Here is a 55962-nt window from a genome sequence, read left to right on the forward strand (position 1 = left end):
GTGCTCGCGTTCGCCTCCATGGGGTTCGTCGTCGGCCAGACGATCGCCTCGGCGCTCGGCGTCTCGCAGCCGTGGCTGCTCGTCGTCGTCGGGCTCGTCGGCGGCATCGTGCTGGGACTGCTCGCGATCGCGACGAACCTTCCCGAGCTGGTGCTCATCGTGGTCAGCGCCCTCGCCGGGGCCGGTGTGGCCGTCGCCGGGCTCCTACTGCTGTTCAACGCCCTCGACCTCAACACCCTGACCGACGCCGAACTCCGGATCGGCGACCAGCCGCTGTGGTACGTCGGGCAGATCGTGCTCGCCGTCATCGGCATCGTGGTCCAACTCCGGTACGCCCGGAGGCGCCGGCTGGGCTCGGTGCGCCAGTCCTGGGCCGCAACCGGCGCGGTGTAAGTGCCATGTAAGCCGGGTGAAACCCAGCGCCCTCAGGGTGGTCGCGACCGAACACCCGATTGATGAGGAGCACCACCCGATGACCATGGCCAACCTTCGCAGGAGCAGTCTCCGCACGCTCGCGGTCCTGGCGCTCGCGCTGACCGCCGTCGCCGGCGTCTCCGGCGCCGCCCAAGCCTCCGAGAACGATCCGCCCGGTGGGGAGGACCCCGGCTGTCCGTCCGGCGCGGTGTGCGTGTACCCGGGTGCCGGCTGGAACGGCGGCACCCCCTCGTACGTCTTCTACTCCTACGGCGCCCACAAGATCTACAACCAGTACGGCGTGCACCGCGTCTACAACAACCAGACCGGTGGCGCCGGTGCGCGGATGTGCTGGGCCACCAACGGGACGCTGTGCGGGTCCGAGCTGTACGCCGGCAGCTACCGCGATGTCTCCCTCACCCCGATCAACTCGATCCGTCTCTTCGAGTAGGCCGGCCCGGAGGAGGCAAGCTCCGGTGCTCGTGGCGCGGCAGAGGCCGCCCGACGCCGGAGCTTGCCTCTTGCTTGTGCCTCACCTCTCCCGGCGCGGCGTCAGTGCAGAGACGTCGGCCCCGTGGACCTCCTCATGACCGGTCGTGCCCCAGCCCCCAACGGTTTCGTCCGACCGCCGTCGACCGTCGGGACGAGGCGCAGGTCGAGTCCGAACGCCAGCGTGCTGAGTGATTCCACGACTGCGGCCTACGAATCCGCAGGCAGTCGCGCGACATCGTTCCGGCCCACCAGCAGCCATCGCGCGAGCTACCCTGCTCCGTGACCGGGCGGCACCGATGTGAGACGCTGCCTCGATGGCTGCCGCGTACACCGAGAGTGACCAGTTCCACGACGCCCGGATCCATCTTTCCGACCTGTCCGGCCTCGAGATCCGCGACTGCGAGGTCAGCGGTCTGAAGATCGTCGACTGCTACGGGAGCGGCGTCTACCTCGGCGGCGACTTCGAGCGTGTCGTCGTCAACGACGTCGACGTGACGGCCTACGTCGAGGCCGAACTCGACCAGCTGCACCCCACGCGCGTGCTCGCACGTGACGCCGCGTCCCCCGACGACTACCGCGCTGCCTGGGATGCCATCGAGACGCAGTGGGAGGCGACTCTCGTCCGGGCCAGGTTGTTGCCCGAGGCGGCACTGCAGGAGCGGGTCGACGGCGAGTGGTCGTTCGTCGAGACCCAACGGCACCTGCTGTTCGCCGGCGATGCCTGGCTGGGCAGTTCCGTGCTCGAGGAGAGGGCGCCGTTCCACCCGTTGGGCTTCCCGGCGGGCGGCACCCCGCCGGATGCGATCACGAAACTCGGACTCACCATCGAAGCCACGCCGACTCTCGATGACGTGCTCGCGGCGCGGTCCGCCCGCATGTCAACGATGCGGCACACGGTCGACGGGCTCACCGAGGCCGAGCTCGGTCGGGTCTGCGGTCGGCGACCAGCGGACAACTACCCCGACCGGGAGTACGTCGTGCGCCGCTGCCTCAAGGTCGTACTGAAGGAAGAGGCTGAGCACCACCGCTATGCGGTACGCGACCTCGCGGTGCTCGTGGCCGGCGAACCCACCCTGGAGAACTGATGCCCCGCGCAACCCTGACCGCAGGCACCATCGACTACGAGGACACCGGCGGGGACGGCCCCGTTCTCGTGCTGCTGCACGGTGTGAACATGGACGCGAGCCTGTGGCACGGCGTGGTGGAGATCCTCGCCCCGCGATACCGGTGCATCAGCCCCACGCTGCCATTGGGCAGCCACCGCCGCCCGATGGACCGTCCCGAGCTCGTCACCCATCGTGGCGTCGCCGCGATGGTCGGTGAACTGCTCGAGGAACTCGACCTCCACGACGTGACGTTGGTCCTCAACGACTGGGGCGGAGCCCAGTTCCTCCTCGCGGGCGACGACTCGACGCGGATCGGGTCTGCGGTGCTGGTGGCGTGCGAAGCGTTCGACAACTTCCCGCCGGGGCAGCCCGGCAAGGCCATCGCGATCTCCGCGCGAGTACCGGCACTGCTCTGGTTGGCCATGCAACTTCAGCGGTTCACCTGGTTCCGGCGCGCGCCGGGCGGGTGGGGTTGGATGAGCAAGCGCCCCGTCGCGAAGCCGCTGATGGACCGGTGGTTCGAGCCGTCCCGCAGCGACCCGCTCGTGCGCCGGGACCTGCGGACGTTCGCCCTGTCCACGCCCGCACCGGGGGAACTGCGAGAACTGACCGAAGGGCTCCGCCGCTTCGACCGCCCGGCTCTGGTGGTCTGGGCGACCGAGGACCGGATGATGCCCCGCGAGCACGGGCCCGCGCTGGCCGGCCTGTTCCCGCAGGGCCGACTGATCGAGGTGGCCGACTCCTACACGCTCGTGCCCCAGGACCAGCCATCGCGGCTGGCGGCGATCCTCGATGACTTCGTTGCCGAGGCGGCCCCACCCGAACGTGGCGTCAGGGCGCCCGACGATCGTCGGTGACTCCGCCGTCGGGCTCTCACACGTCGTAGTGCAACATCAGCACCTTCGCCGGCGCCCCGACCGACCGGTACCGGTGCTGCATCCCGCCGGGGCAGGTGAACGTCTCCCCCGCCTCGAGCTGCAGCGTGGTCACCGCGTCCGCCGCTGAGGCACGCAGCTCGAACTCGATCCGCCCGGAGACGACGTACACGAACTCCGGGCGCTCGTGGTCGAAGAAGTCACCGTGTTCGGCCGGGAGGGCGCTGTACTCGGTCACGTCGAGCGTGTCCCCCACGTGCATGAGCAGCCGGGCGCGGGCCTGGCCCCCGGTCACGGTGCTCCGCGCGGGTTCGGCGGACGCGCTCGCGATCAGCTCCTCCTGGGTGGTCTCGAGCGCCTTCGCGATCGCGAACAGCGAGCGCATGCTGGCCCGGGTCAGGCCACGCTCGAGCTGGCTGAGGAAGGAGTGGGTGAGCCCGGTCTGCTCGGCCACCTGCACCAGGGTCAGGCCGAGCGCGCGGCGACGTTCGCGGATGCTCGCGCCGAGCCCCTGTTCAAAGTCCGCGACGGCACCCATGCCCGCGCCCTCCCGTCATGAACCCCCGCCGAGTTCCCGGGCGATAATACCCAGCGCCCTGGCGAACTCTGCGTCCTGGCCGGGCGACGCACCGCCGGCTGCGACGACCCCGCCCACGTCCGTCAGCGCGAGCAGGGACTGGCCGAACTCGATCGCCGCGCGGACCCCCTCCGCGAACGGGTCGACGGCGTCCAGCACCCTCTGCACGTACCCATCAGGTAGTACGGCGTCACCGAACGAGGCGAGCACCGCGGCGCCGTCGTGGTCGATGACCACCGGGATACCCGGCAGCACCGACAGGGTGCAGCCCACATCACGCAGCTCGCCGATGAACTCGGCGTGCCGGCCCGCGTCCCCGGCGTACTGCAGGAACAGCAGCTCGGCGCCGGCCTGCTGCTTGTGCAGCGCCCGCAGCGCCCGGCCCTGCACCGGCGCGGAGAGCGGCGCCTCGGGCACCGCGGTGAACAGGCCGGCCCGGCTCGCGAGGTGAGCCGCACTGATCCCGTCGAGGTCGAACACTCCTTTGGCGTCCGGCCGGTGCCCGGCGGTGACCGGGTCCCCGGTGACGCACAGCACGCCCGCCGCACCGCAGTCCGCGATGGCCAGCAGCTCGCCCTCGATGGCGACCCGGTTCCGGTCTCGGCAGTTGATCCCGAGCCAGCCACGCATGCCGTGCTGCTGCATCAGGGCGGCCCGGTAGGACGGTGGGAACTGCACCCGTGCCCTCGCGGAGTCCCCGGTGAGCACGGCGTCGGCCACTCCGGCGAGATGGTCGGCGGCCACCGCGAACGCACCGGAGTCCAGTGGCGGCACCGGGAGCCCGGTGAGCACGAGCGGGCGGCGGGCCGCGATGGCGCGCACCTCCAGGACCGCGGCGCTCGGCGGCGCCGCAGGCGCGCCGACCGCCGTGTTGCCCAAGCCGGCCCCCTCAAAGACCGAGCCATGGCATCGAGGCCCGGTCGACGCCGTCGTTCACGTCCGGACGACCGGCCCCCACAGAGACGTCAGCGGTCATCGCACCTCCTGAAGTTCTGGGCGCATCACGAGGGAGAAGACCTCCGCGCGCAGGTCCGCGAATCGCGGCAGCCGCTTGGTGGTGAGCTGCCCGCGCGGGGTGGGCAAGTCAACGGCGATGTCCCGGATGAGTCGGCCCGGGCCGGCCGCGAGCACGAGGACCCGGTCGGCGAGGTACACCGACTCGTCGATGTCATGGGTGACGAGCGCGATGGTGACGCCGTACTCGTCCCGCAGCCGCAGCACCAGGTCCTCGAGGTCGGCCCGGGTCTGCGCGTCGACGGCAGCGAACGGCTCGTCCATGAGCAGCACCCTGGGCTCGGCGACGAGCGCCCTGGCGATCGCGACGCGCTGCTGCATGCCGCCGGAGAGCTGCCACGGATGCTTCGCGCCCTGCCCGGCGAGGCCCACGCTGGCGAGCACCCGCTCGATCCGCGCCTCCAGCACCGGCCGCGGCAGCTTCTGCGCGACCGCGGCCATGGCGAGGTTGCGCCGCACCGTGAGCCACGGGAACAGTGAGCGGCCGTAGTCCTGGAACACGACGCTGACGCCCTGCGGTGGGCCATCGACGGGGGTGTCGTCGAGGCGCACCACGCCCTCGCTCGGCGCGAGGAGGCCGGCCATCATCATCAGCAGGGTGCTCTTGCCGCAGCCCGAGGGCCCGACGATCGTGACGAACTCCCCCTGCCCGATCTTGATGGAGACGGGTTCGAGCGCGAGGTGCTCGCCGTAGCGCTTGGCGAGTCCGTCGACAGTGATGTCCATGGATGTCCTTCGGAAGAGGTTCAGAGGGAGGCGAGGCCGGTGCGCCGCTGCCAGCGCAGCAGCCGCCGCTCGAGCAGGTCCACGGCGGCGTTGAGGGCGATGCCGATGAGGGCGATCAGCAGGAACGCGGACCACATCTCGCGGTAGCGGAACGTCTGCTGGTAGAGCGCCACGTCGTGGCCGAGGCCCGCTGTGGTGGCGTACAGCTCGGCGACGATCATCAGGATGAGGCCGAATCCGAGGCTGATCCGCAGGCCGGCGAGGATGTGCGGAGCCGCCGCGGGCAGGATCACCCGCAGGTACAGGACCGGCCGCGGCAGGCGCATGCTGCGCGCCGCCCGCAGCCAACTCGGGTCCACCCCGGCCACGCCGTCGGCGGTGTTCACCGCGATGAGCCACATGCTGCCGAACGTGATGAGGAAGATGTTCATGGCCTCGGTGATGCCGAAGAACTGCAGCGCGATCGGTAGCAGCGCGGCGTTCGGCACGGACATCCAGAACCGGATGACCGGGCTGTAGAGGTGGCGCGCGACCCGGCTGCGGCCCAGCACCACCCCGATGGCGACGCCGAGTACCGCGGCCAGCAGCCAGCCCCGCGCGAGCCGGGACAGGCTCACCGGCACGCTCTCGAGGAACCGGTCGGAGGCGAACAGGGTCTGCGGCCGGGCGGCGAACCAGTCCTGGCCGAACTGGCCGAGGACGACCGAGAACGGTGGGAAGAACACGCTCGGCGAGAGGCGCGCCACGATCTCCCATGCCACCAGCAGCGCTGCGAGCAGCCAGAGCGAGCCGACGGCGCTCAATGCTCGCCGAGTCCGTGCTCCCGTTCGCCGATGCCCGACGGCGGAGGTCGCGGCCGCCGGGTCGGTCGCCGACGCGGTGGTCGCCGCTGCCGTGGTCGACGCGGTGCCGGTCGCCTTGGTCATGGTCGCCTCAGACAAGGTGGATCCTCGCGATCGTGCGCCGTTCGGCGAGCGTGAGCAGCCCGTACAGGGCCATCCCGACCACGCCGATCACCGTGATGCAGGCGTACGCCATGTCGATCCGTAGCGCCTGCTGGTACTGGACCAGGATCAGCCCGGCGCCGCTGCGCCCGCCGAGCAGCTCGGCGCTCACGACCACCACCAACGCGATGCCGGACGCCACCCGGATGCCCGTGACGATCGCGGGCGTGGCCGAGGGCAGCACGAGCCAGGCCCAGCGTCGCCACCACGGCCAGTGCATGGACCGGGCCGCGTCGATCCGCATCGGCTCGGTGCCGGCGACGCCGTAGATGGTGTTGATGAGCACGATCGGTGCCACCGCGTAGACCGCGACCGCGCCCTTCATCGCGGGGCCGAGCCCGAACAGCAGGATCGCGAGCGGGATGAGCGCGGTGGACGGGATCGAGCGCAGTGCGTTGACGGCCACCATGGCCGGCCTCGCGAGCCAGGGCACGGTGCCGATGAGGACACCGAGGACGATGGCGACGGCGGAGGCCAGGGCGAGCGCGCCGAGCCAGGTGAGCAGAGTGTCGGCCAGGCCCGCGTGCAGGTCCGGGTCGGCGAGCACCAGCGGCAGGCTCGTGGCCACGGCCGTCGGTGACGGCAGGGAGCGTTCCGAGACGAGACCGGTCGCCGTGATCATTGCCCAGCCTGCGATCACGGTGCCGGTGCCGACAATGCCGAGCAGCACGGGTGCGATCGTGGCGCGGTGGCGGGCCCAAGCAGCCCCGACAGCCGTGCGCAGCCCCCGCACCGGCCGCGCCACGCCGTCGGGCACCAGAGGGTGACCGGCGGCGCGACGCGCCGAAGCCGCGGGTGCGACGAGCCGTCCGCTCATCAGGCGCGGGCGCTCTCGGGCAGGACCGCGTCGGTGTCGACGGCGCCGATCACCTCGGCGTCGGCGAGGAGCCCGGTGAGGGTCTCGAACTGCTCCACGGTGAGCCGGCCGGCGTAGGTGGGTTCGGCGCTGGCGGCGAGGTCCTCGGCGGTTGAGCCGCACGCCTGCGCGGTGACGGCGAAGCGGGCCTCGTCGTTGGCGTCGTCGTTGGCGGAGGCGGCGACCTCGGTCATCGCCTCGGCGAAGGAGACCGCGGCGTCGGGGTTGGCCTCAGTCCACTCGGTCGGGGCCACGTAGAACGACGTCGGGATCTCGCCGACGCCGTCGAAGAACGGGTTGCCGAGTGAGCGGATGGTGCCGGCCTCGTGCGCGGCGGCGCCCTGGGACGCGCCGATCTCGGCGCTCGCGACCGTGCCGTTCTCGACGCTGGTGACCTGGTCGGCGAAGGGGACGGCAACGAACTCGACCGCTGCGCCGTCGCCCTCGGTCGCGACCCACGCCGCGGTGAGGATCTCGGCGAGGCCACCGAGAGCGTTCAGCGCAATCGTGGTGCCGTCGAGGTCCGCGGCGCCCTGGATGTCGCTGTCCGCAAGGACGATCACCTCGTTCGAGGTCTCGTTGCTCAGCGAGCTGCCGGAGAGGATCTGCAGGTCGATGCCGGTGTCGATGGCCTGCAGGCTGGTCAGCGGGTTGGCGTAGGCGATGTCGATCTCGCCGGCCTGCAGCGCCGAGACGCCCGCCGCACCGGACTGCACGGTGGTGAGTTCCACCTCGATGCCGTGCTCGGCGAAGATGCCCTGGTCGATGCCCCAGACGATGGGGTCGTCGCAGAACCCGAGAGTGCTGACGCGCACCGTGACCGGGCCGCTCGAGGTGGAGTCGGCCCCTCCATCGGTCTCGGATTCGGTTCCGGCGGCTCCGCCGGAGCAGCTCGCCAGGATCAGGGCGAGGCCTCCGGCGCAGGTGAGGGCGACGGCGGGGCGAGAGGTGCGAAGCATGGAAACGCTCCTGACGGGGTGGGGGCGGCGGGGGTCAGTAACCGATGTCACTGCCACTTACATTCCGCACGGTAGGAGGTGCGTGTTTCGGCTCGGTGTCCTCAGGAGCCGGGCCGGTTACGAACGTGTGTCGATCGGGCCAGTGTGCCGATGGGCTCCCGCCCTGGGTCGTTCAGCGCAGCCCGAGGCGCCGGGCCGCCTCGGCCATCGCCCGTGCGTAGTCCAGTTCGAGACCCCGACCGGCACCTCCGGACATGCACACACCGGCCACGCCGGGCACCGCGAGGTACTGCTCGGCCAGTGCGACGGCGGCGCGGATTCCTGCCTCCCGAGGATCGTCCGCATCGAGGACGCCCTCGATGAAGCGCTCGGGCATCAGGTGCGAGTCGAGGCCGGTCATGATCGCGGCGCTGCCCACGTCGACCACGAACGGGACACAGACCACGGCCCGGGTACGGGTGCCGAGCGCTTCGACCGCGCGCAGGAAGCCGTCCACGATGTGCGGGCCCGAGTTGATGTTGATGAAGCAGAGGTCCGCGCCGGCGGCGGCCTTCTGCGCGAACCGTGCCGGGCGCTGCACCCGGGGTTGGGCCTCGGGCGACTCGGCCACCGAGACGAGCAGGCCGTTCGCCTTGGCGATCGACGTCAGTTCGGTGGAGTCGAGGTCGAACACCGGCATCGCCTCGGGCCGGCGGCCGCTGCGGTTGTGGTCCCCGGTGATGCAGTGCACGGCACTGACGCCCGCATCGGCCAGCGCCGCGAGCTCACCCTCGAGGGCCACCCGGTTCCGATCGCGACAGTTCAGGCTCGACCACACGCCCACCCCTTCCGCGCGCAGCAGGCGGGTGCGGTAGGCGGGAGGGAACTGCACCCGCACGCTCGGCGGCTCCCCGATGAGCACGGCGTCCACGTGCTCGCGCAACGCCGCGGCCCCGGCCACCACGGCGTCGCGGCGGGCGGCCCGGATCGGGAAGTCGCTGGTGACGATCTGCCGGCGGGCCAGCACGTCGGCGAAGTCGGCGCCGGCCGGTGTCAGCGGGATCGGCTCGGGGTGGACCGGCTCCCCCATCGGCCGGTGCACACCGGCCCACGCGCGTGGGCGCCCGTCCAGGAAGACGCACGGATGCTCGGCCACCTCACAGCGCCCATCCTCGTGCACGCCGGCGCAGGGACCGTAGGTCATCGACTTGGGGCAGGAGAACGAGGCGGTCGCGGTGGTCATCGTCAGGTCTCCTGAGCGCATCGAAGTTTCAGTGGAACTGACATCGACGTTAGGCGGGACAGGTTTCCTACACGTGTCAGCGCGTCGGTAACCGTGCGCCACCACTGCACCGCGGCCGGCCCGTCCAGCACCGGGTTGACCAGGCTCAGGCGTCCTGCGCGAACCTGATGATCTCGGCCGCGTCAATCAGGATGTCCTCGTCGGTCGGCATTTTCGAACCGACGCCATCCGGGTACGCCGCGTGAACTATCTGCAGCAACTCGGCTGGCTCCTTGAGCCCCAGCTCACGAGCCAAGTCGATCAGGTCATCGAAGTCTCGTGCGCGGTTGGCCAGCATCTTCATCGCGAGCAGCGTCCTCGGATCAGCAAGGTGGGCGGTGAGCCCTCCGGTGACGATCTGCACCGTGGACCACTCGTAGGCGACTGGTGGCACCCACGGCGCGGCCGCGGGGTTGAACCAACCTTCGAGCAGTCCATGTTCGGCAGCGATCTCGTCAGCAATTGCATAGACCTCGGGTGCTTGCCGTGCGACAGCATCGACGTCTGTGGTCGCGTCTCGCGTCCCGATCGTGAGGGCGATCGCAGCTCCTCCGACCACGAGCGCGGTGACCTCCAGGCCTCGGCTCGCCAGGCGTCGACCGATGTCATCGAGCAGGTCGCGGATCTCGGTCGCGTTGAGTTCCCGCCGCTCGGTCACAGGGTGGCTAGGTCGTTCTCGGTGACGAAGACGTTCAGGGCCGCCAGTTCAGGCGGCGACTCTCGCTTGGCGCGTGCGCGGCGCGACGGAGCCCGCGGGATGAGCCACTCGTGCTCGAGCCTCGTCGCCGACTCCGCCCACTCGGGCACGTCTAGGTCCAACTGAACAAGTGTCCGCTTGGTAAGAGCCCGCAACAGGGTGTCGAATCTCGGATCCTTGATCGGTGCGGGCTCCACTCCCCACTCGGCGATGTCCCGCGGATCCCGCAACGACCTGAGGTGATCGAGAGCCTGGATGAGCATCTTGAACGCGGTGGTCTCATCCCCACGCGCAAGGGCGGCCGACATCGCATCGGATGCAGACCTCGCAGTCATCCACCGTCTGTGGTCCCCGTTGGCATCCCTGGCCTCAGACCTGGCCAGGAGACGGCTGATCTCCGGCTGACTGCGATTCATGGCCGCGGCAATCGTGCGTTGGCTCATCCCCTGGCGGGTTGCCCGGGCGGCGGCATTTCGAAGATCGCGAGACGCATCGGCACGCAACCGGTCAGCCCGAGCCGCCGTGCGAGCCAGTTCGTCCGTCAGATTCATTGTCCGCCTCCCGATAGCAAATGCTATCACCGCATCGCGCCTCGGATCAGGTCCGTTACCTACCGCGGGGTCGCCCGCCCGCCGTCGCGCCTCTCAGGGGGCAGCGGAGTCTCCGACGGTGGTCCGGAACGAGTCGCGACCCGTGTGGATCCGCCACAGCCGGTCGGCGAGCGCCTCGGGTGCGAAGCGCGGGTCGCCCCCGCCGATCGCACCCGGGATGATCAGCTGCCCCACGTGGATGCCCTGCGGTGCCAGCGCGTCGTGGAGCATCATCCCGTAGGCGGACTCGGCGGCGAACGCGGTGGACGTACCCGCGACCTTGCCGTTCGGGGTCGCGGCGCTGGAGCCGTTCACGAGCAGGATCGTGCCCCGGCTCAGCTCGGCCATGCCGGGTAGCACCTGGCTGACCGCCGCCGCGGGCGCGAGGATCGAGAACTCGGTGGCGGCCGAGAGGTCCTCGACGGTCGTCTCCAGCACCGGCCGGAGGAACTCCCGGCTGGGTATCGGGCTGTACTGCAACACCTCGATGGTCCCCAGATCCGCCGCCGCTGCCTCCAGTGCGTCGACCAACGCTTCTCGGTCCCGGACGTCGGCGGCGAAGCCGCCCGCCTCGATCCCTTCCACGGCCAGGGCGCGGGCCATCTCGTCCAGCTTTTCCTGGTTGCGGGAGATGAGGGCGACGGCGAAACCCTCGCGTCCGAACCGTTGGGCAGCGGCGAAGCCCAGGCCGGTGCCGGCGCCGATGATCGCGATCGATGTCATGGTCTTCCTTGTCTCGTCCGCGCGATCACGTGGTGCTGGGTGCGTCTCGTGCGCGCGGACACGTCCTCGACACTATGCCGACCGACCTTGTGCGGGGAGCCCCTGTCAGTACCCCTCTCACGATCGCATCGCGGTCGCAGCCGGCTCCGTTCGCACGCACCGTACGTGTCCGGAAACCTGGCCGACCCGGCTCGAACGCAGCCTCAAGAAATCGGACGAACGATCTAGCCTCGAAGGATGAGCAACCTGAGCGCGGAACGCTCCCGGCAGGCACTGACCGAGCACACCCGACGGCTGGCCGAGGCTGCCGGAGCGGCCGAGCCGGACGCACCGGTGCCGACCTGCCCGGGCTGGACCGTGGCGGACCTGGTCGCGCACGTCGGCCAGACCCAGCACTGGGTGGCGGACATCGTCGAGCACCGCATCGCCGACCCGAGCCAGTTGCCCACCGAGATGGCCGAGGTGCCCACAGACGCCTCGGCATGGCCGGCCTGGCTGGTCGACGGCGGTGCCCGGGTGGTCGCAGCGTTCGACGACGCGGCGCTGGTGGAGCCGGTCTTCAACGCCGCAGGTGATGACCGCACCGGCGGGGTGTTCTGGTTGCAGAGCCAGCTCAACGAGGCGGTCATCCACGGTTACGACGCCGCCGCGGCAGCGGTCGGCGACATCGCGGTCGACTTCGACATCGACGCCGACGTGGCCGCCGAGCTCATCACCAACCATCTGGCCATGCTCACCTCGCCGACCTGGGCGGCCCTGCGACCGGAGTCCGCCATGGCAGTGGGTGGCGCCGGAGAGTCGTTGCACTGGCACGCCGACGATCTCGACGCCTCGGGCGAATGGCTGATCGAACGCGGCACCGACGGTGCGACGTGGCAGCCCGGGCACGGCACAGCGGATGCGACCGTGCGGGGACCGGCGGGCGTGCTGCTGCTGATCCTGACCCGTCGTCTTCCGCTCAGCGCCGTGAGCCCCGACGTGGTGCGCCTCGACGGCGATGCCGAGCTCGTCGGTCATTGGGTTGCCAATACGGCCCACATCGCGGACTGACGGCCAGGTGGCTGGTAGCGATCGCAGGTGTCGACTCGGGGTTCAGTCGTAGGGTCTACTGCACCGATGGGTGATATCTGATCCAGGTTGAGCGCGTGTGCCCTCGCCGAACATCGTCGTGCCGTGGCCCTGCCACGGGTAGCCAACCCGTGCCGGCCGGCGCCGCGAATCTCGGGACTGTGGCGCCCCGTCGCCGGTAAAATTCGCTGATCGCAGGGCACCGTCGCTCGCGAAGGAGTGGAGGTTGCCATGCTCTCCATCGTCCTGGAGACCGCGATCGGACTCGCGTTGATCTTCTATCTGATGGCCCTGGTGTGCAGCGCCCTCACCGAGGCGATCGCGAACGCGATGAGAAAGAGGGCCAAGTATCTGCTGCGCGGCCTGCGCGAACTACTCGACGACCCCGGAGATACGGGGACCGGGCCGAGCATCGTCGCGCCCGTGGCCCCGATCGTGGCCGAGCAGGCGCTCTACAGCCAGGCGCTGGCGGCCAACGCGACGACCGTCCCGCCCACCTCTGCGGCCGCCGACGGCGCGTCAGATCCATGGACGACGGCGGTCATGGGTCACGCCCTCGTCAGACCGTTCAAGGAAGCCCGCTCCACCCGGCAGAAGACCCGAAACCCCAGTTACCTTCCCGCGCGTGCGTTCGCCTCGGTCCTGGTGGACCTGATCGTGCCCGACACGGACGGCGAGACGACGCTCACGGCGATCCGCGGCCACGTCGCCGCTCTGGACGATTCCACCCCGTTCAAGGGAGCCTTGACCAGCATCCTCAAGCGGACCGAGGGAGACGTGAAGAGCTTCGTCTCCGCGCTCGAGGAGTGGTACGACGACCAGATGGACCGGATCAGCGGCTCATACAAGCGCTGGTCCAAGCGCTGGCTGGTGGTCATCGCCGTCGTCCTGGTCGGGGCTGCCGGGCTCGACACGCTCTCGATCGGGCGATCGCTGTACGAGGATGCACCGCTGCGTGCCGCGGTCGTGGCGGCCGCCGCCAACGAGAGCCTCTGCGATCAGGACGAGTCGTTCGACGAGACCCGCGAGTGTGTGAGGTCCACGCTCACGGAACTGGGTGCCAGCAACGGCCTCCCGCTCGGTTGGTCCGAGGACAGCAGGCCCACGACGTTCGCCGGCTGGCTGCTCAAGGCGCTCGGCCTGGCGATCACGGCCGCTGCCGCCGCCCTCGGGGCACCGTTCTGGTACGACGCTCTCAATCGGCTGGGGTCGCTGCGCAACACCGGGCCGAAGCCGAAACCGGCGAAGCCCTGACGACGCCTACTGCGTCCCGCGCGGACCTGCCCTAGCAGGCGCTAGCGCGCGGGTCCCTGCCCACCGTTGCGGCTCCCGGGGGGTGGAGCCGTCGAGGATCGCAGGATCAGCTTGGCCGGGCGCATCACCAGTTGCGGGGACTCGCGCTCGACCACCTCGCCGCGGATCCGCTGCAGGAGCATCTCCGCGGCTCGGGCACCCACCCAGGCGGCGGCACTGTCGACGGTCGTGAGCCCGATGCCGGGCAGGGATCCGGCCGTGATGTTGTCGTGCCCGATGATCGACACGTCCCAGGGCACGCTCAGGGCCAGTTCCGCGCAGGCGACGAGCCCACCGAGCGCCATCACGTCGTTGGCGAAGTGCAGCGCGGTGGGCCGCGGCGTGCGCGCGAGCAGCTCGTGCGTGCCGAGCCGCCCGTCCTCCATCATGGAGCCCACGGTGACCGTGACGGCCTCCGGGAGGTCCGCCGTCGCCGCCTCGAAGCCGTGCAGCCGGTCCAGGAACGGCTTGACCGTCGGGTTGCTGCCGACGTACCCGATCCGGGTGTGGCCGAGGTCGCGCAGGTGCTTGACCGCGATCTCGGCACCCTGGATGTTGTCGATCACCACGGTGTCCCAGATGAGCTCGGGTAGGTCGCGGCTGGCGAGCACGGTCGGCAGGCCGAGCTCCTCGACGAACTCGAGGTCCCGGGAGCCGCCCTGCACCGAGGCCAGGACCAGGCCGTCGACGCGCCGCTGGACCATCGACCGGATGATCTCGATCTCCCGGCCGGTGTCGCGACCGGAACTGCCCAGGATCAGGTTGTAGCCGCCGGCCTCGACAACCTCCTGCACGCTGGCGACCAGATCGGGGAAGAACGGGTTCTTGATGTCGGCGATGACCAGGCCGATGGTCATCGAGGAGCCGCTGGTCAGGCTGCGGGCGATCGGGTTCGGGTGGAAGTCGAGCTCGCGGATCGCGTCCTCGATCTTCTTCCGCGTCTTCGGTGCGACCGAGTAGCCCAGCGCGACATTGAGGTACTTGGAGACGGTCGCCTTCGACACCCCCGCCCGCGCAGCGACGTCGTTGATCGTGGGTTTGCTGCTCACCCGAGTACCCCGCCACCGTTCAGGTGCAGCGTCTGTCCATGGAACAGCGACGCGCCGGGCCCGACCAGGAAGGTGACCGCGGGGCCGATCTCCTCGGGCAGGCCGAGCCTGCCGATCACGGAGTCGCGGGTGCGTGCGTGGACCCAGTCCGGCGTCGCGTGCGGGGTTACCATCGGGGTGTCGATCGGCCCGGGTGCAATGGCGTTGACGCGCACGGTCGGGCCGATCTCGCGGGCCAGCGCCCGGGTGAAGCCGAGCAGCCCGGCCTTCGCCGTGCAGTAGGCGACGAAGTCCGTGGCTCCCTTGAAGGCGAGTTGCGAACTCACGTTCACGATGCGCCCCTCCCCTCGCTCGAGCATCCCCGGAACGACCTGGCGGGTGACGATGAAGACCCCGTCCAGGTCGACGGACATGGTCCGGCGCCACTGGGCCAGGTCGGTGTCGACGAGTCGCCGTGACTCCATCCATCCCGCGTTGTTGACCAGGATATCGATCGGACCGAGCTGATCCTGCGCGCGGGACAACGCCGCGGCGACCTCCTCGGTATCCGTCACGTCCGCGGACACCGAGACCGTTCGGGCCCCGAGGCCCTCCAGCTCGCCGCACAGGGCGCGAGCCTCGTCGTCCTGACGCAGGTGGTGCACCACGATGTCGGCCCCGTCTCGGGCGAGGTCGCGGCAGATGGCCGCCCCGAGGGCGCCCACCGCGCCGGTGACCAGGGCCACCGACCCGCCCAGCGGTGCCTGCGCCGTCGGGCCTGTTCGATCGCCGTCGGTCATCGCCTGCCCCCTACTCCGGGCGCGCTGGGCTCAGCGGCCGGCTCGTCGTCCACGAACGGTACAAGGCGGCCGGCGGACTGCGCCCGAAGGGCACGTCGGCCGAGCATGGTCTCGTGGATCTCGCTGGTGCCGTCGAAGATCTGGGTCACCTTCGCATCGCGGTGCATCCGGTTCACCGGCTCGTCGGTCACGATGCCGAGCGCGCCATGGATCTGCATGGCCTCGTCGGTCGCCCGCCGGGCCGCGTCGGAGGAGAACATCTTCGCCATCGAGATGAGGTCCTGGTCTCCCCCGTCTCCCTCGGCGAACGAGCGCGCCGCCCGCTGGGTCAGGGCCCGGGCCGCGTGGTAGTCGGTGGCGATGCGGCCGATCTTGCGCTGGATGATCGCCAGGTCGGCGAGCGGCCGCGCGAACGCCGCCCGTCCGTTGGCCCGTTCGAGGCTGGCGACCAGTGCCCCACGGAGCAGCCCGCACGCGTAGGCGGCGGCGTCGATCCGAGCCATGTTGAGCCCGTCCATCATGCCTGCGAAGCCCTCCACCTCCAGGCGGTCGGTGGCGGGCACGGACACGTCGGTGAAGCTCAGCTCACCGTTGGGCATGCCCCGGAAGCCGGAGAGTTCCGGCCCTGGACGCCCGGACGCGCCGGGGCTCGACATGTCGACCACGAGGGCGACCATCGGCGCGTCCCGGTCGGTGGACCCGACCTTGGCGAGGACGATCGCGAAGTCGGCGACCGGGGCGAAGCCGACCCAGCACTTGCCGCCGTTCAGGACGTACCGGTCCCCGTCGAGCTCGGCGACGGTGCTCATCCCCCGGATGTCGGTGCCGGCGTGCGGCTCGGTGATCGCGAACGACCCGAACGTCCGCCCGGCGAGCGTCGGCTCGAGCCACCGGTCGACCAGATGGACCGGCGCGTACTTGCCGAGCAGGTACGTCGTCAGCCTGGTCCCGGCGATGACGAGCGCGACCGCGGGCGAGTGGGCGGCGATGGCCTGGGACACCTCACAGGCCTCCTCGATCCTGGCCGCGTCCGGGCGACCGCCGGGGCCGGCGAGGATTCGCTGCAGGCCGAGCGCGGCGGCCGTCTCGACCAGCTCCGGTGGGATGGTCGCGTCGCGGTCGATATCCTGCGCCCGTGGCGCGACGTCGGTGCGGATGAACTCATCGAGTCCGCTGATCATCAGGCACCATCCTCGTCGGGGTAGCAGTACAGGATGTGGGTACCGACCAGGACGAGTTCCTCGCCCTGGCGGGTGGTCGCGCGCATCTCGGCGAGGGCCTGGCGGCGCTCGGGATCGACGGAGGCGATCGTGTACTCCACCCGGACGGTGTCCCCGAGGAACACCGGCCGGATGAACCGGACCCGGTCGTAGCCGTAGGAGACCGCCGTGACGTCGTGCTCGGTGCACAGCCGGGCGGCCGCGGTGGAGGTGAGCGCGAGCACGAGGGTGCCGTGCGCCATCCGTCGGCCCTGCGGACGGCCCTGCATGTACTCCTCGTCGGTGTGCTGCGGCGCGAAGTCACCGGTGATCCCGGCGAACAGGCCGACGTCGGCCTCGGTGACCGTCTTGCGGAAGACAACTGCCGAGCCGACGGCGGGGAGTCCGTCGCGCCGTCCGGTGGCACTCATGAGGTCACTCGCTCGGCAACGTGCCCGGCGCCGGCGCCGAGGGCGCCCGTCGCCAGGAGTGCGTCGAGCTCGTCGGTGAGGCCGAGTTCGGCGATCAGTTCGCCGGTGTGCTCGCCGAGCAGCGGGGCCGGCCGCCGGGCCGGCAGCTGCGCGCCGTCGAGCCTGATCGGGTTGCCGACCAGGTCGAGGCGGCCCGCCTCGGGGTGGTCCACCTGCACGCGACGCTCCGGCCACGCGACCATCGGGTCGGCCATCATCGCCGGATAGTCGTTGACCGGTGCGCACCACACGCCCGCCGCGGTCAGCGCGTCCAGGCACGGGGCCGAGTCCATGGTCGCGACCAGAGCGCTGACACGGGCATTCAGTTCTTCGCGGCGTTCGGTCGCGGCCTCCTTGTCCGGGAAGTCCGCAAGGAGGTCCGGCCGGTCGAGACCGTCCGCCAACGCTTGCATGGTCGTCAACGAGATCGCGATGTAACCGTCGCGGGTGGCGTGGACACCGTAGGGGGCCTCGATGGATGCGCTGCCGGGCACCGTCGGCCGGACCGGCGCCGTTCCGGAGTTGATCGCGGTGACGACCTCCTGAGTGGTCTGGTGCAACATGGCGCCGACCAGGTCGACCTCGATCAGCCGGCCGATGCCGGTGCGGGTCCGCTCCACGAGCGCCGCGGCGGCGCCGAGGGCGAGCATGGTGGCGGCGTGCACGTCGGCGACGAACGGGCCGGCGGGGGTCGGGTCGGCGTCGCGGGTCCCGGTCAGCCAGAGCGCGCCGGTGCGGGCCTGGGCGAGCAGGTCCTGGCCCGGCATCCGCTGGTCGGCGGCGTGCGGCCCGTACCCGGAGGCCGAGCAGTACACCAGCCGGGGGTTCAGGTCGTGGACCCGGTACCAACCGAGGCCCAGGCGCTCCATCACGCCGGGCCGGAAGTTCTGCACCAGCACGTCCGCGGTCTCGATGAGGCGCAGCGCGATCCGCAGCCCGTCCGGGTCCTTGAGGTTGACCGCGACCGACCGCTTGTTCCGGTTCATCGAGAGGAACTGCGAGCTGTGGCCGTTCAGGAACGTGGTGCCGGACAGGCGGCCCCGCTCACCGCCGTCGACCGCTTCGACCTTGATCACGTCGGCGCCGAGGTCGGCGAGCATCTCGGCCGCCCAGGGGCCCTGCATCATGTGGGCGAAGTCGAGGACGCGGATGCCCTCGAGGGGAAGGGTGTTCGTCATGGAGGGCGTCCTTACGCGTCGATGAAGGTCGGCAGGCGCTTGGCGAGGAAGGCGCTGGTGCCCTCCTGCAGGTCACGCGTGGGCAGGGTCTCGTCGATGAGGGCCTCGAGCGCGCGACGGACCTTCGGCAGGCCCGTCGCGACGAGCTCCTCGTTGAGGAACCGCTTCGTCAGCCGCTGCGCCTGCGGGGAGGCGGCGCGGATCCGCGCAATCGTCCGCTCGATCTCGCTCTTGAGGTCCTCATCCGGCACCACCCGGTTGACGAGCCCGAACCGAGGGGCGTCAGCGGCCGGTACCCAGCCCATCTCGAACGCCATCTCGTTGGCCAGCTTGCGTCCGCTCTCGTGCGCCGCGACGCCGACCTGGACGGTGGGCCAGGCCCCGATGCGGCCCTCGGGCAGCGCGAACCTGGCGGAGGAGGCCGCGACCGCGAGGTCGGAGACGAGCACGAGTTCGCAGCCGCCGCCGACGGCCAGCCCGTTCACGCCGGCGATGACCGGGTAGGGGTGGGTGGCGATGGCCTCCATGGTGCCGAGCAGGCCACCGATGAAGAAGTCGTGGGCGCGTTCGCGACTGGTGTGCTGGGCGAAGGTGGCGATGTCGTCGCCTGCGCAGAAGGCGCGGCCGGTGCCGGTCAGGACCACGGGTCCGGGGGCCTCGGCGGCGGCCTGGTGCAGAGCTGCCGTGATCCCGTGCCACCCGTCCAGGTCCAGGGCGTTGAGCTTGCCCGGCCGGTCGATGATGATCCAGGCGGCATCGTCCCGGACCTCGAACTTCACATACATCTGCGACTGCTCCTCGTATCGGGGGTGGCGGGCTTCATCGGTGGTACTCACTTGATCGCGCCGGCGCCCCAGCCGGCGATCAGGTACTTCTGCAGGTAAAGGAAGGCGAGCAGCACGGGCAGGCTGACCAGGGCCGCGGCGGCCATCAGCAGCGGCCAGTCCTGCAGGCTCGCGTTCTGCAGGTCGTGCAGGGCGACCGGCAGCGTCTTCATGTTCGTGTCGGTGATGAGCACCCGGGCGAACAGGTAGTCCTCCCAGGCGAGCAGGAACGTGAACACCGAGACGGCGATGATGCCGGGGGTGGCCTGCGGCAGGACGACGTACCAGGCGCTCTTGACCCGGTTCGCGCCGTCCAGGAACGCGGCCTCCTCGAGTTCCTTCGGGATGGAGTTGAAGAACGGACGCAGCAGCCACATGCTGAACGGCACCCCGAACGAGGCGTACGCCAGGATCATGCCGCCGTAGGTGTTGATCAGGCCCAGGTCGCGGAACAGCCCGTACAGCGGGACCACCACGACGATCGGGGCGAACGTGTACGCGTACAGGATCCCGGTGGTGAAGGCCTTGCTGCCGGGGAACTTGAAGCGGGTGAGCCCGTAGGCGGCCATCGCCGAGACGGCGATGGACAGCAGCGTGGCTCCGGTGGAGATGATCACGCTGTTCTTGGCGTAGGTCAGGAATCCGGTGCTCTCGATGAGCCGGACGTAGGCGCCGAAGTCCGGCATCGTGGTGAAGAACCGCGGCGGGTTCGAGAACAGCTCGGTGCCGGGCTTCACCGACGTCAGGACCATCCAGTAGAACGGGAACAGGTTCACCGCCACGACGATGGCGATGCCGATGGCCAGGACGTACCGCGGCTGGGTGAGTCGCTTCAGGGTGCTCATTCGGTGTCCTCCGAGCGTCGGTGCAGCGTCTTGAGATAGACCGTCGTGAAGACGACGAGCAGGACGAACATCACCATCGCCAGGCTCGCACCGGCGCCCAGCCGGGACTCCCCGAAGATCGTCTGGAACGTCAGCAGCGGCAGCGTCCGGACCTCCTGGCCGGTCCCGGCGAAGAGGTAGACGATGTCGAACTTCGTGAACATGAACATGAACCGCAGCAGCGCCAGGGTCAGCAGCACCGCGCTCAGCTCGGGCAGGATGATGTGCCAGAACCGGCGCCACGGGCCGGCGCCGTCGACGGTGGAGGCCTCGATCACGGACGGATCGACGGTCTGCAGCCGGGCCAGGACGCTGATCACCACGAACGGCGTGTACATCCAGACCGAGACCACCACCAGGGACGCGAAGATCCAGGTCGGACTGAGCAGGTTCACCGCGTCCGCCCCGGGCACCACGGTCCGCACGAACCAGGAGTACGCGCCGTTGTTCGGCTCGAGCAGCCAGCGCCACACCAGGGCGACGATGATCGCCGGGATCATGTAGGGCGCGATCGCGATCAGCCGGACGACCCCGCGGCCGCGGAAGTTCTGGTGCATCAGCAGGGCCACGACGACGCCGAGGACGAGCTGGATCACCACGGTCAGGACCGCGTAGAGCAGGGTCGTGCGCAGGCTCTGCCAGAACTGCGGCGACGCCGCGAGGTTGGCGAAGTTGCCGAGCCCGATGTCATTGATCCGGGGCAGGTAGGCGTGGGCATCGGTCAGGCTGAGCCGCGCCAGGTACACGATCGGCACGGCGATGACGCCGAGGACCAGGACGGCTGACGGGATGACCAGCAGCACGCCCCAGAACCATTGGGGCATGCGGGGCTTGCGAGCCGCCTTCAGCGGCGGGCCGGTGCCGGTCTCGGCACGCACGGGGGTGTCTGTGAGCATGGGAATCCTCGGGAGGGGGTCGGGAGCGGTGGCGTTGCGGCCCTGGCCGGGCGGGTGGCCGCCGGCGGCAGCCGGGAGCCCGGTCAGGGCCGCAACGGCGTTGCTCAGTCCTGGTACTGCGGGGAGAGCAGCTCGTCGGCCCGCTGCTGCGCGGTGGCGGCGGCCTCGGCGGGATCGACGCCGCTCTCGACGACCTCCATCACCATGTCGACGAGGATCGCCGAGCCGTACAGGTCGCTCAGGTAAGGCAGCGACATCTCGTCGGCGCTGGTCACCATGAGCGGGTAGGCGTGCCCGGACTCGAGTGCCTCACGCTGCACGTCGATCCAGAAGCCCCAGTCCTGCACCTCGGGCAGCGCCTGCCACTCCGGGTCCTCGAACATCGACGGCATGACCGGCAGCAACTGCGTGGGCACGGTGCCGATCCAGCTGAGGTAGTTGTCGTGCTCGTAGAAGAACTTCAGAAAGTCGATGGTCGCATCCGCGTCCGGGGAGTCCTTGAACACCACGAACGGCTCCGCGTCGAGCTGGGTGATCCAGTCGTCGCCGGAAGGGCCGACGGGACGCGGGCCGTAGACCTGGATGTCCTCGCCCGGCACCAGGTCCGGGGCCTGCTCCTGGAACGTGTACACCGCGCGGCCGAAGGAGTAGATGGTCGCCGCATCGCCGTTCGCAAGGCCGCTCAGGCTGTCCGCGTAGGCGGCGGAGGACCACTCGGGGGCGAGGATGCCGGTGTCCTTGAGCTCCTTCCAGTACTCCAGGACCTCGATCATCTCCGGGGTGTCGATGGTGACGTGACCGTTCTCGTCGAACAGCGTGCCGCCGTTCGAACCGAGCCAGAGGTAGAGATCCTCGTTGACGTTGTGCGCGGCGGAGCCGGCGAGCAGGAGCGGGGAGACCCCGGGGTTCGCCTCCGCCACGGCGGACCACTGCTCGATGGACTCGTCCCAGGTGGTGACGTCCTCGGGGGTGCCGGCCTCGGGTGCGTTCGCGTACATGTCGGCGCGGTAGGTGGTGGTGTCGGTGCCCCAGGCGTGCACCACGCCGTAGGTGTGGCCGTCCTCGAGCTCGAACATCTCCTGCAGCTGCGGCAGGTAGTCGCCGTCGAAGGACTCGACGACCTCGTCGAGCGGGAGCAGCAGATCCTGGCCGTACAGCGTGCGCACGAACATCGGCTCGACGTGGGTGATCTCGGGCAGGTCGCCGGCGGCGAGTGCGGCCTGGAACTTCACCTGCAGGTCACCCCACGCGACCGTCTCCTGGATGATCTCGACGCCGGGGTTGGCGGCCTCGTACTCGTCGATGATCTCCTGCATCGCCTCGACGGTGATGGGCGTGGACTCGGTGTGCCACAGGTTGATCGTGGCGCTGCCGTCTCCTTCGTCGGCGCCGGGCGTGCCCGAGCCCGAACACGCCGTGAGTGCGGCGGTGGTCGCGATCGCCACCGTCGTTACCAAGCGGGCTTTCCTACGCATACGGCCTCCTTGCCGGGTTGGTTCCGGAGCATCGGCGAACGGCACGAGGCCGGAGGCGATGCACCCGGTGCCCTCCATCACGGGAGTTCGGAGAGCGTTGTCCGCACACTGTCTAACACCGGTTTCCATCTGTCAAGGCATCGGTTCGTACGATGAACTCGTCTAGTTTGCGCCGATCCCGTGAGTCGCTTGGCGATACGGACGTCCAACTTGACACTTGGAATGGAAACCGGTGTCATAGTTGAGGACACCCCAGCTGGAAGGACAGCCCATGCGAGCAGAGTTGCTCTCGGTCGACGACGCGGCGGCGTTGGTCAAGGACGGTGCCACCGTGGCGCTGGCCGCGAACGGCGGCGGGATGCTCGAGCCCACCGAGCTGATCGGCGCCGTCGAGCAACGCTTCCTGGCGACCTCCTCCCCCCGCGCCCTGCACGTCGTGCATGCCCTCGGCGCCGGCGACCGCGCCTCGCGGGGCCTGAACGGCTTCGCCCACGAGGGGATGGTCCGGCGGGTCACCGGCGGGCACTGGACCTGGTCGCCGGCCATGATGCGCCTGGCCGCCGAGGAGAAGATCGAGGCGTACACGATGCCGGCCGGCGTCATCACGCACCTGCTGCGCGAGTCCGGAGCCCGACGGCCGGGGCTGATCACCCGGACCGGTCTGCACACGTTCGCCGACCCGCGCCTGAAGGGCTGCCGCGCCAACGCCAGCGCCCGCGAGGAGGTCGTCGAACTGCTCGAGCTCGACGGCACCGAGTACCTGCGCTACCGCCCGTTCAAGGTCGACGTCGCGATCATCCGCGGCACCGAGGTCGACGAGCACGGCAACATCGGCGCCGACGCCGAGCCCGCGACTCTCGACGCCCTCGAGTGCGCCCAGGCCGCCAGGGGCTCGGGCGGCATTGTCATCGTCCAGGTCAAACGCCGCACCGCGGCGCCGCTGGACCCGCGCCGGGTCTTCATCCCGGCCGCGCTCGTGGACTACGTCGTGGTCGTTCCCGAGCAGCACCAGACCTACCTCACCGAGGAGGACCTCACGCTCTTCGACGCGGCACCGCCCGCCCTGGTCGCGGTACCGGCCGGCTTCACCGACCCGATCCGGGCCATCGTCGCCCGCCGGGCGGCCATGGAGGTCCGCGCGGGCGACGTGCTCAACCTCGGCTTCGGAATGAGCGCCGACGTCGGCGCGGTGCTACGAGAGGAGGGCCGCCTGCACGAGGTGACCCTCGCCGTCGAGCAGGGTCTTTACGACGGCGCTCCGGAGCTGGGTGACCTGTTCGGGATGTCCGTCGGGCCGTCCGCGCGGGTCAGTTCCGCGGTCCAGTTCGACTCCTTCGCGACCGGCCTGATCGACGTGACCTGCCTGGGCATGGCGCAAGCCGACCGCCACGGCAACGTGAACGTGTCCGCGTTCGGCGGCAAGGTGATGGGCCCCGGCGGCTTCGTCGACATCAGCCAGTACGCGCGCACGTCGGTCTTCTGCGGCGCCTTCCGCGCGAAAGGGCTCCAGATCGAGTTGCTCGACGGCGGAGCCCGGGTCGTGCGGGAGGGTCAGGTCGCGAAGTTCGTCGCCGATGTCGAGGACGTCACCTTCTCCGGGCGCCTCGCTATCGAGGAGGGCCGGCGCGCGCTCTACGTCACCGAGCGGTGCGTCTTCGAACTGACCCCGGACGGTCTCGCGCTGATCGAGGTGGCGCCCGGGATCGACCTCGAGCGCGATGTCCTCGCGCACCTGCCCTGGCGTCCGATCATGCGGGACGTGCGTCCGATGCCCGCCGCGGTGTTCACCCCCATCAACCCTGTCGTCCTGGAGCAGCAATCGTGATCATCGAGCACAAGTCCGACCACGTCGTGGTGACGCTGGACCGTCCCGCCAAGCGCAACTCGATGGACCTGGATGCGTGGACGGGTCTGGGTCAGGCCGTCGAGGCCGCGTCCGGGAACGCGGCCAACCGAGCCGTCGTGATCCGTGGCGACGCCCGCTCGTTCTGCGCCGGCAACGACATCGACTCCATGCGTGACCTGGCCGGCCCGGACGCCGCCGTCGCCTACTTCGTCGACGGGATGCTGCCGACCTTCGCCGCGATGGCCGCCTCTCCCCTACCCGTGATCACCGTGGTCGAGGGCGCCGCGCTAGGCGGCGGGCTGGAGATCGTGGTGGTCAGCGACGTCGTGATCGCCGGCCCCGGCGCCACGTTCGGGCTGCCGGAGACCCGGATCGGGGCGTGGCCGACGGTCTTCCTCGCGGCGGTCCCGTCCTCCTCCACCCGGCGCCTCGCCGCCCGCCTGGCGCTCGTCGGCGACACGATCGGCCCGGCCGAGGCGCTCCAGCACGACCTGGTCAGCTACGCCGTCGACGACGTCGAAGCGACGCTCGAGCAGGTCCTGGCGGGCATCGGTGCGGCCGCACCCGACGCGACCGCTCGCAGCAAGCGGTGGCTGAACCGCGAGCTGCTCGCGAGCGGCATGCCGGACGCGGCCGCGGCACTGACCGAGCTGTCGCGCGAGACGTTGCAGGGCACCGAGTTCGGGGAGCGGATGACGGCGTTCCTCGAGGCCCGGGCGGCGCGGCGGGCCGGTGCAGCGAGCACTTCCGATGGCGCTAGGACGGGCATCGAGGTTCCCGAGCCCTGATCACCGTCGGTGCGCGTCGAGGCCGAATGTTGCGCCCATGCCCTCGCTCGGTTCCCCTGTCGCGAGATGTCGATCGGTCCGTACGCAACCCGCATCCTGCCTCAGGGGAACCAGCGCGCTCGTGACTCCCCTGACTCGAACTGTCGATCAGTCCCCGCGCAACCCGCATCCCGCGTCAGGGGAACCAGCGCGCTCGTGACTCCCCTGACTCGAACTGTCGATCAGTCCCCGCGCAACCCGCATCCCGCGTCAGGGGAACCAGCGCACTCGTGACTCCCCTGACTCGAAGTGTCGATCAGTCCCCGCGCAACCCGCATCCCGCGTCAGGGGAACCAGCGCACTCGTGACTCCCCTGACTCGAACTGTCGATAAGTGCGTGCGCAACCCGCATCCCGCGTCAGGGGAACCGGCGCGCTCGTGACTCCCCTGACTCGAAGTGTCGCCGACGGGGTAGCCCGAACCAGGCCCAGGTGCGGAAGGCCGAACACGTCGCCGCCGAGGAAGCAGCAGCGGACGGGACGGTCGCCCAGCAGAATGCGCTGCGGTCCGCCGAGTACGGAGTGAGTCAGACAGGTCTCTAGCCCCCATCACACCTCCACCGTTCGGTAGACATACACGTTCGGCGTCACCAGCACCCGGCCATGCGGCGGCCCTTCGAAGCCCGGGACCACCTCGAGCTCATGGGTGAGGTCGACCACGCGGATCTGCGTCTGCGGCGCGCGCGGGTCCAGGACCAGCGTGACCCGGGTCTGCTGCACGCCGCGCAGCAGGAAGCCGAAGTCCCAGGGCCCGTCGTCGGCACCCGGTGGCGGGCCGGGCGTCACGGTGGGCAGGGCGCGCCCGTGCACCGTGGCCGAGACGACGTCGGCGCTGCGAGTGGCAACCCAGAGTCCGATCGCGGGTGCGCCGCGGGCCGAGGTCAGTTCCAGCACCAGTTCCCGGTGCGTGCCGGTGTCCCGGTCGGAGACCACTTCCACGTCGGGAGCAGGAAGGTCGGCGGCCGCGGCCGGCCCGTTCGCGATGGCGCCGCCGCCCAGCCACGGCTGGTCGGCGAGATCGCTGGACAGTGACGGCAGCAGGTCCTGAGACCAGGCGGAGCCGGACGGTGACCAGGACGTCCACAGCGCCTCTCCGGAGTCGGCGTCCAGGGAGTAGGAGAGCATCTCCTGGCGCGGGTCGGTGCGCCCCTCGCCGTTGGCGACGAGCCCGCCGGCGGCGGCCACCACCACCACGGCCAGCAGCGCCGCCGGCACCACGGCCCGATGGCGCGACGGAGCCTCCCGCTCAGGCCGCACGAGCCGTGCCGCGTCCACCAGCGGGAGCGCGAGCAGGGCCACCACGGCTACGAACACCGCGGCCAACGGCCCGCCGGTGCCCAGCCCCACCTCGAACATGCCGACCACGGCCGGGAAGAACATGACCGCGGCGGGCAGCAGCCCCGCCCCGAGCACGACCGCCCGGGCCCGGGCCGGCAGCCCTGCGCCGATCAGGGCGGCGATGGCCGCCGGGAACACGGCGACCACCAGCACGAACGCGGCACCGGGCAGCGTCAGGGCGAGCCCGAGCCCGGCCAGGGCCAGGGTGAGCAGCCCGCCCAGCGCGAGTTCGCCGTCGGGCAGCACGCGGCGCAGCGCCGCCCGCAGCCCGAGGATCAGGCCGAGCGTGAGTGCGACGACGCCCACCTGGTAGGGCCAGGGCACGAAGGGCTCGCCCACCACCGCGCTCGCCTGACCGGGGTCGATCGCCAGCGCGAGCTGCCAGAGCCCGACGGCGGCCGTCGCCACGAGCGGCAGGCTCACCGCTGCGGTGGCTGCTCCGAGCGCGACCCGCGGCAGGCTCATCTCCCGGCGGCGCCGGGCCCGGGCCACCACCGCGAGGGCGAGCAGCACGGTGAGGGCGGCGAGCGGCAGCTCAAGGCCTTCCGGGACGCGCAGCAGACCCCACGGGAGGGACGTGACCACGTCAGTTCCGCCGTCGGGCAGTCGGGTGAGGTCCGCGCCGGCGGCGGCGCGGGCGAACGCGAGGGTGCCGGCGCCCATCTCCTGCAGGGAGGCGGCACTGAGGTGCTCGATGTCGTCAAGCGGCGAGTGGTAGTAGGCGCCCGCGCCGGTGATGGCGGTGTCGAAGCCGGCGATCCCGCCGGCGGTGAACCGGGTCAGGTCGGTGTCATTGGGCAGGAGTGCGAACAACGCGTCGGAGAACGAGTCCACCACCGGTCGGGGTGTTCGCGCGAGCAGGTCGAGCAGCATCCCGTTCGGCTCGGTCAGCCGCACCGACGCCGGCAACCCACCGGCGCCCCGGGCCTCCAGGTTGACGAGCACCGCGGGTCCCAGCTGCTCCGCCCGGTCGTGGACGAACGCGTCCGCCCCGAGCAGGCCGGGCTCCTCGGCGTCGGTGAGCAGCACCATCACGTCGTTGCGTGGCGGCTCACCCGCGGTCAGTGCCCGCGCGGACTCCAGGGCGGCTGCGATCCCGATGCCGTCGTCGGCGGCACCCGGTGAGCCGGGCACCGAGTCATAGTGGGCGGCCAGGATCACGGTGCCGGTGGGGTCGGTGCCGGGCAGGGTGGCGATCACGTTGGACACCGTGGCCATCGAGACAGCGGTCGGGTCCTCGTCGAAGGTGCCGACGGACTCGTGCATGTCCGTCTCCCACCCGAGGGCGTCGAGTTCGGTGACCAGGTACGCGCGGGCCTGCGCGTGCGCCGCCGAGCCGGGCGTGCGGGGGTCGGGCCCGAGCTGCTCGAGTTGTTCCACGCCGCGGGCGGCGCTGAAGTGTGCGGCCGGGGCATCCGCCGGCGCCGGATCGGCCGACATCGCGGTGATCGTCGCCGCCGTGCCGGCGGCGGCCACCGCGGCGAGCACGATCGCAGCCGTCCTTGTCCTGCGCACCCTGGGTTGCTTCTCCATACCCTGACTCCCGCCGGTCGTGACAGCGCCGAAGCGGCGCTGTCGCCACGCTAGGCGGGCTGGGGCGCAGGCGGATCGGCGCAAAGTGCCGAACCCGGCTCGGCCATCGGAGGCAGGGGGTATCGCGACGGCTCAGTCGAAAGTGGCAGGCTGCGCGCGCTCTGCCCCAAGTGCGGAAGGTGCCGGCGCTCCACCGTGCTGGACACCATGCACCGAGGTCCCACGCACGTCCTTTCGGTACTGACCAGGCGACCTCCCGGTCACCCGCTTGAACGCGACGCCCATGTACTCGCTGTGGCTGAACCCCAACCGCTCGGCCACCTGAGGCAGCGTCAGATCCGTGGTCGAGAGCAGGTCGGCGACTCGTTCCATTCGAACCCGCGTGATCTCGGCATGGACCGTGCGACCGAGGATCCGCACGAATCGTTGGTCGAGGGCACGCCGCGACGAGCCCACATGCCGCAGTACGTCACCCACGGCGACGTCGCCGTGCGCGCGATCCCGGACGAACCGCAGGGCCGCCACCACCTGCGGGTCGTCGACCGAGAGGATCTCGGACGACTGCCGCGCCACGATCCGAACCGGTGGGATGAGCCGCAGGCCCGGCTCCAGCACCTCGCCCGTCATCATGCGGTCGAGCATCGCCGCCGCGAGGTAGCCGGTGCGTGTGGTGTCCGGCTGGATGCTCGACAGCGACGGTGATGTCAGCGTCGCGATCAGCTCGTCGTTGTCCACCCCGAGCACGGCCACCGCGTCCGGTACCGGGATGTCGGCCAACCTGCAGGCCTCGAGAATCTCCTGCCCGGCGATGTCATAGCAGCCCAGCACGCCCACTGGCTTCGGCAGGTCCTCGAGCCAGCGCGCCAGCCACTGCCGGTCCCGCGACCGCATCCCCGACCGCTGCATCGCGAACACGTGCGCCTGCCCACCCCGCTCGGCCACGTGGTGCACGAACCGCTCACCGCGCGTGCGCGACCACCCGAACCGCTCGTCACCGCAGAAGGCGAACTCACGCAGACCACGTTCTGCGAAATGCTCAACCGCGATCCTCGCGATGTCGTCGTCGTCGGTCTCGGCGCCCGGCAGCTCCGGCACCAACCTCGCGGCCGACAGATCAACTGTGGGCAGTGCCAGTTGCCGCACCAGTTCCGCAGTCTCGGCGTTCTCGACCCGCGCGATCAGCCCGTCCCCCTGCCAGCCCTCCAGCCACGAGAAGTCGGTCTCGTTCCGGCTGTGCTCAACCAGGTACAGCGACCAGCCGTGGTGCGCCCGCACGTACGTCTGGATCCCGGCGAGCAGCCCACGCGCATACGCGTTCGATGTCTCGATGAGCAGCGCCACCTGACGCACCGGATGAGCGCCGACGCTCATGCCAGAACTCGAAGGAACTCGGCTATATATCGCATCGCACCGGCCCGCCCGGCGTCCCTAACATGGAGACCAGACGGCAGCAGCCCGCCCAGCAACGACGCCCCAGCCATCACAGGAACCTCCCGAATACTCCGACCGAGTAATTTTTCTCATGGGAACACATAATCCCATCGAGCGCGTACCAGCGCCCGCCCCTGTCAGCAACGACGCGAACGGGAACCACATGACCACCACCACCTTGGAAGGCCGGCCACTCACGGCTTCGCCCGAACCACCACGACGGCGCCCGGCCGGTCGACGCGCGATCGCCCCCTACCTCTTCCTGACGCCCTGGCTCATCGGCCTGCTCGCGTTCGTGGTCGGGCCGATGATCGTCTCGCTGTACCTGTCCATGACGGACTACAACTTCTTGCAGGACCCCACCTTCATCGGGTTCGACAACTACGTCCGGATGTTCACGAGCGACCCTCGCTACCTCGCCTCCGTCGGCGTGACGGCGGTCTACGTGCTGGTCTCGGTGCCCCTCCAACTGGCCTTCGCGCTCGGCCTGGCGCTCCTGCTCGACCGTGCGATCGCGGGCATCTCGATCTACCGAGCGGTCTTCTACCTGCCCTCGCTGATCGGCTCGAGCGTGGCGGTGGCGGTGCTGTGGCGCACCGTCTTCGGTGCCGACGGCCTGGTCAACTCCGCACTCGGCCTGCTCGGGATCGAGTCCACCCGCAGCTGGGTCGGCAACCCCGACACCGCGCTCATGACGATCATCGCCCTGAACGTGTGGACCTTCGGGTCGCCGATGATCATCTTCCTCGCCGGACTGCGGCAGATCCCGCGCTCCTACTACGAGGCCGCGGAGGTCGACGGTGCCGGCCCGATCCGGCGGTTCCTCAACATCACCGTCCCGCTGCTGACGCCGATCGTGTTCTTCAACCTGATCCTGCAGACGATCTACGCCTTCCAGGCGTTCGTGCCCGCCTACATCGTCAGCAACGGCTCCGGTGGCCCGGCCGACTCCACCCTCTTCTACACGCTCTACCTGTACCAGCAGGGCTTCACGAGCTTCCAGATGGGATACGCCTCGGCGATGGCCTGGGTGCTCCTGGTCGCCATTGCGATCGTCACCGGCCTCAACTTCCTGCTCTCCAAGTACTGGGTCTTCTACGGGGACGGTGACCGATGAGCGCCGCCGACCTCGCCGACGCCCCGCGGCGCCAGAGCTCGCTCGCTCGCCGTATCGCGATGCACGTGCTCCTGATCCTGCTCGCGCTCGGGATGCTCTACCCGCTGCTGTGGATGATCGTCAGCTCGTTGCGTGACAACTCCGCGATCTTCAGCGACGCCTCGCTCGCGCTGCGCAACCTCAGCCTCGACAACTACGCCCGCGGCTGGGACGCCCAGCAGAACTCCTTCGCCACCTACTTCGGCAACAGCTTCCTGATCACCGGGCTCGCGATCGTCGCGAACATCGCCGCCTGCTCCCTCACCGCCTATGCCTTCGCCCGCATGACGTTCCGCCTGAAGGCGCTCTTCATGGCGATCCTGCTCGGCACGATCATGCTGCCCGAGCACGTCACGATCGTGCCGCAGTACGTGCTCTTCTCCGAGCTCGGCTGGCTCAACACCTTCCTACCGCTGACGGTGCCGAAGTTCTTCGCCACCGAGGCCTTCTTCGTCTTCCTCATCGTGCAGTTCATGCGCGGCATCCCCCGCGACATCGATGAGGCGGCCGCACTCGACGGCTGCGGCCCGTTCCAGACCTACTCGCGCATCATGCTGCCGCTCATCACGCCGGCGCTGGCGACGACGGCGATCTTCTCCTTCATCTGGACCTGGAACGACTTCTTCCGCCCGCTGATCTTCCTCACCGACAACAGCCTCTTCACTGTCCCGCTGGCGGTGCGGCTGTTCGCCGATATCGGTGGCACCGACTGGGGCGCCCTGTTCGCGATGTCGGTGCTCTCGCTGCTGCCGATCTTCATCTTCTTCGTCTTCGGTCAGCGCTACCTGATCCGCGGCATCGCGACGACGGGACTGAAGTGATGGCCGCGGAGAAGGTGCGCGTCGCCGTCGTCGGCGCCGGCGCGTTCGGGCAGGCCCACCTGCGTGCCTACGCCCAGCTCGACCGGGCCGACGTCGTCTGGGTGTGCGATCCCGACGTCGACGCAGCCCGGCGGGCGGCCACCGAGTTCGGCGTCCCGAACGTCGCTGCCGACCTGGAGGCCGTGCTGGCCGACGACGGCGTCCAGGTGGTCGATCTCGTCACCCCGGTCGCGCTGCACGCACCGCAGGCGAAGGCAGCACTCGAGGCCGGTCGCTCGGTGGTGTGCGAGAAGCCGATGGCGCTCGACCTGCCGGAGGCACTCGCGCTCGCCGAGATCGCCGCATCCTCGCCCGGTGAACTGCTGGTCAAGTACCACCAGCGCTTCGACCCGGTCCACGAGCGGATGCGGGACCTGCTCGCCGACGGCACCCACGGCACTGGGCTGGTCGCCCACATCGAGATCCTCGGCGACCACCTCGCCGCGCTGCGCTCACGTGAGCACTGGCGCGGCGATCCGCGCCTGACCGGCGGCGGCTGCCTCTTCGAGTCCGGCTCGCACCTCATCGACCTCGCCCACTTCTGGTTCGGGCCCGCCGCGCGCGTGACCGCGACCACCCACCAGCTCGCGGCCGCGAACCCGGACAAGGGCGAGGACACCGCCACCCTCGTCGTCCAGTTCACGAACGGCGCCGTCATGACGCTCGTCGGGTTCTGGGGCGCACCGGGATGGGACTGGCGCAAGGAGGTCTTCACCTCCCATCAGGCCCGGCTGTCGGTCGAGACCGGCGCCAGCAACGCCCTTCGGCTGCGCGGCCGGGACGGCACCGACCAGGTGCTCGCCGTCGAGGAGGACTGGTTCGCCCGTTCCGTGCGCCGATCGCTGGCGCACGCGCTCGACTGCGCCGCCGGCGACGCTGCACCGCAGGTCACCGTCGAGGACGCGCTCGCCTCGATGCGCACCCTCGACGCGGCCTACCGCTCGGCACGAGAGGGGCGGACCGTTGAACTGGCGTGAGGCCACGGTCGCAGACCTCCTCCGGGGCACCACGGGGGCTCGACCGGAGACAGCAACCACGCGCCCCCGACGGCGGCCCGCCCGTCCCGCGGTCCCCCGCGCCCCGTTCGCCGAGCGGCTGCTCGAGGGCACCCGAACCGTGACGATGCTCGCCGCCGTCAGCGTGATCGTTCTCACCCTCGCCGCAGGCGTGGTCACCCTGCTACCCGGCCTCGCCGCCGGGTCGCGGCTACTCGCCGACGACCGCGCCGGTCACCCGGTCCGCCCGCTGCGCGACTCCCTCGCGCTCGTGCGACGGACGGCGGCGACCACCTGGCCGATCAGCGTCGCGGTCGCACTCGGCCTCGTCGCGGTGACGGCCAATCTCCTCTTCCTCGGACAGCAACCGAGTACCCTCGCCGCCGCGCTCGTGGCCGTGAACCTGGCCGTCGTCACGCTCGGCGGCTGGTGGACCGCCGCCTGCGCCCGTGAACTCGCGGACGAACCCATGCTCACTCGATCGGCCCTCATCCGCCGGGCCACCGCCCGGGCCCTGAGCTTCGGCCGCTGGCACGTGGCGCTCGCCCTCGCGGTGGTCGTCGGTGCGGGGCTCGTGCTGGTCAGTCCGCTCCTCGCCGCCGTGTTCGCCCCGGCGCTCGCTCTGCACGCCGGTCGGCTCGCCGATCCCAGCCCAACCCCATCCGCTCGAGAGGTGACTTCGTGACCATCCCCCTCCGCCTGACCTTCCTCGGCGTGACCCATCCCCACGCCGCCGCCTGGGCCGATGCCGCCCGCACCGACTCGCGCACGACGATCACGACCGTCCACGACGCCGACGCGGACGCCGGTCGCACCTTCGCGGCCCGGTACGACGCCGCCGCCGTGGCCTCGGTGAGTGACGCGCTACGTGACGTCGACGCCGTCGTCGTCGACGGCCGCAACGACGAGGCGGCCGGGTACGCGCACGCCGCGATCGACGCCGGGCTCCCGGTCTTCGTCGAGAAGACCGGCGCACGCACGGCCGCCGACCTGGCCGAGGTCGGGGCGCGTGCTCGCGAGGCCGGCCTCGTCAGCCAGATGGGCTACTTCGCCCGCTACTCCGACTCCGTCGAGCGCACCGCGCGCACGCTGGCCGAAGGCACGCTCGGAGAGGTCTACCTGGCCCGGTTCCACTCCGCGATCCCCCACCGGGCGTGGAGCACCATGGCGCACTGGTTCGCCGACGGCACCAACGTCGTCACACCGTTCATGGAGGCCGGCTGTCACATGGTCGACGTCGTCCGGCACCTGCTCGGCGAGCCCACCGACATCCGCGCGACCCGCGTCCGCCGACCCGGCACACCCAGTCCCGGGGAGGACGCGCTCGCCGCGACAATGCGCATCGGCGACGCGGTCGTCACCATCGACTTCACCGCCCACGAGGCCGACCCGTGGAACACGGGCTGGGGTGGCGAGCTCTTCGGCGACGCCGCCACGCTCCGCTTCCACGTCACCCCCGCCCGCACGGCGCTCGGCACCGGGACACACGTCCCGGAGGTGATCTCTCCGGTCGCACCGGACGACGCCGACGCCATCACGGCATGCATGGCCGCCGAGAACGTCGAGCTGATGCGGCGCGGGATGGCCGCCTTCATCGATGCCGTCCATGGCACCGCGCCGAGCCCGGTCGACATCGCCGACGGCGCCCGCACGCTCGCCGTCATCGAGGCGGCCCTGGCCGCCTCCGAACTCCCGGGGACCAACCCAGCAGTACACCCCACGTCCGCCTCAGCCGTTGCCCGATGACCTGAGCACCGACACGCACAACACCACCCCCGCATCACCCGACCCGGTCGCGACGACGCGACCTCTCCGAGAGGAACGACCATGATCAGCAGAAGACTCCTGCTCCAGTCCACCGGTGTCGCGTTCGGCGCCGCCGCTATCGGCGCCACCGCCGCCTGCGGGCAGGGCGGCGGCGACGCCAGCCCCGAGGACGACGACGCACCCAAGGACATGCGCTTCGCCTGGTGGGGACACGAGGAGATGAACCGCACCACCACCGAGGCCATCGAGCTCTACAACAGCCGGTCGGAGAACGTCACCATCACCGGCGAGAACGCGTCCTGGGACGACTTCTGGGACCGGATGGCGACCCAGATCGCGGGCGACAACGGCCCGGACGCGATGCAGATGTCGAACCAGATGATCGTCGACTACGCCCAGCGCGGTGCGCTGCTCGATCTCGAGGAGTACATCGGCGACGTCATCGACACCAGCACCTGGAACGAGGACCTGCAGTCCTACGGCGTGATCGACGGCATCCGCGCCGGCGTCCCGATCAGCACCGACGCCTTCACCGTGCTGGCCGATCGCGACCGGGTCGAGGAGCTCGGGCTGACCCTGCCCGATGAGGGTTGGACCTGGGACGACCTGGCCGGGCTCGCCCTGGCGATCCGCGAGGGCGGTGGCGGCGACCTGTACGGCATGTCCGACGGATCCGGGCGCTACGAACTGCTCGAGCCCTGGGTACGCGGCCGCGGCAAGCGGTTCTTCAACGCCGAGGACAGCCCGGTCACCCTCGGTTTCGAGAAGGAGGACCTCGCCGAGTTCTGGGAGTGGTGGGCGGCCATGCGGGCCGACGGCGGCTGCGTCACCCCCGACATCGAGGCCGAGAACCTCAGTCACGAGACCAGCCCACTCGTCGGGGGTCGCGCGCCGCTGTACTTCACCACGACGAGCGAGCTGACCGGTGTCCGGGCGTTGATGGAGTCGTCGATCCAGGCGGTCCCGATGCCCGACACGGCGGGCGGCTCCAAGGCGGCGAACTTCGTGCGGCCGAACCTCTTCATGAGCGCCTGGGCCGGCACGCCGTACCCGACCGAGTGCGCACGGTTCCTCGACTTCTGGATCAACGACCCGGAGGCCGTGGAGGTCATCGGCAACTCGCGTGGCGTGCCGCCGAGCCCGGAAGCCGCCGCCCTCGTCGAGGACGACCCCGACCCGTCGGGTCTGCGCACACCCTCGGAGTACCTCGCGCTCATCACCGAGATCGGCTCGCCGATGGACTACCTGACGCCACGCTCCGGCCGTGACGTCTACCAGCTCCTCGGCCGGGTCGCCGAGGAGGTCCGCTTCGGCCAGACCGACATCCCGACGGCGGTCGACAGCTTCTTCGACCAGGCCGCCTCGACCCTCGCCTGACCTCAGACCCGCACCACCCATCCAGAAGGAGAACCATGCGTTTCAGCAACAAGGTCGCCGTCGTCACCGGTGGCGGCGCCGGCATCGGCCGACAGACCGTCAACATCCTCGCCGCGGAAGGAGCGATCGTCGTCGTCGCGGACTTCGACGCCGAGCGCGCCGAGAAGGCACGTGCGGCGGCACTGGAGCTCGGCGCGCCGGACGCTGCTGCCATCCAGATCGACATCGCGTCGGAGGAGGACGCGATCGCGTTGGCGACGCTGTGCCGGGACCGGTTCGGCGGCGTCGACGTCCTCGTCAACAACGCGGCGGCGCGGGTCTACGGCCCGGTGACCGAGGCCACCCTCGAGTCCTGGAAGTTCATCACCGACGTCAACCTCATCGGCCCGGGGCTCACCTGCAAGCACCTCATCCCGCTGATGGCGGGACGTAGCGCATCGATCGTCAACATCTCGTCGGCGAACGGCGTCGTCGGGCGCCCGGGAATGGCGCAGTACGACGCCACCAAGGCGGGCGTGCTCGGCCTCACCCGGTCGCTCGCCTGCGACCATGCCGACCAGGGCATCCGCGTCAACGCCATCCTGCCGGGGCCTACGCTGACCGACTTCCACAAGGACCGCGCGGCCGAGGCCGGCCGGGAGATCGACCCGACCATCACCGAGCCCCACGAGGGCGGCCCGGGCGTGCTGCGCCGTCAGGGCAGGCCCGAGGAGGTCGCGCACGCGGTCGCCTTCCTCGCGAGCGACCACGCCTCCTACATCACGGGAGCATGCCTGTCCGTCGACGGCGGGCTGGCTGCGCTGTCCGGCAGGCTCGGATGAGCGTGCTCGGTTGGTCGACGGCGGCGCTCGGGGGCATCCCGTGACGGTCCGGGTGGCCCTGGTCGGGCTCGGGTTCGGCGCCGAGTTCATCCCGATCTACCAGGCGCACCCGGACGCCGAGCTCGTCGCGATCTGCCAGCGGGACCAGGGCAAGCTCGACGCGATCGGGGAGGCCTTCGGCGTCGAGCGGCGGTACACCTCCTACGAGGACCTGCTGCGCGATGAGGAGGTGGACGCCGTCCATCTCAACACGCCGATCCCGCTGCACGCCGATCAGTCGGTGGCTGCGCTCGAGGCCGGCAAGCACGTGGCCTGCACCGTGCCCATGGCGACGTCGGTCCAGGACTGCGCTCGGGTGGTCGCGGCCGCCGACGCGAGCGGGCGGACGTACATGATGATGGAGACGGTCGTCTACTCGCGTGAGTTCCTGCACGTGCAGCGGCTCTATCGCGAAGGCGAGCTCGGGCGTCTGCAGTTCCTGCGCGGGGCGCACCACCAGGACATGACGGGCTGGCCCGACTACTGGGCGGGCCTACCGCCGATGCACTACGCGACGCACGCCGTCGGCCCGCTGTTGGCCCTGGCCGGCGCACCCGCGGACACGGTGACGTGCGTCGGATCGGGGCGGATCCCGCAGGAGCTTGCGGCCCGGTACGGGTCACCGTTCGCGGTGGAGAGCGCGCACATCACGGTTCGGGACAGTGACCTCGCCGCCGAGGCCAGCCGGTCACTGTTCGCGACGGCCCGCGAGTACGTGGAGAGCTTCGACGTGTACGGCTCGCTCGCGTCGTTCGAGTGGGCGCAGACCGAGGCGGGCGAGCCGGTGCTGTTCCGCGGGGAGGAGGCGTCCGCGCTGACGGTCCCGGACTACGCCAACCTCCTGCCCGAGGAGATCCGGGCGTACACCACGCGCGGTGTATACGATGCGGAGAATGCGCACCTCTCGTTCGCGCAGGGCAGCGGGCACGGCGGCTCGCACCCGCACCTCGCCCACGAGTTCGTGCGGAGCCTTGTTGAGGCTCGGGCGCCGTCGATCGACGCTCGGACGGCGGCGAACTGGACGTCGGTCGGCCTGCTGGCCCACGAGTCGGCGATGCAGGGCGGCGCGACCCTCGCGCTGCCCCGGTTCTAGGGCGCGAACACGCCTGCCGTGAGCGCTCGGGGTGGTTCCGGTACCGAGAGGGGGGTCCACCCCGAGCGGCCCCGGCTCGGCGGTGCCGGTCTGTTGCGCCGGCCGGTGCGCCAACAGAGCCTGCGGCACTCCAACCTCGCTCTCGTCGCGTCGCACATCTTCACCGCCGACGAGCCGGTCTCGCGCGCACAGATCGTCGCCGCGAGCGGGCTGACACGGGCCACCGTGTCACGCCTGGTCGAGGCGCTGCTCGCCGCTGCCGTGGTCGAGGAGCGCGAGCCGCCGCCGTCGCGGGGCGCGGGACGGCCGGTGCGGCCGCTCGCTCCGGCCGCCGGGACGCACGTCGCGCTCGGGCTCGAGGTCAACACGACGAGCCTCGGCGGGTGCCTGGTGGATCTGGCCGGGAACGTGGTGGCTGAGCGCATCGTGGACGGCGACTACTTCGCCAGCGACCCGACGGCGGTGCTCGCCGATCTCGCGACGCTCGCCGTGGCGTTGCTGACCGGGCCATCGGCGAGCGGGCTGCGCCACGTCGGCTCGCACGTGTCACTGCCCGGGGCGGTCGACCGGGGAACGATCGTCGTGGCACGCAAACTCGGCTGGCACGACGTCGACATCCTCGGCCGGCTGGGTGAGAACGCCCGGCTGGGCGCGCGACCGCTCCGGCTCGGCTCGGTCGGACCGATGTCGGCGCTCGCCGAGAGCCGCTACCGGGAGACATCCAGCGGCGGCGGCTCGTTCGCGTGGGTGTCGGGCGACAACAGCGTCGGGTCCTCGATCATCGTCGACGGGCAGCTCATCACCGACGTCAAGGGCTGGGACGGGAACGTCGGCTCGATTCCCGTCGGCGGCACCGTCGTCGGTGGACGGCCACTCCAACGACACGCCCTCGACGACTACGTCGGACGGCGTGCGCTGCTCCGGCGCGCCGGGCTCCCGCCGACGACCACCATCGAAGAACTCGCCGAAATCGCCCACGCCGGGACCGTACCCGCCCTCCAGACTGCGCTGTCCGATGCCGGCGCGGCGCTCGGCGACGTGGTCGCGACGATGATGACGCTGGTCAGCACCCCGGTCGTCGTCTTCGGCGATACCCTCGCCGCCATCCTGCCGTTCGTCGGCGACCAGGTCGACGTGGCGCTGCGGCAGCGTCTGCCGGCGGGCCACGTCGTGCGACCCCGCCTCGAGGCTTCGATCACGTCCTCACACGCCGCCATGCGCGGCGGTGCGCTCAGCATCCTCGAAGAGGCGCTCGCCGACGCGGAACGATGGCTGGTGCGGCCGGGCGACTTGAGCGGTTGACCCGGATCCGTTGCGCCACGAGGAGGGCCCGCCGAGCTCAGCCCTCGATGCGGATGGTGCCGACGACGGCGACGCGCACCTCCACGCCGTCGACGGTCGCCGGAACCTGCTCGCCGGTCGCCTCGTCGCGCACGTTCACCCGGACGCAGTACCCGTCCGGCACTCGCTCCAACCCGACGCCGATCACACCGACCCGGTCGCCGAGCTCCGCGGCGAGCCGCTCCTTGGCCGCTCGCGCCTCAGCGAGATCGCTCATCGCCGGCTCACACCAGCGTCGCGTCGAGCGCGGCCAGCACCGTCTCGATGGGGTTCAGATAGGTCAGCCCGGTACCGCTCGGGCCACCGGTCTCGCTGCCCGCGAAGAGCAGCCCGACGGCGCGCACTCCGTCCACCAGGTACACGAGCGACCCGCTGTCGCCGCCCTGGGAGAACGGCCCATCGCCGGTGGACTCGACCTCGATCTGGTCGTCGAACCGCAACTGGCCGAGGCCCTCGCCGTATTCGATGACGAGCCCGTCCAGCTCGATGGCGCTCACCCGTCCGTCGGTGACGCCGGTGGTGCGGCCGACCTTCTGCACCGCCTCCTCCCCCTCCACGACGGCCGTGCCGGTCAGGGTCCCCGCCGGGTAGGTGGCGTCGAACTCGACGTCCTCGAGCGAGGCGAGGGCAGCGTCGACCGTCGCCGGCTGCCCGGGTGACAACGGAACCACGGCGGCCAGCGAGCCGATCCGGTCCTGCGGCGACTGACCGCCGTCGGCCGGGCCGGGCTGGAGCACGGCGTCGCCGAGCTGCGCGGAAGGCGACCCCGCGAGAACGTGGAAGTTCGAGAGAACGTGCGGGACGCCGTCGGGCAGGGTGACGAACGCACCGAGCGTGCCGGCGGTCACGGCGACGTGGGCGATCGAGATCCCCGGCCGCAGCGGGCGCACCCGGCCCGTCTCTCCCATGGTCAGCGCGGTCGGCACCACCGGCCCGATGGACAGCGCCCGCACGCGCCCGACCGCCCGCACGTCGGCGTCGGGGCCGAGCTCCACCGCGAGCGCCTCCGCCCGGGAGACGATGCGCTCATCACTCTGGTCGTAGCGCACCGCCACCCCGAAGCCGGCCCCGGCGCGGGTCGCGATGCCGACAGCGAACGGCGCGAACCCGGGCGTGGCCATGGTACCGAGCTCGCTGGAGCGCCACTCGCTCACCGACGCGATGACCTGTCCCTTGACTTCACGTGCCTCGTCGAGATCCATGCGACCAGTCTGCGCGCCGGGTCCGACAACCGCCTCTCGCCGGCGCCCGCGTCAGGTTCATGCGGTCCCCGTAGGCTGGCCCGATGCCCCTCCTCGGCACGAAGTTGCACGTGCCGTCGCCACGCCGGGAGCTCGTCGCGCGGTCGCGGCTGACCGGCCGTCTTCGAACGCCCGACGGCGCGGCGCCGCGGCTCGTGCTCGTCGCCGCACCCGCGGGCTTCGGCAAGACCACGCTGTTGTCCCAGTGGCTGGCCGGCGCCGATTCCACAAGGGTCGCGTGGCTCTCCCTCGACGCGGCCGATGCCGACCCGCGCCGCTTCCTCACCCACCTCCTGGCCGCCGTGCAGCGAACCACCCCGGAGACCGGGGCCGAGGTGATGGCACAGCTGGACGCCAGCGGCGCCGCGGTACCCACCGAGCAGGTCCTGGTCGGCCTCGTCAACGACCTCGACGCCCTGCCCGGCCGCACGGTCATCGCTCTCGACGACTACCACCTCATTGACGCCGAATCGGTCCACGAGGCGGTGACGTTCCTGCTCGACAACCTCCCGCCGCAGGTCACCCTCGCGATCACGACCCGGTCGGACCCGCCACTACCCCTGTCGCGGCTGCGCGCCCGCGGCGACCTCCTCGAGCTCCGCGCCGCCGACCTGCGGTTCACCGAGGCCGAGGCGACCACCTTCCTGACGGACGTGATGGGACTGGACCTCGAACCGCACCACATCACCGCGCTCGAGGCACGCACCGAGGGCTGGGCCGCCGGGCTGCAACTGGCGGCGTTGTCCGCACGCGCGCGGTCCGGCGCCGACGCCGCCGACCTGGACCGTTTCGTCGAGGCGTTCGCCGGCAGTCACCGGTTCGTGCTCGACTATCTGATGGAGGAGGTCGTCGACGCCCAGCCCGAGGAGGTCCGCCAGTTCCTGCTGGATACCTCGATCCTGGCCGAGCTCACCGGGCCGCTGTGCGACGCCGTCACCGGCCGCACCGATGGGAACGCCACCCTGAACGCCCTCGAGCGCGCGAACCTGTTCGTCGCACCGCTCGACGACGAGCGACGCTGGTACCGCTACCACCACCTGTTCGCCACTGCCCTCACGGCCAGGCTCACCGCGCAGGACCCGGGCCGGGTGGCGCGGCTGCACCGGGCGGCCGCGGCCTGGTACGCGGGTCAGGGCAGGCTGGCCGACGGCGTCCCGCACGCCCTCGCGGGCGGCGACACCGAGCAGGCGGCCGCCTTGGTCGACCTGGCCATCCCGGGACTGCGACGCCGACGCGAGGACCGCATCCTGCGGGACTGGACCCGCGCCCTGCCCGAGGACGTCGCACGCCGCCGGCCACTGCTCGCCACCTCCCTGGCCTGGGCGTACCTGTCCGAGGGGAACGTCGACGGCGTCGAAACCTGGCTGGACGCGGCCGAGGAAGCACTGCGCTCCCACCGCCCGGCCAGCCCCGACGGCGGAGCACTTCCGGCAGACCTCCTCCGCGACCACGAGAACGAACTGCGGGCCCTGCGCTCCCTGCTCGCGGTCTATCGCGCCTCCATCGCCCAGGCCCGCGGTGACATCACGAGCACGGTCGCGCACGCGCGGCGCGCCCTGGACCTGGCCGGCGAGGATCACATGTCGCGGGCCGCCGCGGCGGGCTTCCTCGGCATGGCCGCGTGGGCCGCCGGGGACCTCCCGACCGCCGTCGACACGTTCGGCGAGGCGGTCCACAGCCTGCGCGCCGCCGGGAACGTCGCCGACGCCCTCGGCGCCACCGTCGTCCTGGCCGAGATGTGGCTGGCCCGGGGCCGACCCGACGAGGCGGAACGGCACTACCGCCGGGCCCTCGAGACCGCCGAGCAGCACCCGGGGCTGTCCACCTTTCGTGACCTGCACGTCGGCCTGGCCGGCGTGCTGTGCGAGCGGAGCGACCTCGACGGCGCGGCACTGCACCTCCAAGCGGCCACCGACCTCGGCGAGGCAACGGGGTTGCTGGAGAATCGGCACCGCTGGTTCATCGCGAGCGCCGCCCTGCTTCGTGCCCGTGGCGACTCCGACGGGGCGGTCGACCTGCTCGACGCCGCCGAGCCGCTGTTCATGCCAGGTTTCTTCCCCGACGTCCACCCGATCCCGGCGTCCCGAGCGCGCATCCGGATCACGCAGGGCCGACTCGCCGACGCCCGCGACTGGGCCCGTTCGCACCACCTCAGGCCAGACGGCGAACCCGCCTACCTTGCCGAGTTCGACCAACTCACCCTGGCCCGGCTCGAGGTCGCCGAAAGCCGCCCCGACGGCGGGGCTGCTTCGTTGGGCGATGTCACCGACCGGTTGGGTCGCCTCGCGGCGGCCGCCGAGGCGGCCGGGCGCACCGGCAGCGCGATCGACGCGCTTGTGGTCCGCGCCCTCGCCCAGCACGCGAGCGGAGACCTCGATGCCGCGCTCGTTGACCTCGGTCGCGCCCTGACGCTCGGCGTGCCAGCCGGCTACCGGCGGCTGTTCCTCGACGAGGGCGAGCCGATGCTCGAACTGTTGCGGGCGGCCGTCGCCCGCCCCGACCAGGCCGCACCCGCGCGCGAACTACTGGACGCCGTCGGGCAGGACGCGGCCGGCGAAGCAGCTCCGGTCGCGCCCCGCGACGACCAGCTCAGCGACCGCGAACTCGAGGTGCTGCGCCTGCTGGCGACCGACCTGACCGGCCCCGAGATCGCGCAGCGCCTGTTCGTCTCCGTCAACACGCTACGCACCCACACGAAGCACATCTTCACCAAGCTCGAGGTCAATACGCGTCGGGCCGCGGTGCAGCGCGCGGACGAGTTGAGGCTCGCCTGATCACCACTCCTGACCGTCGACGAAGAGCGCACGGCGACTTGCAGCCGTGACCTCAGCGGTGAGTTCCTCATCGTCACCGCCGCGCGCGATCGCGTCGTTGGGGCGCCCAGTGACCGACTCCTGTTCGGCAGCATCGAGATACTTCTCGATGGCCCGCGCATAGAACTCGGACCGAGTCATCCGGAGTTCCTTGGCCGCACGTTCGGCACGGGCGAACGTTGCGTCGGGTAGCGAGATGGCCGTCCTCATACTCTCGAGTATGACCGGGTCGTGCCCATGGCGCGCCAACCGCCTCAGACATCACGGACCGCGTCACCACCTCGTTCACATCGTCTGGTGATGTGCCCTCACCACCGCGTTCCGTAGCGTCCCGAACATCGCCGGACTCCCCCGGCCCGGAGCACACGGAGCACACCATGACCATCACCAGCACCGGCCTGACCAAGGCCGCCGGCGTCGCGGCCGCGACCGCCGGCGCCATCTTCGTCGCCGTCCAGATCAACCACCCGCCGATGGTCGCGGCCTCGGTCGAGACCAGCGAGTGGGTCATCCGCTCCACGGCGAAGGCGGTGATGTCGGCTCTCGCACTGGCCGGCATCACCGGCATGTACCTGCACACCCGCCGCCGCGCGGGGTGGCTCGGCCTGGTCGGCTACCTGCTCTTCGCCGCTGGATACCTGGCCATGTTCGCCAGCGAGGTCATCGCCGCGGCCGTCCTGCCCACCGTGGTCGGCAGCCAGCCCGGATACGTGAACGACGTGCTCGTCTCCGCCGCCGGCGGCACCCCAGCCGGTGACATCGGCGGCATGCAGATCCTGCTGAACCTCGCCGGCATCGGCTACCTGCTCGGCGGCCTCACGTTCGGCATCGCCCTGTTCCGGACCGGCATCCTGGCCCGCTGGGCCAGCATCCTGCTCGCCGTCGGCGCCGTCGGCACCGCCGCCCTCGCCGTGCTGCCCGAAGGGTACAACCGACCGCTCGCCGTCCCGGTCGGCATCGCTCTGATCGGCCTCGGCGTCTCGGTGTGGCGCAGCGTGGACCGCTCCCCCACCCCGACGGCGTCCATCGCCTCGGTCCGTGAGCCCGCGGTCCCGTGAACGCCTCCGCAACAACCGCGGCCAGGCCGGTCGGCTCGCCCACCCGGGCAGCCGGCTGGCCGGTCCCGGTCGCCCCCTTCCAGTTCGTGCCGCGGCTGCGGCGCACCCACCTCGCCTGGCACCGGCGTGCCGGCCGGGTGCTGGCGGTCGCGGGTCTGCTGGTGGCCGGGTCCGCGCTGTGGATGACGCTGCTGTACGCGGCCAAACCCGGAACCGGTGACCTGCTGTACGTGTCGCGGCTCGTCTTCGCGAGCGCCATGGCCGCCTTCCTGATCCTCGGCTTCACGGCCGCGCGGCGCCGTGACATCGGAGCCCACCGTGCCTGGATGATCCGGGCCTACGCGATCGGTCTGGCGGCCGGCACCCAGGTCTTCACCGAGGGCGTCAGCATCGCCGTCTTCGGCGCCGGGGAGCTCACCGGAGACCTGGCCAAGGGTGCCGGCTGGGTGATCAACCTCGCTGTGGCGGAGTGGGTAATCCGCAGGCGCACCGCTCCCCGGCGCCGGTCGCGCCGACCCGGCCAGCGTGCTCAGGTCCCACGGGCGGAGGCCCAGACATGAACGCCTCCGGGCCGAGCACGTACCAGTTGCGGGTCGATGGGCACCTGGATGACCACTGGTCCACTTTGCTGGGCAACCTCACGGTCACCCGTGAACACGACGGCACCAGCACCCTGACCGGACCGCTTGCCGATCAGGCCCAGCTTCACGCCGTCCTAGCCACGCTTCGTGACATCGGCGCCACCATCCTCTCGCTCGGCGTCTCCGAACCTGCCGCGGAGAATTCCCGGTGACCACGGTGAGCTGCCGGTGTTACGTTCCGGCGCATGGGCAGGAGGAACTATCTGATCGAGGGCCTCTCCGGCACCGGCAAGACCACGGTCTGCAACGAGCTGCAGCGGCGCGGACACCACGCCGTGCACGGCGACCGCGAGCTGGCCTACCGAGGTGACCCGGAGACCGGTGAACCCAGGGCGGGCTTCGGGCACGAGCACCACATCTGGGACGTCGACAAGGTGCAGGCCCTGGTCGCCGACCGGGACCACGCCGCCACCTTCTTCTGTGGCGGCTCGCGGAACTTCTCGAAGTTCATCGACCTGTTCGACGGCGTCTTCGTCCTCCACGTCGACCTCGGCACCCTGAACCGGCGGCTCGACGAGCGCCCGGACGAGGACTGGGGCGGCGGGCAACCGACGGAACGCGATCGCATCATCGGCTGGCACCACACGAACGGGGACGTCCCGGCCGGTGGCGTCGCCATCGACTCCACCGCGCCGATCGGGCAGGTCGTGGACGAGATCCTTCGTCACTGCGAGAAGCAAGGCGGTGGGTGAAGGTCACGCGACGCTCGCCCGCGTCGCGGGCACCGCTGTCGTCGTGCGGAAGTCGCGGTTCCATCGCAGCAGCGGGGTGCTGTGCTGATGGACGCTGCCACGGGTGACCTCCCCGACCAGGAGGAACTGGTCGTGCACCGGCAGCACCGTATGGGCCCGCGCCCAGAGTGTCACGAGCGCGTCGGGCAGCCAGAGCGGCCCTTCCGGTGAGGACTCCGCTCCCGTCGCAGCGAGCGCGTCGAGCCGTTCGGCGGGCGAGGTGCGGGTGGTGAGCGCCCGCACCAGCGGCAGGTGCTGGGTGCCGAGCACCGACACGGCCCAGGTCGCCCCGCCGGTAATGACCGGAAGCGCGTCCCGGTTCCCGCCGACGGACAGGGCGATGGTGAACGGGTCCACGGAGGCGGTCAGCACGGACGCGGCGATGAAGAACCGGTCGCCGGCGTCGTCGCGGACGGACACCAACGTCACTCCGCTCCCGTAGAGGGCGAAGCTGTCATAGAGCGAGGGCACGTCCCGCTGGGTCACTCCGGCTGTGCGATGACCACTCACCTGGTGACGGCGGCGAACCGGGTGGCCACGTCGGCCCAGCTCGCGATCTCCCAGAATGCCTTCACGTAGTCCGCGCGCACGTTCCGGTAGTCCAGGTAGTAGGCGTGCTCCCACACGTCCAACTGCAGCAGCGGCGTCACGCCGAGTGGCGCGTTGCCCTGCTGATCGAACAACTGGAACACCACGGGCTTCGCGCCCAGGTGATCCCAGGCGAGCACTGCCCATCCGGACCCTTGCACCCCCAATGCGGTGGCGGTGAAGTACGCCCTGAACGCCTCGAACGAGCCGAAGTGGTCGCCGATCGCCGCGGCGAGCTCGCCCTCGGGAGCACCGCCACCGTCCGGGGAGAGGTTCTGCCAGAACACGCTGTGGTTGAGGTGCCCGCCCAGGTTGAACGCGAGGTCCTTCTCCAGCTTGTTCACGTTCGCGAAGTTCCCCGTGGCCCGGGCCTCCTCGAGTTGCTCCAGCGCGGTGTTCGCGCCGGTCACGTAGGCCTGGTGGTGCTTGGAGTGGTGCAACTCCATCACCTCCGCCGAGATGTGCGGGGCGAGCGCGGAGTAGTCGTAGGGCAGGTCGGGCAGCGAGTACGTGGTCATGGACGATCCTTTCGAGTGGTCGTCCCACGACGGTAGAACCTCAACCGCAGTTGAGATCAAATCTGGGGTGGGATGGACGGCGGCGAACGATGCGAACTCGGGCGTCGCGGGGTGGCATGCAAAAGACGATGCGACGATGTGCTGGGGCGGACAGACTGCAGGAAGAACTCCGGGCGCCGATCAGATCGTCACCCGTGACGATCTGGTTGCGCACCCTCACCTACGCAAGGAGCCCTCAGCATGACCAACGAGAACGAACGCGGCTATGCCATCGCCCAGCTGGAGGACGTCGAGGTCGGACCGGAGATTCTCGAGTACATGTCGCGCATCGAGTCCACGTTCGCCCCGTTCGGCGGCGAGTGGCTCGTCCACGGAACGCTCCCGCAGGTACTCGAGGGGCACGTGCCGGGCAACATCGTCATCATCGCGTTCCCGAGCCCGGACGCGGCACATCGCTGGTACGCCTCACCCGCCTACCAGGAGATCGTCGAACTGCGGGTCGCGCACTCACGTTCCACGCTTGCGGTGCTGACCGGGGTCAAGCCGGGCTACCGCGCCGAGGCAACCGTCGCCGCGCTGCGGGCGGCCGTGGCGGAGTCCTCCGGCTGACGCGTTCGGGCACGACGTCGAGATCCATTCCTCGAACCGTGCCGCATGGTCCGACAGCCGCCCCCGGTGCTAGCGTGGTCGGGCGCACTTTGGGGTGCCACCCGTCCGCGGAAAGGGCCGAGCCCACCCGATCTCCCCTCGAGTTGACCAACGGTCTCTCTTGCCGGACAGCGGACGTCGGCGTCACGGAGGGAACCGTCATGACCGGGCACGCAACCATCCCCGAGCACATCGACCTTGACCAGGCCCGCAAGCGAGCCCGGGAACTACTCACCGAGTTGCGCCGTCACGAGCCGGCGACCAAGCTCGCCTTGGCCCAGCACCGGGTCGCGCAGGGGCTCGGCTTCAGCACCTGGCCGGCCCTGGTCCGCGCCAACGAGCGCTTCACGGCGGCCGCGCCGGACGGCTTCGCCTGGCACCGCATCACCCGAGTGTCGATCGTGTGCTTCCGCACCGACCCGGGCGCCGAGTCCGGCGCCGTCGTCGCGCTCTACCGGCACGACGGCGGGTGGCTGCTCCCGAGTGATCGTCGTCTTCCCGGGGAGGATGTCTGGGACGACAGCGTGCTGCGGATTGCCCTGGCGCGGATGGGGTTCCGACGTCAGGGCACCCATCTGCTCGCCGTCGATGCGAGCCGTCGCCACTGTGTGTTCTGGGTGGACGGGGACCCCTACCAGGGTGAGCGCCCCCACCGCGGTGACGCGCAGTGGTGGACCGGTCCCGCCGATGCGGCGGCCGAACTGCTGGCGGCCCAGGGAGACGGCGCTCTCGCCCGGCTCGTGCTGGCAGCGGACGAGGCTCGCCGCACAATCACCTACGACCAGGTGGTAGCCGACAACCAGCGCACCCTGGTCGGCCCCTACCTGCGGGCGGACACCCCGCAGGGAGGATCCGGCTTCGGCGGTACCGCCCGCGACTGGCGCGACGCCCGTGGCGTGCTCGCCGACGCCCTCGATCCCGGGCGGGCGTCGAGCACCTTCCTCGACCTCGCGTGTGCCAACGGGCACCTTGCGGTCAGCATGGTCGGCTGGGGCGCCGAGCGGGGCGCCGAGGTGATCCCGTACGGCGTCGACATCGCCCCGGAACTCGTCGAGCGGGCCCGGGAGCTGCATCCCGAGGTCGCCGACCACTTCTGGATCGGCGACGCACTGACGTGGCAACACCCCGACGACAAGCAGTTCGACCTGGTCCACATGCTGCTCGACGTGATCCCTGAAGATCGGCACGCACAACTGATCGACCACCTGTTGGCAGAGGTGGTCGCCCCGGGCGGGCGGCTGCTCCTCAGTCAGTACGGTCCGGTGCGGCCGGCACTGGCGCCCGAAGCCGTGGTCGAGCGTCTCGGTCACCGGGTGGCCGGACGGTGCCGCTCGCCGCAGCGGCGCGGGCGTCCGGACCCGGGTCGTGCGAGCGTGTGGCTCGAGCGATCGTGATGCCCGCCCCGCCCCGGGCGCGACGGAGGATGATGCCACTGTTGCGTCGTTCGCATCGCCACGCCAATCACAGATCGGACAAGCCACATGACCACCAAGATCACAGTCATCTACGACAACCCGACCGACCCCGAGGCATTCGAGCGGGCCTTCACGGACTCGAACCAGGTGGAACTGGCACGCGCGCTCCCCGGCCTCGAACGCCTGGAGTCGTCCAAGGTCTGGCCGAAGGAAGACGGCTCGCCAACTCCTGCCCACCGCCTCATCGACCTGTACTTTCCCGACTACGACACAGCGTCGGCAGCGGTCACCACCGCTGCAGCAGCCGCGCTGTTCCCGGCAATCCTCGGGATCGCGTCCGGCGGCGTTCGTATCGTGTTTGCCGACGTGGAACAGACCTGAGAGACCGCCACCGTTCGCGATCAGCGGCCCCCAATCAGAAGCTCGTCGGAAGCCAGTCCGGGTTGCGCTCGTCCACATGGAACCGGGCGTAGTAGTCGCCCACCTCGCCGAAGTGGCGCTCGTACTTGTCCATCTTCTCGGGATCCAGCTCAACCCCGAGGCCGGGTCCGGTCGGGACCGCGATGGCGCCGTCGACATAGGGCAGCTTGCCGCCCGCGATGATGTCATCGGTGAGGTAGTGGTAGTGCGCGTCCCCGGCCGTCGTCATCTCCGGAATGGTCGACGCCGTGTGCAGCATCGCGGCCAGCTCCACGCCGAACTCGACCCCGGAGTGCATCGCCACCCCGAGCCCGAACGTGCGGCACACGGCGGCAAGGTCCTTCACCCCGCGTGGTCCCTGCCAGTAGTGGATGTCGGTGAGCACGATGTCCACGGCGTCCATCCGGACGGCCGGGCCGAGGTCGTCGAACCTCGCCGGGTACATGTTCGTCGCGATCGGGATGCGCACCTGCGCCCGCACCGCGGCGTTGCCCGTCAGCCCCCAGGCCGGGTCCTCGAACCACTCCGGGGCGACCGCCTCCAACCGGCGCCCGATCCGCACCGCGGTCGGCACCGACCACCCGCCGTTGGGATCGATGCGGAGCCGGTAGGAGGAGCCGAACCGGTCCCGGCAGAGCTCGAGCACTCGCGCCTCCTCCGCCGGGTCCAGCACCCCGGCCTTGAGCTTCATCGCGCTCACCCCGAGCGTCTCGGTCAGCTCCTCGCACTGATCGGCCATGTCCTCGGCGGTGGTGTCGTCACCGCCTCCGGGCCGGTCGTAGCGCCAGAACAGGTACGCGATGAACGGGATCCGCTCCCGCACCCGGCCGCCGAGCAGATCGGAGAGGGGACGGCCCAGCGCCTTGCCCTGGATGTCCAGGCAGGCCATCTCGATCGCTGCGTAGAGCCGGTCGTTGGAGAGGTAGTAGATGGCCTTCAGCGTCTTCAGCTTCAGCAGCTCGAGCCGGAACGGGTCCGCGCCGATGATGCGGGGGCGTAGCCGCTCGAACGCGCCGCGCTGGTCGCCACCACCCACCTCGCCCAGGCCCACGAGGCCCTCGTCGGTGATGAGTTCCAGGATCGTGCGGATGAAGTAGCCGGGGTGCACCCCCGTGTTGTGACGCAGTTTCGCGTTGGTGGGGATCGCCACCGTGCGCACCCTCAAGTCCACGATCTTCATCGATCCACACTCCCATGTGTTGCGCTATTCAGAACATGCTTGCGTTCATCACAACGAATGTTACCTTGTGGTGCACCCATCACAACTACGACGACGAGGTCATCGCGATGAACCCCTACGAGTACGCCCTGCCCGTTCCCGAGCTCATCGAGCGCTACCGCAGGACCTACTCGGGCGCCGTGTACGACATCCTCGACGAGATGGGCTATCCCCACCAGGCCCTGGCCACCGAGCTGAAGCCGGTGAAGGACCACTGGGTCATCGCCGGACCGGCGTTCACCCTCAAGGGCATCCCGGACCCCACCGGCGACCCGAGCCTGCGCGAGCGGCGCATCCACATGTTCGAGGCCATGAAGGCCGCCGGCGTCCCGATCGTTGATGTGCGCGACACCAGCTTCGACAACCAGGCCGCCCACTACGGCGAGATGAACGCCACCGTCGGGGCGGCCAACGGCGTGGTGGGCGCCGTGGTCGACGGCGGATCGCGCGACACCCGGTTCCTGGTGGACCGGGACTTCCCAGTGTTCTGCCGCTACCTCACCCCGGTGGAGGCGGTGAAGCGCTGGAGCTACTACGACTGGCAGATCACGGTCGGCCTGCGTGGCGCGCTCACGTCCGTGGTGCCGGTCTCCCCCGGCGACTTCATCCTCGGCGACCTCGACGGCGTGGTGGTGATCCCGAAGGACCTCACGGTGGAGGTGCTCGAGCGCACCGAGGAACTGGTGCAGCGCGAGGACGAGGTGCGGGCGGAGTTCCTGGCGAGCCCGGACCCGGTGGCGGTCTACCGCAAGCACGGCCGGCTCTGACCCGTGCCGACCTCCCTGGCGGGCCGCACCGCGCTGGTCACCGGATCCACCAGCGGCATCGGGGCTGCGATCGCGACCGCCCTGGCCGAGGCGGGCGCCGTCGTCATCGGGCACGGTCTCCAAGGCCCGACGGCGGTAGCCGGCCCGGGCGGGTCCGGCGCCGTTGGTCCGGGTGCGCTCGAACCGGCGCCGCTCACCGAGGACCTCGCGGTCGAGGGCGCCGGCGCCGCGTTGGCCGAGCAGGCGTTGCGCCTGGGTCCGGTGGACATCGTGGTGCACGCAGCCTCGATCCAGGTCCGCGCGCCGTGGACCCAGATCGACCCGGCGGACGCACGCCGCCAGATCCAGGTGAACCTGCTCTCCGCGGTCGAACTCCTGCAGGTCCTCGTGCCGCCGATGGCCGAGCGAGGGTGGGGCCGGATCCTCGCGATCGGGAGCGTGCAGCGGCGTGCGCCGCACCCGGAGATGGCGATCTACGCGGCGACCAAGGCAGCCCAGCACAACCTGGTGCTGGGCCTCGCTACCCAGCTGGCGCCGTCGGGAATCACCGTCAATACGCTCTCGCCCGGGGTGATCGAGACGCCGCGGAACACGCAGGCACTGTCGGAACCCGACTACCGCGCGCAGGTTCTCGCGCAGATCCCGGCCGGCCGGATCGGAGCGCCGGCGGATCTGGTCGGCGCCGCGCTGCTGCTGTGCTCCGAGGGGGCCGGTTACCTCACCGGCCAGGACCTCGTGGTGGACGGCGGGATGACGTCGTGAGCAGGTCAGGCGACGAGCGCCTCGGACACCTCACCCGCCACCCGGGCAACCGCCGCTCCGAGTTCCTCCACGTGCGGGTCGACCCGGTAGGACGGACCGGAGATCGTGATCGCGGCGATCGGCTCGCCGCGCACGTCGGTGATGGCGGCGGCCAGGCGGGTGACGTCGTCGTGGCGGTCCACGGCGGCCCACCCCCGGATCCCGGCCTGGCGCACGTCCGCGCGCATCTCCTCCAGATCCAGGGCGGCGCGACTGACGGCCGCGCTGGTGCGCATCTGCTCCAGCAGCCGGTCCCGGTCACGCTCGCTCATCGTGGCAAGGATGGCGCGACCCATCGCGGTGCGCTGCAGCGGCGTCCGCGTGCCGATGACGGACTGAACGGTCACCGACTGCCCGGAGTCCTCCTGCGCCACGTAGACCACGTGCACGCCCTCGCGCACCGCCAGGTGCACGGTCTCGCCGGTGGCATCACGCAGGCCCACCAGATGCGGGCGAGCCAGGTCGACCAGGTGCTCGTGGGTGGCCTGATACGCCTGTGCCAGCCACAGGCAGCGGGACCCGAGTACGTAGCGCCGGTCGCGCACCCGCTGCTGCACGTAGCCGAGCTCGCGCATCGTGGCGAGCAACCGGGATGCGGTGCTCTTGTCGGTGCCGGCCTGGGCCGCCACCTCGGTCACGCTGATCCCGTCACCCGCTGCTGCCACCATCTCCAGGACGGACAGGCCGCGCACGAGCGTGCTGGCTGCCCCGGGTGGCGAGGCGCTCGCCTCGTCGGGCTTGGGCGCTGCTGGCATGACACTCCTTGCCTTGGTGGCGCATCGTGCCGGCGCCGTTCCGAGGTGTTTCGGACCCTACCGAGCGGCGCTCGGGTTGCCGTAATCACATGTTCGTTGCACTAATCACAACCCTACCGGATAGGGGAATGCGGGAAGCGCTTATCAGGGCGCACCCGACGGGCACCAGTTCCACGGTCGGGAGGACATGGGTCGCCACGACCGACCGCGGTTCTCAGCTGCCGACGTCAGACGTCGAGTCCGTCCTCGTCGACTGGCGAATCACGAGGCGGTGCGAGACCAGGTATTCACGGATCGGTGCGCCGTCGGCTAGCGCCAGCCTCCCTGTGCGACCACGGACCCGGTGACATCGCGGCGGTACCGGCCGGGTGATCGACCGGTGTGCTTCTTGAACGCCGCGCCCATGTACTCGGCGTGTGGGAAGCCCAGGTGCTCGGAGATGCGGGTCATGGTCCAGTCGGTGGAGCCGAGGAGTTCGGCCACCTGGTTCATCCGTACCCGCCGGATCTCGGAGTGCACCGTCCTGCCGAGGTGCTTGAGGAAACGCAGGTCGAGGGCTCGGCGGGACAGGCCCACCTCGCGCAGCACCTCCGTCACCGTGACGTGTTGCCCGGCGTGGTCGCGTATGAACCGCAGGGCATGCGCCACGGTCACGTCGTCCACGGAGAGCAGGTCCGAGGATTGCCGCACCACCACTCGCACCGGGGGGATCAGCCGCAGACCGGGCTCGACGACCTCGCCGGACATCATCCGGTCGAGGAGTTCCGCCGCGAGGTAGCCGGTCCGTCGGGTGTTCGGCTCGATGCTGGACAACGCCGGCGAGGAGAGGGTGCCGAGCAGCTCGTCGTTGTCGACGCCGATCACGGCCACCTCGTCCGGCACGGCCAGGTCGGCGATCTTGCAGGCCTCAAGCACCTCCTGACCCGCGATGTCGTATGCGGCGAGCACTCCGACCGGCTTCGGCAGGCCCGTCAGCCATCGGACCAGGCGGTCACGGTCGGTGGCCTTCTTGCCGGTCGGCCGGAGCCGGAACTCCGGCGCCGGCGTTCCGTAGGCTCGAGCGTGCTCGGCGAATCCCACCGCCCGCTTGACGGACCACCCATAGCGAGGGTCACCGCAGAAGGCGAAGTTCCGGATCCCCCGCTCGGCGAAGTGCTCGACCGCCCACCGGGCGATCTGGTCGTCGTCCGTCTCCGCTCCGGGCAGCTCCGGCACCAGTCGCCCGGCACTCAGGTCCACCGCGGGTAGACCCAGGCGTCGGACGAAGGCTGCCGCCTCCGGGCTCTCGATCCTCGCCAGCACGCCGTCCCCGGCCCATCCCTCCAGCCAGGAGAAGTCGGTCTCGAGCCGCGAGTGCTCCACCAGATACAGCGACCAGCCGCGGTGCGCGGCAACGTACTCACGCACCCCGTGCAGAAGGCCGCGCGCGTACCCGTTGGAGGTCTCCACCAGCAGGGCCACGTGCCTCGTCCGCTCCGATCCAAGCACGTAAATATTCTATGGAGTCCTTCTAAATTACGCATGGTTATCGACTGCGCGGATTCCTACGGTTGCAGCAGGAGGTCAACGATGACGACAAGCGTTCGCATAGCCATCGCCGGTCTCGGCTTCGGAGCCGAGTTCATTCCCATCTACCAGGCACACCCGGACACGGAACTCGTGGCCGTCTGCCAGCGCAGCGAGGATGCCCTGCGGCGGACCGCCGACCACTTCGGCATAGCCGGCCGGTACACGAGCTTCGACGCGATGCTCGAGAACCCGGATATCGACGCGGTGCACATCAACACCCCGATCCCCGATCACGCAGCCCAGTCGATCGCCGCACTGCGCGCGGGCAAGCACGTCGCCTGCACCGTGCCGATGGCGACCACCGTGGAGGAGTGCCAGGCCATCGTCCGGGCTGCCCAGGAGAGCGGGCGGAACTACATGATGATGGAGACGGTCGTCTACTCCCGCGAGTTCCTGTACGCCAAGCAGCTCCTCGACGACGGCACGCTCGGCCGGATCCAGTTCCTGCGCGGGGCACACCACCAGGAGATGGCCGGGTGGCCCGGGTACTGGGAGGGACTGCCGCCGATGCACTACGCGACCCACGCCGTCAGCCCGCTGCTCGCGATCGCCGGCACCCTCGCCGAGAGCGTGGTGTGCCAGGGGTCCGGCCGGATCTCGGAAGACCTGACGGCGAAGTACGGCTCGCCGTTCGCGGTCGAGTCGGCGCTGCTCACCTTGCGCGACTCCCCCGTCGCCGCCGAGGTGGCGCGGTCGTTGTTCGAGACCGCCCGAGAGTACGTGGAGAGCTTCAGCGTCTTCGGGGAGCACGCCACCTTCGAGTGGGAACAGACCCAAGGAGTGGGTCACGTGCTCCACGTGGGTGAGCGCCCCGAGCGGGTGGAGGTCCCGGACTTCGCCCACCTGTTGCCCGCCGAGATCGCACCGTTCACCACGCGCGGCGTCTACGACGACGACAACCAGCACCTGTCATTCGTCCAGGGCAGCGGGCACGGTGGCTCCCACCCGCACCTGGCCCATGAGTTCGTGCGAAGCATCGTCGAGGGTCGCCCCAGCGCGATCGACGCCCCCACCGCGGCCAACTGGACCTCCGTGGGCATCTGCGCCCACGAGTCCGCCATGACCGGCGGGACGCGGATCCAGATCCCGGACTTCGCGGCGGTGCGGATATGAGCACCGGACCACGGGTGTCCGTCGCCACGATCTGCTTCGACGGATTCGGGGACGAGAACTTCGAGCCCACCTTCGTCCACGCTCCCGCCCTCGGGATCCGCGAGATCGAGTTCAACGCGTGGTACCCGCGCAACCTCACGCCCCCCGGCCTGGACTCGATGCGGCAGCGTTGCGAGCAGAGTGGGCTACGGCCCGCCACGCTGCAGGTGTCACCGTTCGCACCCGGTCCCGACAGCGCCGACCTGACCAGAGAGGCCTGCCGGTGGTTGTGGCTCCTCGACGCCGCGGAGCGCCTCGGGGTCGGCGTGATCAAGGCCACCGGCTCGGCTCGAGGCACCCGCGGGGGCCTCGGCGCGGTGATCGACCTGCTGCGCGTCATCGCCCCGATAGCGGCCGGGCGCGGGCTGACGATCGCGGTGGAGAACCACGCCAACAACGTCCTCGAACATCCGGAGGACTACGACGAACTGTTCTCCGCGATCGACTCCCCCGCGGTCGGCATGTGCCTCGACACCGGGCACTTCGCCGCCTCGGGGCACGATCCGGTGGCGATCGCCACGCAGTACGCCGGCCGGCTGGCCCACCTCGACCTCAAGGACTGCGCCGGCCCGCGCCACGGCGAACCAGAGTTTGTCCGTTTCGGTCACGGCATCGTCGACTTCGACGCCACCCTCTCGACAGCCGTATCGAACGGATACACGGGCTACCTCGTCATCGAGCTGCCCCTCATCGACCGCTCAACGATGGCGGCCGACCTCCGCGCGGGAGCCGAACTGGCCCTTCGCCACACCCCCGGTGGCCCCGCGCCCCGGCCGGGGGGGGGGCCCCCCCCC

58 protein-coding genes (1 of these 58 running past the window's edge) are annotated in these 55962 nt (G+C 70.5%); 29 read left to right on the forward strand and 29 right to left on the reverse strand.

From position 1 onward, the window contains the following. The 4 genes from HALOF300_RS23505 to HALOF300_RS23520 all read left to right on the forward strand — a co-directional run. On the forward strand, positions 1–393 hold the 3' portion of the coding sequence (locus HALOF300_RS23505; RefSeq protein WP_156743320.1) for a TM7S3/TM198-like domain-containing protein. It extends 246 nt beyond the left edge of the window; 393 of the gene's 639 nt are visible here — the last part of the coding sequence; the start codon falls outside the window, past its left edge; its stop codon occupies positions 391–393. 79 nt (positions 394–472) lie between these two features. Next, positions 473–865, forward strand: coding sequence for a hypothetical protein (locus HALOF300_RS23510; RefSeq protein ID WP_197522794.1), 393 nt, complete (start codon positions 473–475; stop codon positions 863–865). A 355-nt stretch (positions 866–1220) separates the two neighbouring features. Next, complete coding sequence (locus tag HALOF300_RS23515) at positions 1221–1991, forward strand: DinB family protein (RefSeq protein WP_156743321.1); 771 nt, start codon at positions 1221–1223, stop codon at positions 1989–1991. Beyond that, entirely contained in the window at positions 1991–2869 is an 879-nt protein-coding gene (locus HALOF300_RS23520; RefSeq protein WP_156743322.1) for an alpha/beta fold hydrolase, read from the forward strand. The genes HALOF300_RS23515 and HALOF300_RS23520 overlap by 1 nt, the downstream gene beginning before the upstream one ends. A 16-nt stretch (positions 2870–2885) precedes the next feature. Here HALOF300_RS23520 and HALOF300_RS23525 read toward each other — a convergent pair whose 3' ends face one another. The 10 genes from HALOF300_RS23525 to HALOF300_RS23570 form a co-directional block, all read right to left on the reverse strand. Beyond that, positions 2886–3425 carry a helix-turn-helix domain-containing protein gene (locus HALOF300_RS23525; RefSeq protein ID WP_156743323.1) on the reverse strand — a complete coding sequence of 180 codons (540 nt, stop codon included), beginning with the start codon at positions 3423–3425 and terminating at the stop codon, positions 2886–2888. A gap of 15 nt (positions 3426–3440) precedes the next feature. After that, positions 3441–4343: a methylenetetrahydrofolate reductase gene (locus HALOF300_RS23530; protein ID WP_156743324.1), complete on the reverse strand. Its 903-nt coding sequence runs from the start codon at positions 4341–4343 to the stop codon at positions 3441–3443. Between the two features lie 93 nt (positions 4344–4436). Next, positions 4437–5204, reverse strand: coding sequence for an ABC transporter ATP-binding protein (locus HALOF300_RS23535; protein ID WP_156743325.1), 768 nt, complete (start codon positions 5202–5204; stop codon positions 4437–4439). A gap of 20 nt (positions 5205–5224) precedes the next feature. After that, the gene (locus tag HALOF300_RS23540; RefSeq protein WP_156743326.1) at positions 5225–6145 is read right to left on the reverse strand and encodes an ABC transporter permease; all 921 of its coding nucleotides are present in this window, start codon (positions 6143–6145) and stop codon (positions 5225–5227) included. Continuing rightward, positions 6138–6878 (reverse strand): ABC transporter permease, encoded by a 741-nt coding sequence (locus HALOF300_RS23545; RefSeq protein ID WP_197522795.1) that lies wholly within the window; start codon positions 6876–6878, stop codon positions 6138–6140. The genes HALOF300_RS23540 and HALOF300_RS23545 overlap by 8 nt, the downstream gene beginning before the upstream one ends. Before the next feature lie 146 nt (positions 6879–7024). Next, positions 7025–8023 (reverse strand): ABC transporter substrate-binding protein, encoded by a 999-nt coding sequence (locus tag HALOF300_RS23550; RefSeq protein WP_156743328.1) that lies wholly within the window; start codon positions 8021–8023, stop codon positions 7025–7027. Positions 8024–8195: 172 nt separating this feature from the next. Beyond that, entirely contained in the window at positions 8196–9245 is a 1050-nt protein-coding gene (locus HALOF300_RS23555; RefSeq protein WP_197522796.1) for a methylenetetrahydrofolate reductase C-terminal domain-containing protein, read from the reverse strand. Positions 9246–9390: 145 nt separating this feature from the next. Next, positions 9391–9942 carry a DUF6036 family nucleotidyltransferase gene (locus tag HALOF300_RS23560; RefSeq protein WP_156743330.1) on the reverse strand — a complete coding sequence of 184 codons (552 nt, stop codon included), beginning with the start codon at positions 9940–9942 and terminating at the stop codon, positions 9391–9393. Continuing rightward, complete coding sequence (locus HALOF300_RS23565; protein WP_156743331.1) at positions 9939–10532, reverse strand: helix-turn-helix domain-containing protein; 594 nt, start codon at positions 10530–10532, stop codon at positions 9939–9941. Before HALOF300_RS23565 ends, HALOF300_RS23560 begins: the two co-directional genes overlap by 4 nt. Before the next feature lie 93 nt (positions 10533–10625). Then, positions 10626–11294, reverse strand: coding sequence for an SDR family NAD(P)-dependent oxidoreductase (locus HALOF300_RS23570; RefSeq protein ID WP_156743332.1), 669 nt, complete (start codon positions 11292–11294; stop codon positions 10626–10628). Between the two features lie 237 nt (positions 11295–11531). Here HALOF300_RS23570 and HALOF300_RS23575 point away from each other — a divergent pair, with 237 nt between their 5' ends. Next, entirely contained in the window at positions 11532–12344 is an 813-nt protein-coding gene (locus HALOF300_RS23575; RefSeq protein WP_156743333.1) for a maleylpyruvate isomerase N-terminal domain-containing protein, read from the forward strand. A 249-nt stretch (positions 12345–12593) separates the two neighbouring features. Next, entirely contained in the window at positions 12594–13616 is a 1023-nt protein-coding gene (locus HALOF300_RS23580) for a hypothetical protein (RefSeq protein ID WP_156743334.1), read from the forward strand. Between the two features lie 41 nt (positions 13617–13657). Here HALOF300_RS23580 and HALOF300_RS23585 read toward each other — a convergent pair whose 3' ends face one another. The 9 genes from HALOF300_RS23585 to HALOF300_RS23625 form a co-directional block, all read right to left on the reverse strand. Continuing rightward, positions 13658–14704, reverse strand: coding sequence for a LacI family DNA-binding transcriptional regulator (locus HALOF300_RS23585; RefSeq protein WP_156743335.1), 1047 nt, complete (start codon positions 14702–14704; stop codon positions 13658–13660). After that, positions 14701–15483: an SDR family NAD(P)-dependent oxidoreductase gene (locus HALOF300_RS23590; RefSeq protein ID WP_156743336.1), complete on the reverse strand. Its 783-nt coding sequence runs from the start codon at positions 15481–15483 to the stop codon at positions 14701–14703. The genes HALOF300_RS23585 and HALOF300_RS23590 overlap by 4 nt, the downstream gene beginning before the upstream one ends. Then, a complete protein-coding gene (locus HALOF300_RS23595) occupies positions 15480–16664 on the reverse strand; it encodes an acyl-CoA dehydrogenase family protein (protein ID WP_156743337.1) in 1185 nt (394 codons plus the stop codon). Before HALOF300_RS23595 ends, HALOF300_RS23590 begins: the two co-directional genes overlap by 4 nt. Beyond that, on the reverse strand, positions 16664–17113 hold the full coding sequence (locus HALOF300_RS23600; protein WP_156743338.1) for a MaoC family dehydratase: 450 nt from the start codon (positions 17111–17113) through the stop codon (positions 16664–16666). Before HALOF300_RS23600 ends, HALOF300_RS23595 begins: the two co-directional genes overlap by 1 nt. After that, complete coding sequence (locus tag HALOF300_RS23605; RefSeq protein ID WP_156743339.1) at positions 17110–18330, reverse strand: CaiB/BaiF CoA transferase family protein; 1221 nt, start codon at positions 18328–18330, stop codon at positions 17110–17112. The genes HALOF300_RS23600 and HALOF300_RS23605 overlap by 4 nt, the downstream gene beginning before the upstream one ends. Positions 18331–18341: 11 nt before the next feature. Beyond that, the gene (locus HALOF300_RS23610; protein WP_156743340.1) at positions 18342–19166 is read right to left on the reverse strand and encodes an enoyl-CoA hydratase/isomerase family protein; all 825 of its coding nucleotides are present in this window, start codon (positions 19164–19166) and stop codon (positions 18342–18344) included. Continuing rightward, positions 19163–19999, reverse strand: coding sequence for a carbohydrate ABC transporter permease (locus HALOF300_RS23615; protein WP_156743341.1), 837 nt, complete (start codon positions 19997–19999; stop codon positions 19163–19165). The genes HALOF300_RS23610 and HALOF300_RS23615 overlap by 4 nt, the downstream gene beginning before the upstream one ends. After that, entirely contained in the window at positions 19996–20934 is a 939-nt protein-coding gene (locus tag HALOF300_RS23620; RefSeq protein ID WP_156743342.1) for a carbohydrate ABC transporter permease, read from the reverse strand. Before HALOF300_RS23620 ends, HALOF300_RS23615 begins: the two co-directional genes overlap by 4 nt. A gap of 104 nt (positions 20935–21038) precedes the next feature. Further along, positions 21039–22391 (reverse strand): ABC transporter substrate-binding protein, encoded by a 1353-nt coding sequence (locus HALOF300_RS23625; protein ID WP_197522797.1) that lies wholly within the window; start codon positions 22389–22391, stop codon positions 21039–21041. A gap of 289 nt (positions 22392–22680) precedes the next feature. Here HALOF300_RS23625 and HALOF300_RS23630 point away from each other — a divergent pair, with 289 nt between their 5' ends. Then, on the forward strand, positions 22681–24234 hold the full coding sequence (locus tag HALOF300_RS23630; RefSeq protein WP_156743344.1) for an acyl CoA:acetate/3-ketoacid CoA transferase: 1554 nt from the start codon (positions 22681–22683) through the stop codon (positions 24232–24234). Next, the gene (locus HALOF300_RS23635) at positions 24231–25043 is read left to right on the forward strand and encodes an enoyl-CoA hydratase/isomerase family protein (protein ID WP_156743345.1); all 813 of its coding nucleotides are present in this window, start codon (positions 24231–24233) and stop codon (positions 25041–25043) included. Before HALOF300_RS23630 ends, HALOF300_RS23635 begins: the two co-directional genes overlap by 4 nt. A gap of 587 nt (positions 25044–25630) precedes the next feature. Here HALOF300_RS23635 and HALOF300_RS23640 read toward each other — a convergent pair. Both HALOF300_RS23640 and HALOF300_RS23645 read right to left on the reverse strand, forming a co-directional pair. Continuing rightward, positions 25631–27952, reverse strand: a complete 2322-nt coding sequence (locus HALOF300_RS23640; RefSeq protein WP_156743346.1) for a M28 family peptidase — start codon at positions 27950–27952, stop codon at positions 25631–25633. Between the two features lie 132 nt (positions 27953–28084). Next, positions 28085–29323 (reverse strand): XylR family transcriptional regulator, encoded by a 1239-nt coding sequence (locus HALOF300_RS23645; protein WP_156743347.1) that lies wholly within the window; start codon positions 29321–29323, stop codon positions 28085–28087. A gap of 223 nt (positions 29324–29546) precedes the next feature. Between HALOF300_RS23645 and HALOF300_RS23650 the strand changes: the two genes are divergently transcribed. The 9 genes from HALOF300_RS23650 (at position 29547) to HALOF300_RS23685 (ending at position 38793) form a co-directional block, all read left to right on the forward strand. Next, positions 29547–30500 (forward strand): carbohydrate ABC transporter permease, encoded by a 954-nt coding sequence (locus HALOF300_RS23650; protein ID WP_156743348.1) that lies wholly within the window; start codon positions 29547–29549, stop codon positions 30498–30500. Beyond that, the gene (locus HALOF300_RS23655) at positions 30497–31360 is read left to right on the forward strand and encodes a carbohydrate ABC transporter permease (protein ID WP_156743349.1); all 864 of its coding nucleotides are present in this window, start codon (positions 30497–30499) and stop codon (positions 31358–31360) included. The genes HALOF300_RS23650 and HALOF300_RS23655 overlap by 4 nt, the downstream gene beginning before the upstream one ends. Next, positions 31360–32376: a Gfo/Idh/MocA family protein gene (locus HALOF300_RS23660; protein WP_156743350.1), complete on the forward strand. Its 1017-nt coding sequence runs from the start codon at positions 31360–31362 to the stop codon at positions 32374–32376. The genes HALOF300_RS23655 and HALOF300_RS23660 overlap by 1 nt, the downstream gene beginning before the upstream one ends. Next, complete coding sequence (locus HALOF300_RS27130; RefSeq protein ID WP_197522798.1) at positions 32363–33079, forward strand: hypothetical protein; 717 nt, start codon at positions 32363–32365, stop codon at positions 33077–33079. The genes HALOF300_RS23660 and HALOF300_RS27130 overlap by 14 nt, the downstream gene beginning before the upstream one ends. Then, positions 33076–34140, forward strand: coding sequence for a Gfo/Idh/MocA family protein (locus HALOF300_RS23665; protein ID WP_197522799.1), 1065 nt, complete (start codon positions 33076–33078; stop codon positions 34138–34140). Before HALOF300_RS27130 ends, HALOF300_RS23665 begins: the two co-directional genes overlap by 4 nt. 81 nt (positions 34141–34221) lie before the next feature. Beyond that, the gene (locus HALOF300_RS23670; protein WP_156743352.1) at positions 34222–35538 is read left to right on the forward strand and encodes an ABC transporter substrate-binding protein; all 1317 of its coding nucleotides are present in this window, start codon (positions 34222–34224) and stop codon (positions 35536–35538) included. Positions 35539–35573: 35 nt separating this feature from the next. After that, the gene (locus HALOF300_RS23675) at positions 35574–36359 is read left to right on the forward strand and encodes an SDR family NAD(P)-dependent oxidoreductase (RefSeq protein WP_156743353.1); all 786 of its coding nucleotides are present in this window, start codon (positions 35574–35576) and stop codon (positions 36357–36359) included. A gap of 40 nt (positions 36360–36399) precedes the next feature. Further along, on the forward strand, positions 36400–37491 hold the full coding sequence (locus HALOF300_RS23680; protein ID WP_156743354.1) for a Gfo/Idh/MocA family protein: 1092 nt from the start codon (positions 36400–36402) through the stop codon (positions 37489–37491). Between the two features lie 18 nt (positions 37492–37509). After that, the gene (locus HALOF300_RS23685; RefSeq protein ID WP_156743355.1) at positions 37510–38793 is read left to right on the forward strand and encodes an ROK family protein; all 1284 of its coding nucleotides are present in this window, start codon (positions 37510–37512) and stop codon (positions 38791–38793) included. A gap of 37 nt (positions 38794–38830) precedes the next feature. Here HALOF300_RS23685 and HALOF300_RS23690 read toward each other — a convergent pair whose 3' ends face one another. Further along, complete coding sequence (locus HALOF300_RS23690; RefSeq protein ID WP_156743356.1) at positions 38831–39049, reverse strand: hypothetical protein; 219 nt, start codon at positions 39047–39049, stop codon at positions 38831–38833. A 7-nt stretch (positions 39050–39056) separates the two neighbouring features. Then, positions 39057–40034, reverse strand: coding sequence for a chymotrypsin family serine protease (locus HALOF300_RS23695; protein WP_156743357.1), 978 nt, complete (start codon positions 40032–40034; stop codon positions 39057–39059). A gap of 83 nt (positions 40035–40117) precedes the next feature. Here HALOF300_RS23695 and HALOF300_RS23700 point away from each other — a divergent pair, with 83 nt between their 5' ends. After that, on the forward strand, positions 40118–42847 hold the full coding sequence (locus HALOF300_RS23700; RefSeq protein WP_156743358.1) for a LuxR C-terminal-related transcriptional regulator: 2730 nt from the start codon (positions 40118–40120) through the stop codon (positions 42845–42847). On the opposite strand, the gene HALOF300_RS23705 is transcribed toward HALOF300_RS23700, so the two are convergent. Then, positions 42848–43096: a hypothetical protein gene (locus tag HALOF300_RS23705; protein ID WP_156743359.1), complete on the reverse strand. Its 249-nt coding sequence runs from the start codon at positions 43094–43096 to the stop codon at positions 42848–42850. A 167-nt stretch (positions 43097–43263) separates the two neighbouring features. On the opposite strand from HALOF300_RS23705, the gene HALOF300_RS23710 reads away from it, so the two are divergent. The 4 genes from HALOF300_RS23710 to HALOF300_RS23725 are packed head-to-tail and all read left to right on the forward strand — an operon-like array spanning position 43264 to position 45277. Continuing rightward, a complete protein-coding gene (locus HALOF300_RS23710) occupies positions 43264–43944 on the forward strand; it encodes a hypothetical protein (protein ID WP_197522800.1) in 681 nt (226 codons plus the stop codon). After that, complete coding sequence (locus HALOF300_RS23715; protein WP_156743360.1) at positions 43941–44504, forward strand: DUF2306 domain-containing protein; 564 nt, start codon at positions 43941–43943, stop codon at positions 44502–44504. The genes HALOF300_RS23710 and HALOF300_RS23715 overlap by 4 nt, the downstream gene beginning before the upstream one ends. Beyond that, entirely contained in the window at positions 44501–44737 is a 237-nt protein-coding gene (locus tag HALOF300_RS23720; RefSeq protein WP_156743361.1) for a hypothetical protein, read from the forward strand. Before HALOF300_RS23715 ends, HALOF300_RS23720 begins: the two co-directional genes overlap by 4 nt. A 33-nt stretch (positions 44738–44770) precedes the next feature. Continuing rightward, positions 44771–45277, forward strand: coding sequence for an AAA family ATPase (locus HALOF300_RS23725; protein WP_156743362.1), 507 nt, complete (start codon positions 44771–44773; stop codon positions 45275–45277). A gap of 3 nt (positions 45278–45280) precedes the next feature. On the opposite strand, the gene HALOF300_RS23730 is transcribed toward HALOF300_RS23725, so the two are convergent. Together HALOF300_RS23730 and HALOF300_RS23735 are read right to left on the reverse strand one after the other, a co-directional pair. Continuing rightward, positions 45281–45802: a flavin reductase family protein gene (locus HALOF300_RS23730; RefSeq protein ID WP_156743363.1), complete on the reverse strand. Its 522-nt coding sequence runs from the start codon at positions 45800–45802 to the stop codon at positions 45281–45283. A 20-nt stretch (positions 45803–45822) separates the two neighbouring features. Continuing rightward, positions 45823–46422 (reverse strand): superoxide dismutase, encoded by a 600-nt coding sequence (locus HALOF300_RS23735; RefSeq protein ID WP_156743364.1) that lies wholly within the window; start codon positions 46420–46422, stop codon positions 45823–45825. A 240-nt stretch (positions 46423–46662) separates the two neighbouring features. Between HALOF300_RS23735 and HALOF300_RS23740 the strand changes: the two genes are divergently transcribed. The 3 genes from HALOF300_RS23740 (at position 46663) to HALOF300_RS23750 (ending at position 48866) form a co-directional block, all read left to right on the forward strand. Further along, complete coding sequence (locus HALOF300_RS23740; RefSeq protein ID WP_156743365.1) at positions 46663–47031, forward strand: DUF1330 domain-containing protein; 369 nt, start codon at positions 46663–46665, stop codon at positions 47029–47031. 200 nt (positions 47032–47231) lie between these two features. Continuing rightward, positions 47232–48464, forward strand: coding sequence for a class I SAM-dependent methyltransferase (locus HALOF300_RS23745; RefSeq protein ID WP_156743366.1), 1233 nt, complete (start codon positions 47232–47234; stop codon positions 48462–48464). A gap of 87 nt (positions 48465–48551) precedes the next feature. Then, positions 48552–48866 (forward strand): EthD family reductase, encoded by a 315-nt coding sequence (locus HALOF300_RS23750; RefSeq protein WP_156743367.1) that lies wholly within the window; start codon positions 48552–48554, stop codon positions 48864–48866. A gap of 34 nt (positions 48867–48900) precedes the next feature. On the opposite strand, the gene HALOF300_RS23755 is transcribed toward HALOF300_RS23750, so the two are convergent. Next, positions 48901–50085 (reverse strand): enolase C-terminal domain-like protein, encoded by a 1185-nt coding sequence (locus tag HALOF300_RS23755; RefSeq protein ID WP_156743368.1) that lies wholly within the window; start codon positions 50083–50085, stop codon positions 48901–48903. A gap of 35 nt (positions 50086–50120) precedes the next feature. On the opposite strand from HALOF300_RS23755, the gene HALOF300_RS23760 reads away from it, so the two are divergent. Together HALOF300_RS23760 and HALOF300_RS23765 are read left to right on the forward strand one after the other, a co-directional pair. Further along, positions 50121–50891 carry an RraA family protein gene (locus HALOF300_RS23760; protein WP_197522801.1) on the forward strand — a complete coding sequence of 257 codons (771 nt, stop codon included), beginning with the start codon at positions 50121–50123 and terminating at the stop codon, positions 50889–50891. A gap of 3 nt (positions 50892–50894) precedes the next feature. Further along, positions 50895–51653 carry an SDR family NAD(P)-dependent oxidoreductase gene (locus tag HALOF300_RS23765; protein ID WP_156743370.1) on the forward strand — a complete coding sequence of 253 codons (759 nt, stop codon included), beginning with the start codon at positions 50895–50897 and terminating at the stop codon, positions 51651–51653. Between the two features lie 5 nt (positions 51654–51658). Here HALOF300_RS23765 and HALOF300_RS23770 read toward each other — a convergent pair whose 3' ends face one another. Together HALOF300_RS23770 and HALOF300_RS23775 are read right to left on the reverse strand one after the other, a co-directional pair. Continuing rightward, the gene (locus HALOF300_RS23770; RefSeq protein ID WP_156743371.1) at positions 51659–52447 is read right to left on the reverse strand and encodes an IclR family transcriptional regulator; all 789 of its coding nucleotides are present in this window, start codon (positions 52445–52447) and stop codon (positions 51659–51661) included. Positions 52448–52756: 309 nt separating this feature from the next. After that, on the reverse strand, positions 52757–53935 hold the full coding sequence (locus HALOF300_RS23775; RefSeq protein ID WP_156743372.1) for a XylR family transcriptional regulator: 1179 nt from the start codon (positions 53933–53935) through the stop codon (positions 52757–52759). An 81-nt stretch (positions 53936–54016) separates the two neighbouring features. On the opposite strand from HALOF300_RS23775, the gene HALOF300_RS23780 reads away from it, so the two are divergent. Next, on the forward strand, positions 54017–55129 hold the full coding sequence (locus HALOF300_RS23780) for a Gfo/Idh/MocA family protein (RefSeq protein ID WP_156743373.1): 1113 nt from the start codon (positions 54017–54019) through the stop codon (positions 55127–55129). Further along, positions 55126–55962: sugar phosphate isomerase/epimerase family protein (locus HALOF300_RS23785; RefSeq protein WP_156743374.1), on the forward strand; the 837-nt coding region annotated here is incomplete at its 3' end. The genes HALOF300_RS23780 and HALOF300_RS23785, both read left to right, overlap by 4 nt.

The organism is Occultella aeris (assembly GCF_902703175.1).
Lineage (GTDB): Bacteria > Actinomycetota > Actinomycetes > Actinomycetales > Beutenbergiaceae > Occultella > Occultella aeris.

What these genes read in the sequence shown, in the direction of transcription:
- HALOF300_RS23510 (WP_197522794.1), top strand. Translation starts at nt 473, where the DNA reads ATGACCATGGCCAACCTTCGCAGGAGCAGTCTCCGCACGCTCGCGGTC.
- HALOF300_RS23515 (WP_156743321.1), top strand. Translation starts at nt 1,221, where the DNA reads ATGGCTGCCGCGTACACCGAGAGTGACCAGTTCCACGACGCCCGGATC.
- HALOF300_RS23520 (WP_156743322.1), top strand. Translation starts at nt 1,991, where the DNA reads ATGCCCCGCGCAACCCTGACCGCAGGCACCATCGACTACGAGGACACC.
- HALOF300_RS23525 (WP_156743323.1), bottom strand. Translation starts at nt 3,425, where the DNA reads ATGGGTGCCGTCGCGGACTTTGAACAGGGGCTCGGCGCGAGCATCCGC.
- HALOF300_RS23535 (WP_156743325.1), bottom strand. Translation starts at nt 5,204, where the DNA reads ATGGACATCACTGTCGACGGACTCGCCAAGCGCTACGGCGAGCACCTC.
- HALOF300_RS23550 (WP_156743328.1), bottom strand. Translation starts at nt 8,023, where the DNA reads ATGCTTCGCACCTCTCGCCCCGCCGTCGCCCTCACCTGCGCCGGAGGC.
- HALOF300_RS23555 (WP_197522796.1), bottom strand. Translation starts at nt 9,245, where the DNA reads ATGACCACCGCGACCGCCTCGTTCTCCTGCCCCAAGTCGATGACCTAC.
- HALOF300_RS23565 (WP_156743331.1), bottom strand. Translation starts at nt 10,532, where the DNA reads ATGAATCTGACGGACGAACTGGCTCGCACGGCGGCTCGGGCTGACCGG.
- HALOF300_RS23570 (WP_156743332.1), bottom strand. Translation starts at nt 11,294, where the DNA reads ATGACATCGATCGCGATCATCGGCGCCGGCACCGGCCTGGGCTTCGCC.
- HALOF300_RS23575 (WP_156743333.1), top strand. Translation starts at nt 11,532, where the DNA reads ATGAGCAACCTGAGCGCGGAACGCTCCCGGCAGGCACTGACCGAGCAC.
- HALOF300_RS23580 (WP_156743334.1), top strand. Translation starts at nt 12,594, where the DNA reads ATGCTCTCCATCGTCCTGGAGACCGCGATCGGACTCGCGTTGATCTTC.
- HALOF300_RS23590 (WP_156743336.1), bottom strand. Translation starts at nt 15,483, where the DNA reads ATGACCGACGGCGATCGAACAGGCCCGACGGCGCAGGCACCGCTGGGC.
- HALOF300_RS23595 (WP_156743337.1), bottom strand. Translation starts at nt 16,664, where the DNA reads ATGATCAGCGGACTCGATGAGTTCATCCGCACCGACGTCGCGCCACGG.
- HALOF300_RS23600 (WP_156743338.1), bottom strand. Translation starts at nt 17,113, where the DNA reads ATGAGTGCCACCGGACGGCGCGACGGACTCCCCGCCGTCGGCTCGGCA.
- HALOF300_RS23605 (WP_156743339.1), bottom strand. Translation starts at nt 18,330, where the DNA reads ATGACGAACACCCTTCCCCTCGAGGGCATCCGCGTCCTCGACTTCGCC.
- HALOF300_RS23615 (WP_156743341.1), bottom strand. Translation starts at nt 19,999, where the DNA reads ATGAGCACCCTGAAGCGACTCACCCAGCCGCGGTACGTCCTGGCCATC.
- HALOF300_RS23620 (WP_156743342.1), bottom strand. Translation starts at nt 20,934, where the DNA reads ATGCTCACAGACACCCCCGTGCGTGCCGAGACCGGCACCGGCCCGCCG.
- HALOF300_RS23630 (WP_156743344.1), top strand. Translation starts at nt 22,681, where the DNA reads ATGCGAGCAGAGTTGCTCTCGGTCGACGACGCGGCGGCGTTGGTCAAG.
- HALOF300_RS23640 (WP_156743346.1), bottom strand. Translation starts at nt 27,952, where the DNA reads ATGGAGAAGCAACCCAGGGTGCGCAGGACAAGGACGGCTGCGATCGTG.
- HALOF300_RS23645 (WP_156743347.1), bottom strand. Translation starts at nt 29,323, where the DNA reads ATGAGCGTCGGCGCTCATCCGGTGCGTCAGGTGGCGCTGCTCATCGAG.
- HALOF300_RS23650 (WP_156743348.1), top strand. Translation starts at nt 29,547, where the DNA reads ATGACCACCACCACCTTGGAAGGCCGGCCACTCACGGCTTCGCCCGAA.
- HALOF300_RS23655 (WP_156743349.1), top strand. Translation starts at nt 30,497, where the DNA reads ATGAGCGCCGCCGACCTCGCCGACGCCCCGCGGCGCCAGAGCTCGCTC.
- HALOF300_RS23660 (WP_156743350.1), top strand. Translation starts at nt 31,360, where the DNA reads ATGGCCGCGGAGAAGGTGCGCGTCGCCGTCGTCGGCGCCGGCGCGTTC.
- HALOF300_RS23670 (WP_156743352.1), top strand. Translation starts at nt 34,222, where the DNA reads ATGATCAGCAGAAGACTCCTGCTCCAGTCCACCGGTGTCGCGTTCGGC.
- HALOF300_RS23675 (WP_156743353.1), top strand. Translation starts at nt 35,574, where the DNA reads ATGCGTTTCAGCAACAAGGTCGCCGTCGTCACCGGTGGCGGCGCCGGC.
- HALOF300_RS23690 (WP_156743356.1), bottom strand. Translation starts at nt 39,049, where the DNA reads ATGAGCGATCTCGCTGAGGCGCGAGCGGCCAAGGAGCGGCTCGCCGCG.
- HALOF300_RS23695 (WP_156743357.1), bottom strand. Translation starts at nt 40,034, where the DNA reads ATGGATCTCGACGAGGCACGTGAAGTCAAGGGACAGGTCATCGCGTCG.
- HALOF300_RS23700 (WP_156743358.1), top strand. Translation starts at nt 40,118, where the DNA reads ATGCCCCTCCTCGGCACGAAGTTGCACGTGCCGTCGCCACGCCGGGAG.
- HALOF300_RS23705 (WP_156743359.1), bottom strand. Translation starts at nt 43,096, where the DNA reads ATGAGGACGGCCATCTCGCTACCCGACGCAACGTTCGCCCGTGCCGAA.
- HALOF300_RS23710 (WP_197522800.1), top strand. Translation starts at nt 43,264, where the DNA reads ATGACCATCACCAGCACCGGCCTGACCAAGGCCGCCGGCGTCGCGGCC.
- HALOF300_RS23720 (WP_156743361.1), top strand. Translation starts at nt 44,501, where the DNA reads ATGAACGCCTCCGGGCCGAGCACGTACCAGTTGCGGGTCGATGGGCAC.
- HALOF300_RS23725 (WP_156743362.1), top strand. Translation starts at nt 44,771, where the DNA reads ATGGGCAGGAGGAACTATCTGATCGAGGGCCTCTCCGGCACCGGCAAG.
- HALOF300_RS23735 (WP_156743364.1), bottom strand. Translation starts at nt 46,422, where the DNA reads ATGACCACGTACTCGCTGCCCGACCTGCCCTACGACTACTCCGCGCTC.
- HALOF300_RS23740 (WP_156743365.1), top strand. Translation starts at nt 46,663, where the DNA reads ATGACCAACGAGAACGAACGCGGCTATGCCATCGCCCAGCTGGAGGAC.
- HALOF300_RS23745 (WP_156743366.1), top strand. Translation starts at nt 47,232, where the DNA reads ATGACCGGGCACGCAACCATCCCCGAGCACATCGACCTTGACCAGGCC.
- HALOF300_RS23750 (WP_156743367.1), top strand. Translation starts at nt 48,552, where the DNA reads ATGACCACCAAGATCACAGTCATCTACGACAACCCGACCGACCCCGAG.
- HALOF300_RS23755 (WP_156743368.1), bottom strand. Translation starts at nt 50,085, where the DNA reads ATGAAGATCGTGGACTTGAGGGTGCGCACGGTGGCGATCCCCACCAAC.
- HALOF300_RS23760 (WP_197522801.1), top strand. Translation starts at nt 50,121, where the DNA reads ATGCTTGCGTTCATCACAACGAATGTTACCTTGTGGTGCACCCATCAC.
- HALOF300_RS23770 (WP_156743371.1), bottom strand. Translation starts at nt 52,447, where the DNA reads ATGCCAGCAGCGCCCAAGCCCGACGAGGCGAGCGCCTCGCCACCCGGG.
- HALOF300_RS23780 (WP_156743373.1), top strand. Translation starts at nt 54,017, where the DNA reads ATGACGACAAGCGTTCGCATAGCCATCGCCGGTCTCGGCTTCGGAGCC.